The sequence below is a fragment of the Bordetella tumbae genome, assembly GCF_054780995.1.
Window position 1 is genome coordinate 1 of record NZ_BAAGVG010000024.1, and the last position, 57246, is coordinate 57246.

54 protein-coding genes (1 of these 54 only partly in view) are annotated in these 57246 nt (G+C 58.4%); 27 read left to right on the top strand and 27 right to left on the bottom strand.

The genetic code is table 11. From position 1 onward, the window contains the following. Positions 1 to 401: 401 nt before the first annotated feature. Positions 402 to 1598 carry an L-talarate/galactarate dehydratase gene (locus ACYVI2_RS25140; protein WP_415817730.1) on the bottom strand — a complete coding sequence of 399 codons (1197 nt, stop codon included), beginning with the start codon at positions 1596 to 1598 and terminating at the stop codon, positions 402 to 404. A gap of 36 nt (positions 1599 to 1634) precedes the next feature. Further along, on the bottom strand, positions 1635 to 2615 hold the full coding sequence (locus ACYVI2_RS25145; RefSeq protein ID WP_415817728.1) for a Bug family tripartite tricarboxylate transporter substrate binding protein: 981 nt from the start codon (positions 2613 to 2615) through the stop codon (positions 1635 to 1637). A 143-nt stretch (positions 2616 to 2758) separates the two neighbouring features. Between ACYVI2_RS25145 and ACYVI2_RS25150 the strand changes: the two genes are divergently transcribed. After that, a complete protein-coding gene (locus ACYVI2_RS25150; RefSeq protein WP_415817726.1) occupies positions 2759 to 3763 on the top strand; it encodes a LacI family DNA-binding transcriptional regulator in 1005 nt (334 codons plus the stop codon). An 82-nt stretch (positions 3764 to 3845) separates the two neighbouring features. Here the strand turns inward: ACYVI2_RS25150 and araD are convergent, their stop codons facing one another. Then, positions 3846 to 5579, bottom strand: coding sequence for an L-arabinonate dehydratase (araD, locus tag ACYVI2_RS25155; RefSeq protein ID WP_415817724.1), 1734 nt, complete (start codon positions 5577 to 5579; stop codon positions 3846 to 3848). 18 nt (positions 5580 to 5597) lie between these two features. Then, complete coding sequence (locus ACYVI2_RS25160) at positions 5598 to 6677, bottom strand: mannonate dehydratase (RefSeq protein ID WP_415817722.1); 1080 nt, start codon at positions 6675 to 6677, stop codon at positions 5598 to 5600. A 345-nt stretch (positions 6678 to 7022) separates the two neighbouring features. On the opposite strand from ACYVI2_RS25160, the gene ACYVI2_RS25165 reads away from it, so the two are divergent. From ACYVI2_RS25165 to ACYVI2_RS25185, 5 genes are all read left to right on the top strand, one after another. Then, positions 7023 to 7988: a Bug family tripartite tricarboxylate transporter substrate binding protein gene (locus ACYVI2_RS25165; RefSeq protein WP_415817720.1), complete on the top strand. Its 966-nt coding sequence runs from the start codon at positions 7023 to 7025 to the stop codon at positions 7986 to 7988. A 20-nt stretch (positions 7989 to 8008) separates the two neighbouring features. Further along, the gene (locus tag ACYVI2_RS25170; RefSeq protein WP_415817718.1) at positions 8009 to 8914 is read left to right on the top strand and encodes an amidohydrolase family protein; all 906 of its coding nucleotides are present in this window, start codon (positions 8009 to 8011) and stop codon (positions 8912 to 8914) included. Positions 8915 to 9079: 165 nt separating this feature from the next. Further along, positions 9080 to 10021: a 2-hydroxyacid dehydrogenase gene (locus tag ACYVI2_RS25175; protein ID WP_415817716.1), complete on the top strand. Its 942-nt coding sequence runs from the start codon at positions 9080 to 9082 to the stop codon at positions 10019 to 10021. Between the two features lie 244 nt (positions 10022 to 10265). Further along, positions 10266 to 10598 (top strand): Bug family tripartite tricarboxylate transporter substrate binding protein, encoded by a 333-nt coding sequence (locus tag ACYVI2_RS25180; protein ID WP_415817714.1) that lies wholly within the window; start codon positions 10266 to 10268, stop codon positions 10596 to 10598. After that, positions 10555 to 11229, top strand: a complete 675-nt coding sequence (locus ACYVI2_RS25185; protein WP_415817712.1) for a tripartite tricarboxylate transporter substrate binding protein — start codon at positions 10555 to 10557, stop codon at positions 11227 to 11229. Before ACYVI2_RS25180 ends, ACYVI2_RS25185 begins: the two co-directional genes overlap by 44 nt. A gap of 95 nt (positions 11230 to 11324) precedes the next feature. On the opposite strand, the gene ACYVI2_RS25190 is transcribed toward ACYVI2_RS25185, so the two are convergent. Together ACYVI2_RS25190 and ACYVI2_RS25195 are read right to left on the bottom strand one after the other, a co-directional pair. Next, positions 11325 to 12122, bottom strand: a complete 798-nt coding sequence (locus ACYVI2_RS25190) for a flavin reductase family protein (protein WP_415817710.1) — start codon at positions 12120 to 12122, stop codon at positions 11325 to 11327. Positions 12123 to 12133: 11 nt separating this feature from the next. Next, positions 12134 to 13198, bottom strand: coding sequence for an LLM class flavin-dependent oxidoreductase (locus tag ACYVI2_RS25195; protein ID WP_415817708.1), 1065 nt, complete (start codon positions 13196 to 13198; stop codon positions 12134 to 12136). A 109-nt stretch (positions 13199 to 13307) separates the two neighbouring features. Here ACYVI2_RS25195 and ACYVI2_RS25200 point away from each other — a divergent pair, with 109 nt between their 5' ends. Beyond that, positions 13308 to 14255, top strand: coding sequence for a LysR family transcriptional regulator (locus ACYVI2_RS25200; RefSeq protein WP_415817770.1), 948 nt, complete (start codon positions 13308 to 13310; stop codon positions 14253 to 14255). Here the strand turns inward: ACYVI2_RS25200 and ACYVI2_RS25205 are convergent. Then, a complete protein-coding gene (locus ACYVI2_RS25205) occupies positions 14252 to 15181 on the bottom strand; it encodes an SMP-30/gluconolactonase/LRE family protein (RefSeq protein ID WP_460490369.1) in 930 nt (309 codons plus the stop codon). The genes ACYVI2_RS25200 and ACYVI2_RS25205 overlap by 4 nt on opposite strands. A 225-nt stretch (positions 15182 to 15406) precedes the next feature. Here ACYVI2_RS25205 and ACYVI2_RS25210 point away from each other — a divergent pair, with 225 nt between their 5' ends. Genes ACYVI2_RS25210 through ACYVI2_RS25240 form a run of 7 tightly spaced genes read left to right on the top strand, consistent with a single transcriptional unit; the run spans position 15407 to position 23134 of the window. Continuing rightward, on the top strand, positions 15407 to 16177 hold the full coding sequence (locus ACYVI2_RS25210; protein WP_415817706.1) for an enoyl-CoA hydratase/isomerase family protein: 771 nt from the start codon (positions 15407 to 15409) through the stop codon (positions 16175 to 16177). A gap of 2 nt (positions 16178 to 16179) precedes the next feature. Beyond that, entirely contained in the window at positions 16180 to 18312 is a 2133-nt protein-coding gene (locus ACYVI2_RS25215) for an acetate--CoA ligase family protein (protein ID WP_415817704.1), read from the top strand. Between the two features lie 8 nt (positions 18313 to 18320). After that, positions 18321 to 19526 carry an acyl-CoA dehydrogenase family protein gene (locus tag ACYVI2_RS25220; protein WP_415817702.1) on the top strand — a complete coding sequence of 402 codons (1206 nt, stop codon included), beginning with the start codon at positions 18321 to 18323 and terminating at the stop codon, positions 19524 to 19526. Continuing rightward, entirely contained in the window at positions 19523 to 20467 is a 945-nt protein-coding gene (locus tag ACYVI2_RS25225) for an acyl-CoA dehydrogenase family protein (RefSeq protein WP_415817700.1), read from the top strand. The genes ACYVI2_RS25220 and ACYVI2_RS25225 overlap by 4 nt, the downstream gene beginning before the upstream one ends. A 9-nt stretch (positions 20468 to 20476) precedes the next feature. Next, a complete protein-coding gene (locus ACYVI2_RS25230) occupies positions 20477 to 21235 on the top strand; it encodes an SDR family NAD(P)-dependent oxidoreductase (RefSeq protein WP_415817698.1) in 759 nt (252 codons plus the stop codon). Position 21236: 1 nt separating this feature from the next. Further along, positions 21237 to 22415, top strand: a complete 1179-nt coding sequence (locus tag ACYVI2_RS25235; RefSeq protein WP_415817696.1) for an SDR family NAD(P)-dependent oxidoreductase — start codon at positions 21237 to 21239, stop codon at positions 22413 to 22415. Next, on the top strand, positions 22412 to 23134 hold the full coding sequence (locus tag ACYVI2_RS25240; RefSeq protein ID WP_415817766.1) for a carboxymuconolactone decarboxylase family protein: 723 nt from the start codon (positions 22412 to 22414) through the stop codon (positions 23132 to 23134). Before ACYVI2_RS25235 ends, ACYVI2_RS25240 begins: the two co-directional genes overlap by 4 nt. 75 nt (positions 23135 to 23209) lie before the next feature. On the opposite strand, the gene ACYVI2_RS25245 is transcribed toward ACYVI2_RS25240, so the two are convergent. Together ACYVI2_RS25245 and frmR are read right to left on the bottom strand one after the other, a co-directional pair. Next, positions 23210 to 24319 carry an S-(hydroxymethyl)glutathione dehydrogenase/class III alcohol dehydrogenase gene (locus ACYVI2_RS25245; RefSeq protein ID WP_415817694.1) on the bottom strand — a complete coding sequence of 370 codons (1110 nt, stop codon included), beginning with the start codon at positions 24317 to 24319 and terminating at the stop codon, positions 23210 to 23212. A gap of 54 nt (positions 24320 to 24373) precedes the next feature. Next, on the bottom strand, positions 24374 to 24649 hold the full coding sequence (gene frmR / locus ACYVI2_RS25250; protein WP_094822875.1) for a formaldehyde-responsive transcriptional repressor FrmR: 276 nt from the start codon (positions 24647 to 24649) through the stop codon (positions 24374 to 24376). Between the two features lie 336 nt (positions 24650 to 24985). Here frmR and ACYVI2_RS25255 point away from each other — a divergent pair, with 336 nt between their 5' ends. Beyond that, positions 24986 to 26272 carry an MFS transporter gene (locus ACYVI2_RS25255; protein WP_415817691.1) on the top strand — a complete coding sequence of 429 codons (1287 nt, stop codon included), beginning with the start codon at positions 24986 to 24988 and terminating at the stop codon, positions 26270 to 26272. 49 nt (positions 26273 to 26321) lie between these two features. Here ACYVI2_RS25255 and ACYVI2_RS25260 read toward each other — a convergent pair whose 3' ends face one another. Next, positions 26322 to 27218, bottom strand: coding sequence for a LysR family transcriptional regulator (locus ACYVI2_RS25260; RefSeq protein WP_415817689.1), 897 nt, complete (start codon positions 27216 to 27218; stop codon positions 26322 to 26324). 189 nt (positions 27219 to 27407) lie between these two features. Between ACYVI2_RS25260 and ACYVI2_RS25265 the strand changes: the two genes are divergently transcribed. Beyond that, positions 27408 to 27899, top strand: a complete 492-nt coding sequence (locus tag ACYVI2_RS25265) for a (R)-mandelonitrile lyase (protein WP_415817687.1) — start codon at positions 27408 to 27410, stop codon at positions 27897 to 27899. Positions 27900 to 27996: 97 nt separating this feature from the next. Continuing rightward, positions 27997 to 28665 carry a carboxymuconolactone decarboxylase family protein gene (locus ACYVI2_RS25270; RefSeq protein ID WP_415817685.1) on the top strand — a complete coding sequence of 223 codons (669 nt, stop codon included), beginning with the start codon at positions 27997 to 27999 and terminating at the stop codon, positions 28663 to 28665. Positions 28666 to 28687: 22 nt separating this feature from the next. Here the strand turns inward: ACYVI2_RS25270 and ACYVI2_RS25275 are convergent, their stop codons facing one another. From ACYVI2_RS25275 to ACYVI2_RS25290, 4 genes are all read right to left on the bottom strand, one after another. Beyond that, positions 28688 to 30049 (bottom strand): c-type cytochrome, encoded by a 1362-nt coding sequence (locus ACYVI2_RS25275; protein ID WP_415817683.1) that lies wholly within the window; start codon positions 30047 to 30049, stop codon positions 28688 to 28690. A gap of 33 nt (positions 30050 to 30082) precedes the next feature. Continuing rightward, entirely contained in the window at positions 30083 to 32338 is a 2256-nt protein-coding gene (locus tag ACYVI2_RS25280) for a xanthine dehydrogenase family protein molybdopterin-binding subunit (RefSeq protein WP_415817681.1), read from the bottom strand. Continuing rightward, complete coding sequence (locus tag ACYVI2_RS25285; protein ID WP_415817679.1) at positions 32335 to 32826, bottom strand: (2Fe-2S)-binding protein; 492 nt, start codon at positions 32824 to 32826, stop codon at positions 32335 to 32337. Before ACYVI2_RS25285 ends, ACYVI2_RS25280 begins: the two co-directional genes overlap by 4 nt. Positions 32827 to 32943: 117 nt before the next feature. Then, a complete protein-coding gene (locus ACYVI2_RS25290; protein WP_415817677.1) occupies positions 32944 to 33993 on the bottom strand; it encodes an NAD(P)-dependent alcohol dehydrogenase in 1050 nt (349 codons plus the stop codon). A gap of 167 nt (positions 33994 to 34160) precedes the next feature. Between ACYVI2_RS25290 and ACYVI2_RS25295 the strand changes: the two genes are divergently transcribed. Together ACYVI2_RS25295 and ACYVI2_RS25300 are read left to right on the top strand one after the other, a co-directional pair. Next, positions 34161 to 35087: an AraC family transcriptional regulator gene (locus ACYVI2_RS25295; RefSeq protein ID WP_415817675.1), complete on the top strand. Its 927-nt coding sequence runs from the start codon at positions 34161 to 34163 to the stop codon at positions 35085 to 35087. A 288-nt stretch (positions 35088 to 35375) separates the two neighbouring features. Beyond that, positions 35376 to 36815, top strand: a complete 1440-nt coding sequence (locus ACYVI2_RS25300) for an NAD-dependent succinate-semialdehyde dehydrogenase (protein WP_415817672.1) — start codon at positions 35376 to 35378, stop codon at positions 36813 to 36815. An 84-nt stretch (positions 36816 to 36899) separates the two neighbouring features. Here ACYVI2_RS25300 and ACYVI2_RS25305 read toward each other — a convergent pair whose 3' ends face one another. The 10 genes from ACYVI2_RS25305 to ACYVI2_RS25350 form a co-directional block, all read right to left on the bottom strand. Continuing rightward, positions 36900 to 37325, bottom strand: a complete 426-nt coding sequence (locus ACYVI2_RS25305) for a YgiW/YdeI family stress tolerance OB fold protein (RefSeq protein WP_415817670.1) — start codon at positions 37323 to 37325, stop codon at positions 36900 to 36902. A 141-nt stretch (positions 37326 to 37466) separates the two neighbouring features. Next, positions 37467 to 38873, bottom strand: a complete 1407-nt coding sequence (locus ACYVI2_RS25310) for a sensor histidine kinase (RefSeq protein WP_415817668.1) — start codon at positions 38871 to 38873, stop codon at positions 37467 to 37469. 1 nt (position 38874) lies between these two features. Then, a complete protein-coding gene (locus ACYVI2_RS25315) occupies positions 38875 to 39531 on the bottom strand; it encodes a response regulator (protein ID WP_415817666.1) in 657 nt (218 codons plus the stop codon). A 67-nt stretch (positions 39532 to 39598) separates the two neighbouring features. After that, positions 39599 to 40750: a metallophosphoesterase gene (locus ACYVI2_RS25320; protein WP_415817664.1), complete on the bottom strand. Its 1152-nt coding sequence runs from the start codon at positions 40748 to 40750 to the stop codon at positions 39599 to 39601. Between the two features lie 159 nt (positions 40751 to 40909). Then, on the bottom strand, positions 40910 to 41890 hold the full coding sequence (locus ACYVI2_RS25325; protein WP_415817662.1) for a Bug family tripartite tricarboxylate transporter substrate binding protein: 981 nt from the start codon (positions 41888 to 41890) through the stop codon (positions 40910 to 40912). A gap of 63 nt (positions 41891 to 41953) precedes the next feature. Next, positions 41954 to 43498, bottom strand: a complete 1545-nt coding sequence (locus ACYVI2_RS25330) for an acetolactate synthase large subunit (protein ID WP_415817660.1) — start codon at positions 43496 to 43498, stop codon at positions 41954 to 41956. Between the two features lie 119 nt (positions 43499 to 43617). Next, positions 43618 to 44058: a DUF6314 family protein gene (locus tag ACYVI2_RS25335; protein ID WP_415817658.1), complete on the bottom strand. Its 441-nt coding sequence runs from the start codon at positions 44056 to 44058 to the stop codon at positions 43618 to 43620. A 19-nt stretch (positions 44059 to 44077) separates the two neighbouring features. Beyond that, entirely contained in the window at positions 44078 to 44908 is an 831-nt protein-coding gene (locus ACYVI2_RS25340) for an amidohydrolase family protein (protein WP_415817656.1), read from the bottom strand. 17 nt (positions 44909 to 44925) lie between these two features. Next, complete coding sequence (locus ACYVI2_RS25345) at positions 44926 to 45939, bottom strand: NAD(P)-dependent oxidoreductase (protein ID WP_415817653.1); 1014 nt, start codon at positions 45937 to 45939, stop codon at positions 44926 to 44928. Positions 45940 to 45942: 3 nt separating this feature from the next. After that, complete coding sequence (locus ACYVI2_RS25350; RefSeq protein WP_415817650.1) at positions 45943 to 47010, bottom strand: LacI family DNA-binding transcriptional regulator; 1068 nt, start codon at positions 47008 to 47010, stop codon at positions 45943 to 45945. Positions 47011 to 47263: 253 nt separating this feature from the next. On the opposite strand from ACYVI2_RS25350, the gene ACYVI2_RS25355 reads away from it, so the two are divergent. The 3 genes from ACYVI2_RS25355 (at position 47264) to ACYVI2_RS25365 (ending at position 50135) form a co-directional block, all read left to right on the top strand. Then, positions 47264 to 48280 carry a TRAP transporter substrate-binding protein gene (locus ACYVI2_RS25355; protein ID WP_415817648.1) on the top strand — a complete coding sequence of 339 codons (1017 nt, stop codon included), beginning with the start codon at positions 47264 to 47266 and terminating at the stop codon, positions 48278 to 48280. Positions 48281 to 48375: 95 nt separating this feature from the next. Then, a complete protein-coding gene (locus ACYVI2_RS25360) occupies positions 48376 to 48840 on the top strand; it encodes a TRAP transporter small permease (protein ID WP_415817646.1) in 465 nt (154 codons plus the stop codon). Then, complete coding sequence (locus ACYVI2_RS25365) at positions 48837 to 50135, top strand: TRAP transporter large permease (RefSeq protein WP_415817644.1); 1299 nt, start codon at positions 48837 to 48839, stop codon at positions 50133 to 50135. Before ACYVI2_RS25360 ends, ACYVI2_RS25365 begins: the two co-directional genes overlap by 4 nt. 25 nt (positions 50136 to 50160) lie before the next feature. Here the strand turns inward: ACYVI2_RS25365 and ACYVI2_RS25370 are convergent, their stop codons facing one another. The 3 genes from ACYVI2_RS25370 to ACYVI2_RS25380 form a co-directional block, all read right to left on the bottom strand. Then, positions 50161 to 51051 (bottom strand): alpha/beta hydrolase, encoded by an 891-nt coding sequence (locus tag ACYVI2_RS25370; RefSeq protein ID WP_415817641.1) that lies wholly within the window; start codon positions 51049 to 51051, stop codon positions 50161 to 50163. Positions 51052 to 51117: 66 nt separating this feature from the next. Next, positions 51118 to 52134, bottom strand: coding sequence for an MBL fold metallo-hydrolase (locus tag ACYVI2_RS25375; protein ID WP_415817639.1), 1017 nt, complete (start codon positions 52132 to 52134; stop codon positions 51118 to 51120). Between the two features lie 59 nt (positions 52135 to 52193). Then, positions 52194 to 52976, bottom strand: a complete 783-nt coding sequence (locus ACYVI2_RS25380) for a GntR family transcriptional regulator (RefSeq protein ID WP_415817637.1) — start codon at positions 52974 to 52976, stop codon at positions 52194 to 52196. Between the two features lie 174 nt (positions 52977 to 53150). Between ACYVI2_RS25380 and ACYVI2_RS25385 the strand changes: the two genes are divergently transcribed. From ACYVI2_RS25385 to ACYVI2_RS25405, 5 genes are all read left to right on the top strand, one after another. Continuing rightward, positions 53151 to 54113: a Bug family tripartite tricarboxylate transporter substrate binding protein gene (locus ACYVI2_RS25385; protein ID WP_415817635.1), complete on the top strand. Its 963-nt coding sequence runs from the start codon at positions 53151 to 53153 to the stop codon at positions 54111 to 54113. A gap of 73 nt (positions 54114 to 54186) precedes the next feature. Then, entirely contained in the window at positions 54187 to 55353 is a 1167-nt protein-coding gene (locus ACYVI2_RS25390) for an enolase C-terminal domain-like protein (protein WP_415817633.1), read from the top strand. Between the two features lie 19 nt (positions 55354 to 55372). After that, positions 55373 to 56215, top strand: a complete 843-nt coding sequence (locus tag ACYVI2_RS25395; protein WP_415817631.1) for a fumarate hydratase — start codon at positions 55373 to 55375, stop codon at positions 56213 to 56215. Between the two features lie 9 nt (positions 56216 to 56224). Next, entirely contained in the window at positions 56225 to 56791 is a 567-nt protein-coding gene (locus tag ACYVI2_RS25400; protein WP_415817628.1) for a FumA C-terminus/TtdB family hydratase beta subunit, read from the top strand. A 106-nt stretch (positions 56792 to 56897) separates the two neighbouring features. Then, positions 56898 to 57246, top strand: the beginning of a protein-coding gene (locus ACYVI2_RS25405) for an aspartate dehydrogenase (protein ID WP_415817626.1). 467 nt of this gene lie beyond the right edge of the window; the window shows 349 of its 816 coding nt (coding positions 1-349); it begins with the start codon at positions 56898 to 56900; the stop codon falls past the right edge of the window.

Here is a 57246-nt window from a genome sequence, read left to right on the forward strand (position 1 = left end):
TGCCTCCCCATCGCATGCCCGGACCGATCGCTATTCGCGCGTGTGCAGGGCACGCGCGAATAGCAGCCCTGCAAGATCTTCTTCTTTGCCAACGGTGCTACAGAAAAACGCCAAGCAAGAGACTCGTGCCAACGATGTGATGAGCTTGAGTTACTGCGAGTCGAGCCGAGGCAATCGGGCCGTGGGGGCGCCTCAAAGCCGAGTGGAGCGGAAGTCGAAGGTAGCGCGAAGGCGCGGACGAGACGAGCGAACACGGTGTCCGGCCCCGGCGGGCCGGACCGGCTTTGTGAAGCCCCCACGGCCCGATTGCCTCGGCTCGACGTCCAATAAGCACATCAACCTCAGCCACGCCTAAACCTCTGACGAAATCCGCAAAGAGCACCATCTCCCAACGAATCGCCTTAAGGCCGTTTCCCGAACTCCTCCGAATCCGCACGCCACCGCAAAGCCTGCTCACTCAACGAAAATCCCAATCCCGGCCGGTCCGACACATACATGCGGCCATCTTTCAGCTGCATCTGCTCGTTGAACATCGGACCCAGCCATTCGAAATGTTCCAGCCACGGCTCAATCGGATACGCCGCGGCCAGATGCAGATGGATTTCCATCGCAAAATGCGGCGCGAGCTTGCGCCCTTTGAACGCACCCAGCGCCATGATTTCCAGGAATGGCGTAATGCCACCCACACGCGGCGCATCGGGTTGAATGAAATCACTGCCCTCCGCCATGATCAATTGAGCATGCTCACCGGCGCTGGTCAGCATCTCTCCCGTCGCGATTGCCGTATCGAAACGATCTGCCAGCAAAGCATGGCCCTCAAAGTCATACGCGTCCAGAGGCTCTTCGATCCAGGTCAAATCGAACTGCTCCAACGCACGGCACGCCCGCGTCGCCTTTTGGCGATCCCATTGCTGATTGGCATCCACCATCAGCGGGAAATCATTACCCAACAGTTTTCTAACCTCGCCCACGCGATGAATATCAATGGACAGATCAGGCTGACCGACTTTCAACTTGATCCCGCCGATACCGCTTTCCCGGGAAATCTGCACATTCTTCAGCACCTGATCCAGCGGTGTATGCAGATAGCCCCCCGACGTGTTGTAGCACTGCACCGAATCACGATGAGCCCCCAACAACTTGGCCAACGGCAGTCCCGCACGTTTGGCCTTGAGATCCCACAACGCGATATCGAACGGCGCAATCGCCTGAGTCGTCAAGCCGCTGCGTCCCATGGAAGCGCCAGCCCAGAGCAGCTTGGTAAACAGACGCGAAATATCGCTGGGATCCTCGCCGAGCAAATTCGGGGCGATCTCCTTGGCATGTGCGTACATCCCGGGACCACCCGCGCGTTTCGAATAACCGAACCCGATCCCCTCGTACCCATCACGCGTGCGAATCTCCGCAAAAATAAAGGCGATTTCCGTCAAAGGCTTTTGACGGCCAGTCAGGACCTTTGCGTCACTGACAGGCGTATCCAATGGCAGATAGATTAACGATACCTTGATCCAGTCAATGCGATCACCACTTTCGGCAGCGGTGCGCACATTCGCATCGGCCTTGGCGTAAGAAACAATATTCGATTCAACAGCTTTCATGATGGGTGTTCCAATATCGGATTAACGAGCGTCCACTCAATTCAACTTGATGCCTGCTTTCTGTACCACCTGCCCCCAACGAGCAATCTCGCTGTCGACAAAACGAGTGAAATCCTCGGATTTCGAGGTGACCACGACAAACCCGGCCACCTCCAGTTTTTGACGTACCGCCGGATCCGCGAATCCTTTGATCATGGCGGTTTCCAGTTTCTTCACGATGGCAGGCGGTGTCCCCTTGGGGGCAGACAAACCCGTCCACGACACCGCGCTGAAGCCGGGATACCCGGATTCGGCAACCGTCGGCACATCGGGATAAAGCGGGTTACGTTGCTCGCTGGTCACCGCCAGAGCGCGCAGCTTGCCTGCCTGGACATGAGGCAACACCACGTCCTGATTGGTGAACATCCCGTTGATCTGATTGGCCAGCACATCATTCAACGCGGGCGCGCCGCCTTTGTACGGAATCCCTACCATGTCCAGGCCGGCAACCTGTTTCAGGTACTCGGTCGTCACATGCCCCGACGAGGCGTTGACCTGGCCAAAATTGAATTTGCCAGGATTCGCCTTGACCCATGCAACAAACTCGCCAAACGTCTTGGCTGGAAACGACGGATTGACCACCAGCACATTGGGACCTGCCGCCAACTGAGAAATATGAACAAAGTCGGTTGCGGAATCGTAGGGCGGCGTGGGGCTGAAGCCATGAATAATGGCATTGCTGCCAATGCCGGATAGCAACAAGGTATAGCCATCAGGCTTGGCGCGTGCCGCCTGATCGGTACCGATGGCGCCGCCCGCGCCACCCTTGTTCTCTACCACGAATGGTTTTCCTAGCTGCCGTCCCAGCACATCTGCCATCAAACGTCCCATCAGATCGCTGGTGCCGCCAGCAGGAAACGGCACAATGATCGTGACTGGACGGGACGGATAGTCATCATTCTGCCCAAATGCCGTGGCAGGAATGCTCGCCACGCTGGCTACCAGGCCGAGCGCAACCAACAGGGTTCTGCGATTCATTGTGGTCTCCTTTTTTCGGCTGATCGCCGTAGTTTTATGTAGAATTTGAAAGCGCTTTCATTTTGACGATTGGCGGAAATTTCGCAATCCCGATTTCTGCTCCTGACCGTCAACAGTCCCATAATTTGGAAATTTCACCCACCATGCCGCGCCAACCCTCTGCCAAAGCCCGCATGAGTGACGTCGCCCATGCTGCTGGCGTCTCACTGGTAACCGTATCTCGAGCCATCAACACGCCAGACCTGGTGGCCCCCGATACCTTGGCAGCAGTCAAGGCAGCGGTCGATAAATTGGGGTATGTCCCTAATCTGACTGCCGGCAGCCTCGCGTCCAATCGTTCACGCATCGTTGCGGCTATCGTGCCGACCATCTCTAATCTGGTTTTCTCTGAAACCATCGAGGCGCTGGCACAAAGACTGACCCAGGACGGGTACCAGCTGTTATTAGGCCAAAGCGGCTACTGCCTGGATACAGAAGCCGCCCTGATCGACGCCTTTCTGGGGCGTCGCGTCGATGGCCTCGTCCTCACAGGCACAAACCACTCCACGGCGATGCGCACCAAACTACGCCGCGCCGGTATTCCCGTCGTACAGACCTGGGACTTGCCTGCCGAGGATGGAAACAGCGCGATCGACATGCTTGTCGGTTTTTCAAACAGAGACGCAGGGGCTGCCGCAGCGGACCATTTACTGCAACGCGGGCACCGTACGTTGGCGTTTATCGGTGCTGACGAGCCCAGGGCTCGCGAACGCCTGGCAGGTTTTGCGTCGGCAACGCGCCGCAAGGTCGAGGCAGAGTTGATTGCTCCCCCAGTGCAGGTAGACGCTGCCGCCGACAGCCTGCACCGTCTGATAGCACGCCGCCCTGAGATTACTGCGGTCTTCTGCAACAACGACCTGCTCGCAGCCGGCGTGCTGTTTGCCTGTCAACAACGCGGCTGGACCGTGCCGGGAAATCTGGCCGTGATGGGTTTTGGCGATCTGCCTATTGCGCGTGCAGCTCACCCCGCCCTCAGCACACTGCGTATTGACCGGGCGGCAATAGGGACACAAGCTGGCCGTTTACTGCTGGAACGCCTGACTCAGGGCCGCAAGAGCGGCAAACCCTGTGATATCGGCTTCGAAGTCATTCAACGAGCCAGCACATGACTGACGGCGCGTACTGCGAATGTCGCCAGCATCATGGTTTCGCGCGCGGCCAGTTCGCCGATGCCGCGACCACACGCAGCAATCAGAAAATATCTGGCTCGCCCACGGCCGGCCCCGCCTGCGTCAACAAGAAATCCATGTCGCAACCCTGATCCGCCTGCAAAATGTGATCCAGCAACATGCGGCCATAACCTCGCGCATAGCGTGGAGGCGGCGATGTCCATTCAGCCCGACGGCGCATCAATGTGTTCTCGTCCACATCCAGGTGAATACTGCGCGCGGCCGCATCCACCGAAATCAGATCGCCGGTACGCACCAGCCCCAGCGGCCCGCCCACATAGGCCTCTGGCGCCACGTGCAACACGCAGGCACCATAACTCGTGCCGCTCATCCGCGCATCACTGATACGCAGCATATCCTTTACGCCTTCGCGTACGAGCTTCAGTGGCAAAGGAATCATGCCCCACTCGGGCATGCCCGGCCCGCCTTTGGGGCCCGCATTGCGCAACACGATGACGTGATCGGCAGTAATGTCCGCTTGTGGATCATCCAGCATCAGCTTGAGACTGGGATAGTCGTCAAATACCACAGCAGGTCCGCAGTGCTTGAGAAACTGCTCGCTCATCGCACTGGGCTTGATCACGCAACCATCGGGTGCGAGATTGCCGCGCAACACAGCCAACGCACCCTCCGCATAGATCGGACGATCCCAGGGACGAATCACCTCGTCGTTATAGATCTGAGCCTGACGGATATTTTCCCCCAGGCACTGGCCAGTCACCGTCAGCGTCTCTAACCTCAAATACCGTGACAAGCGTGTCATCAATGCAGGCAGTCCCCCGGCATAATGAAAATCTTCCATCAAATAACGGCTGTCCCCGTTCGGCCGGATATTTGCCAGAACGGGCACCTCGCGGCTGATTCGATCGAAATCGTCCAGCCCGATATCGGTATGTCCAGCACGGCGCGCCAGCGCAATCACGTGGATGATGGCATTGGTGGAACAACCCATCGCCATGGCCACCACAATGGCATTCAAGAAAGCATCCCGGCTCAGGATACGCCCAGGGTGCAGGTCTTCGCCCACCATCTCCACAATACGACGGCCGCAGCGCGCCGCCATACGCCGATGACCCGCATCGACCGCCGGCATGCTGCTGGCCCCGTTTAACGCCATGCCCAATGCCTCTGCAATGGCAGTCATCGTGCTGGCGGTTCCCATCGTCATGCAGGTCCCGGGACTGCGCGCAATGCCACCCACGATGCCTTCCCACGTAGATTCGGATATCCGCCCGGCTCGCCGCTCATCCCAGAACATGAACGCATCGGAACCCGAACCCAGTGTCTGGCCACGCGAATTGCCGCGCAGCATTGGGCCTGCAGGCAAGAAAATCGCGGGGACTTGCGCACTGATCGCCCCCAGTAACATGGCTGGCGTCGTTTTGTCGCAGCCTCCCATCAACACCACGCCATCCACCGGATGGCATCGGATCATTTCCTCGACCTCCATCGCCATCAGGTTGCGATACAACAATGCCGAGGGTTTGACGATCGCATCGTTCAGCGACATCGTCGGCATTTCCAGAGGGAAACCACCCGCTTGCAAAATGCCGCGCTTGACGTCCTCGACGCGATCCCGGAAATGTTGATGGCAGGGATTGAATTCCGACCAGCTATTCAATATCGCAATGATCGGTTTGCCAGCCCAATCCTGCTCTTCGTAGCCCATCTGCATAAATCGGCTGCGGTGGTTGAAGCTGCGAAAATCCTCTCGCGCCAACCAGCGCTGGCTGCGCCAATTCAACGGCTTTTCCATGATGCACGTCCCTGTTTGCTATCGCACCGACCACACGCCTGCGGCCTGCAGGAGTCCTCGTGTGTATCCCAAGGCAAAAGCCATAAAGCGCTCACGCCCCTCGTCAATGTCCGACACGGGCACATGATCCGGGCATAGCGGCCCCGCATAGCCGCCCCGTTGATACGCCTTGATCGCCTGCAGCATATCCACGTCTCCTTCGTCCGGAAACACCTCTTGAAAATCGAGATAGCCGCCGCGGATATTGCGGAAATGCACCATGAAAATGCGCCCCGTCGCCGCGAACTCCTCAATGACCGCACTCATATGCTGCGCAGGCTCTTTAAACATTTCCGCTACGGTCCCCTGGCAAAAATTAAGCCCGTGATTAGGACTGGACGACAGTGACAGGAAACGCCGCAACCCATCCGCCGACCCGACCACGTGCTCGACACCATTCAAGCCGCCTATCGGATATGCCGGATCATGCGGATGACAGGCCAACCGCACTCCCGCAGCGTCCGCGGCCGGCACCAAGCCTTCCACGAGAAACTCGATCGCATCCCACCCTGCCTGCGCACTGACGGGCGGCACCTCGCGCGCCATTTTCTGGCCGCATAACATGGCGGAGGCCGAACCGCCCTCCTCTTGATTACTGGGATAGCCCACACCCCAATAAGAGTGCTTGCTGTCATCTTCCGGCGAATACTCCGCCAGCACGAAGCCGGAGTTACGCGCCCCGCCCCGTCCGGGCTTCAAGCCAGTGCGCGTGATCCCCACCATCTGGACGTTATATTTCAAGCAGGTAATGCCCGCATCCGCAGCCTTTTGAATATTCTGCGCCAGCACATCGCGCTGCCGGCGAGCGCTATCCAGGTCTACCAACGAATCCAGCAGAATGCTGCCGACATCAAGCGCAAAGACATCCAGCTTCAGACCAAAGCCTTCGATCCATTCGCGATAGCGGCGCAACCTGCCCGCATCCCAGGCATTCACCCCTCCCGCAGCGGAGACCAGTTCGGTGCCGCGATTGTCGAGCACCACGTTTTGTACGCCCAACTGGGTAGATAAGCGCAGACGGCGCTCATCAGGGTTTAACAACTGCTCGCTGATGTACATGGAGATTTCACGCGAAATTGGCACGTGTCCATTTTGTAGAGAGATGCCGCACAGCTCAAGACCATCACGCCTGCAGTGTGCAGACCGTCCCACAGTGTGAGACAAACACCAAGGGTGTGGCACGCAAACCGTCGCCGTCTCGAAAAATCGGCATCGCCCGGCTTTCGACGCCAGCACCGATCTGTGCCTGAGCGCAAATTCTTTCCAAGCCCGAACGGTCCGACCGGCCGCGCTTCATCAAATTTTTTTATCAAATCTGTCAAATAACATCGCTATTCCAGATCATCGCTCATCCCTACACTAGCCCCCATAAGCCATCCAGCCAGCCATCAACTGGACCCCAAAATGAAGAGACTACTCAAGACCCTGGCCATGCTGGCCTGTTGCGTCGGCGTTGCCGCCCATGCCCAATACCCCGAAAAGCCAGTACGCCTAGTCGTGCCGTTCCCGCCGGGCGGTAACATCGACGCCACCGCGCGCATCATTTCCGGTGGGTTGAGCCAACGCCTGGGGCAAACCGTCATCGTGGAGAATCGCGCTGGTGCCGCAGGCATCGTAGGTTCGGAATACGTAGCCCGCGCGCAACCGGATGGTTACACCCTGCTGCTGGGGTCGACCGGTGCATTAGCACCCGTTCGCGCCCTGCATCCGCAAGCGCAACTACAGCCCACAAAGGATTTCTCTGCCGCCGCCCCTCTGGCGCGCGCACCACTCGTGCTGGTCATCAGCCCCAAAGTCCCCGCAAAGACCTTGGCCGAGTTCATCACGTACGCCAAAGCACAGCCTGATACCTTGACCTTGGCTTCCGCAGGCGTAGGCACGGCCGCCCATCTGACGGGCGAACTGTTCCAAAAGCTCAGTGGCACCCGCTTTCTGCATGTTCCCTACAAAGGCAGCAGCCTGGCAGTGGCCGATCTGCTCGGCGGCCATGTAGATCTGACCTTTGATCAACTGGCCTCGACCTTGAGCCAGATCAAGGCTGGCAAGCTGCGCGCATTAGGCGTCACCACGGCTCAGCGTTCCAGCGTCATGCCGGAACTGCCTACGTTGGCCGAATCCGGCTTGCCTGGTTTTGAGGCCAGCACCACGACCGGCCTATTATTTCCCGCAGGGACTTCCAACGAGATCATCACCAAAGTCAATGCCGCCGTGCAGGACGTGTTAAACCAGCCTGACGTGCAACGCCAATTCCGCGAGCTGGGTTCGGATGTATTGATTGGCACGGGTGCTGATTTTGACCGCATCCTGAACGACGAAACCAAGAAATGGAATAACGTCATCACCGAGGCCGGCATCAAGCCCCTGGATTAAATACACGCCTTACCTACTCCATGCACAATTACGACACGTCTTCTGCTCCGGTATGTCTGCCTCCCCAGCGTAGCGCATCGCGGCCACGCCACCAGTTGCCGCCCAACTCCACGGACTGCCACTGCCATGTTTATCAGGATCCGGCACGCTATCCGTTGATTGCGCAGCGCTCCTATACACCGGTCTCGGCCACACTACAGCAGTACCTCGAGATGTGTGAGCAGATCGGTATTCAACGCACTGTACAGGTCAGCGCCAGTGTCTACGGCACCGACAACAGGCTGACACTCGACGTGATTGCGGCATTGGGCCAGGATCGTGCCCGTGGAATTGCAGGCCTGGCCTCAGATGTCTCACGTGATGAACTGCGCCGGTTGCACGACGGCGGCATGCGCGGTGTACGGCTGTCCACACATGTCAAAGGCTATGGCGGTACACAAGGGCTGCAAGCGATGGCCGAACGCATACGGGACTTTGGCTGGCATATTCAAGTGCACGTCGCCAATATCGAAGAACTGGTGCCCCTCGCAGATGAGCTCCTGCGCATACCCGTACCACTGGTATTCGACCACATGGGCGCAGTACAAGGCAGTCAAGGGGTAGAGAACCCTGGCTTTCAGACCCTATTACGTATCCTGCGCGAGCGCGAAGATTGCTGGACAAAAATTTCCAGCTGGTATCGCCGTTCATCCGGGGCTGCGCCTCACTATGAGGACATGGCGCCTATTGTCCAAGCCTTGGTAAAAACGCGTTCGGATCGTCTGGTATTTGGGACCAACTGGCCGCATCCGGCATTGTTTGCCCCCGCAGTCATGCCAGACGACGGCAATCTGATCGACCGCTTTTGCGAGTGGATTCCCGATGCCTCGACACGCGAACGCATTCTGGTCAGTAATCCCGCCCAGTTATATGGTTTTGATCGTTGATAATTAAGCAGTGCCCGGGCTTGCCGGCAGTCGTGGTCTCCCTACGCAATGGATACTCACGTTAATACGCCGTGTCCACTACACTTGGCATATTGACGATCCTTGGTCCGACGGCTACTTTCAGGTGACTGTCAGTCCGATACTCCATTGCCATCACGATCCAATATGCCATCCTCAAAGCCCGCTCTGATCATCTTCAACCCCGTCTCGGAAGCGCACCGAGAACAGATTGCCGAACACTTCGAGGTTCTGTACGCCCCCACGCCGGAGCTGGCCGCTGAAACCATCGCGGCAGCAGCAGATCGCATCGAAGTCGCACTGAGCATAGGCTCGATCGGGCTCACTGCTGCACAGATCGATGCCTTGCCCAGACTGAAACTGGCGCACGCATTGGGGGTGGGCTACGAAAAAATTGACGTGGCTCATGCCAAACAGCGCGGCATTGCTACCTCGAATGGAGCGGGTACCAATGACACCTGCGTTGCGGACCACACCATGGCGCTGATACTGGCCATGATTCGCAACGTTCCTCAATTGGATCAACTCACTCGCAAAGGTTTCTGGCGCACGGAAATCCCATGGCCGCTTCATGTATCGGGCAAAAAATTGGGCATTCTAGGTCTGGGCGCCATTGGCGAAAAAATCGCCAAACGGGCTCAAGCCTTCGACATGGCAATCGGCTACCACAATCGCCGGCAGCGCGCGGATGGTGCACACACGTATTTCCCCTCGCTTGATGCACTGGCCGAATGGGCGGATATTCTCGTTGTGGCCACCCCCGGCGGCCCCGGCACTCAACATCTCGTTAACGCAGAGATACTCAAACAACTCGGCAGCGACGGTTATTTGGTCAACATTGCCCGCGGCAGTGTAGTCGACACTGCTGCGCTGGAACATGCGCTGCGTCACGACATCATCAAAGGCGCCGCCCTGGACGTCTACGAAGACGAGCCCCATGTCCCGCCCTCACTATTCGACCTGACCAATTTGGTGTTGACACCCCACGTCGCCGGCTGGTCGCCCGAAGCCATCCAGCTCACTGTCGATAAATTTCTAGAAAATGCGCGCCGCCTATATGCTGGAGAGCCATTGCTGACTCCCATCTAACATCACACCAGTACGCCTCGACAAGCCATGGCGCTTCGATAATGCGCGATATAGGGCGGCAGACCCGGACACTTTCGCAGAACTGTTTTGCGCAATAACGGGGTAATCGGCCGCCCTGATAAAACTTATCATCCTCTCCTGAGACAACCCAAAATCGGCGCACAAGCGTCGAACCGTTTCGCCCACCAGGCTCTCGTGCCCCAGGCACAGTCAATGAGCAGCGGCGAGACCAAGGAGAGAGACAATGTTCAAGCCCATGCGCCGCAGCCTGATCACGGCCGGCACAATGATGATGTTTACCCGCCCGCTGCGGGCAGCGCCGAAGCCAGTAACGTTGATCGTTCCTTATGCGGCAGGCGGCCCTAACGACAACTTCGCCCGCTTGCTGGCCGAAAGCATGGGCGCGCAACTCGGGCGCTCGTTCATCGTTGAAAACAAGCCCGGCGCTAACGGCATCATAGGTGCGACTTTCGCTGCGCGTGCTCCCGCGGACGGCAGCACACTGCTGATGGGGGGGATCGGGACCGGTCTCTTTGAACATTCTTCTGCGCCCGCAACTGCCATACGGATTCGATAGCTTTGAATCCGTCGCCATGCTGTTTGACGGCCCTCTGACAATCACCGTCTCTTCGAAGATCAGCGTCAACTCGCTCAAGGAACTCGTCTCCTATGCCCAGGGTGCCAAGCGCTCTCTGACCTATGGGTCTCTGGGACCGGGCAGCGTAACAGATTTGTATGGCCTGATATTGTCTAAAGCACTGGGGATACCGCTGACATCGGTGCCCTATAAAAGCACCCCTACCAGCCTGCTCGATCTCATTGCCGGGCGCAATGATCTTTCCTATATGACGCCTATCGCGCTGGCCGATCATCAAAAATCGGGCGCGGTAAGGATCCTGGCCCTGACGACCAATCATCGCGATCCAGCCTTGCCGGAGGTTCCCTGCGTCACCGAGTTGGGCTACCCCCAATTGCAGGCCAGTTACTGGACCGCCCTGCACGCCCCCAAAGGCACACCCGGCAATCTCATTCAGGATTATTCGGCGGCGGCCATCAAAGCGGTCCAATCCGACAGTTTTCGAAAGATGCTTGTGAGCAACGGTCAAACAGAAAAAGCGGGAGGCCCCGAAAAACTGAACGCACAACTCCAGGCTGACCGTGATTATTGGGGTAAAGTCATTACCGAAAATCACATCGTGTTGGAGTGATAACAGCGCCCCCCGTCGGTGACGTCCGGGGGCAGTTCGCCAACGAAAAAAAGCCCACCGATAAAACGGCGGGCCTTTCCCTGTTTAGCGATGGGCTACTGCAGATACGCTGGCGCAATACGATGCGTGCTCGCATTGAAATTGATGACCGGCTGCGCCTGACGGCACGAGGTCTTGCGAATCTTGCCGACGATAAAATCGTGCGTGCCCAGCACCTCGGTGCACACGATCTCACACTCAATACTGGCCACGGCATCGGTGAGCACCATTCCCCCTTGCTCGCCCGCGACCCAGCTGCCTTGTGAAAATCGCGGCGTCCCTTGAGGTTGCCTCAGAAAGGCCTCGATGACATCACCATGATCTTCGCCCAGAATGTTCGCCACAAAGCGTCCGCTGTTGAGCAGGCTGTTTCTGGCCGAAGACGTTTGCTGTAAAAAGAATCCCACCATGGGAGGGTCAGCGGAAATTGACGTCAAGCTGGAAACGATCAATCCAGCCGGCGCTTCACCGTCACCCGTCGTCACCGCACTGATGCCTGCAGGCAACGCCCGCATAGCCGCCTTGAAATCGTCCAACGACACAACATCATCGCGCTCGTTGAGAACCATATGCGCACGAATGTCGCCACGCTCGTCTACCCAGCCATGAGTCGATGCGTATCGCACCATGGCCGAAAATCCGGCCTCCCACTCGGGGTCACCTGCGTGCTGCGACAGGAATCGCAATACGGACGGCGACAGACGAATATGTTGATCATCCTCCCGACGCCCTACCCTCGCAATCGCCTGTTCCAAACGTTCTTGAGGCTGTGGGTCTACAAGCACGTCCAAGCGTTTGAAATCGGCAGGATCTCGCAGACTGATCGATCCCGCGTTACTCAGGTATATCCGCATGATTCGCCTCCTCAGGCTACCGTTGCCGGCTGCTCAATCTCTTTACGGATCGCCGGGATGATCTTGTCGCCCCAGAGCTCGATCTGCTTGAGCATGGTTTTCTGGTCGAAATCGCCCAGCTGTGTTTGCAGCGCAATATGCTTGGGCCGCAAGATGCTGATTTCCTCCAGCATCTTGTCGATGACCTCATTGACCGAACCTACCGGCAGGTTTTGGCGGAGTTGCTCAAAGGTCGGATCAGTCTCTGATGGGACCTCTTTCACCATATAGCCATCGTCACTCTGCGCACGGCGATACTTCAGGCTCTCCGAGATACGTCGTTGGAAACGGGCGCAATCCAGATAGGCGTCGATCTCCGCCTTATTGTCCGAAGCGTAGCCGCAACGCAAGAAACCGAATTTCACATCGCGGTCGAGATCCTTGCCATTGGCTTGAGCGACGCCTTCCAAACGTCCGCGCAATTCCGTAATCCCGTCATTGCCTTTGAGCAGCGCAGTCACGAAAAGGTTATGTCCCTCGCGCACGCCTCTGCCCAACGTGACCGGATTCCCCGACGTGATCCACAGTGGAGGCATCGGATCCTGCAGACAACGCACCGCGATGGAGCTGGGCGGGATCTTCAGGTGCTCACCATCATGCTCGAAAATCTTTTGCGTCAAACCTTTGGGGATCAGATCCAGGAATTCGTTGAAAATTGCACCGGATTCGGCAATTTTCACGCCGAATCGCTCAAACTCGAACTCTTGGTAACCCGAGCCGACGCCCAGATCCAAACGGCCATTCGACACCGTGTCTACAAAACCTACTTCGGCCAAGAAACGAGCCGGGTGATACAAAGGCAGGATACACACCGCCGTTCCCAGGCGGATACGTTGCGTCTTGGCCGCCGCATGGGCGATAGTCATCAAGGGCGACGGTGACAGAGAGTAGTTATTGAAATGGTGCTCCGCGTACCAAGCACTATTGAATCCTGCTTGCTCAGCTACCACGGTCTGCTCGATAGAATTGTTGATGACCTGCTTGGACGACTGGTGGTAACCTCGCTGCTGCGCCAGGATGAATACGCCGAATTCCATAATGCCTCCTCAAAAATCGCATGATGCTTTGAGGAAATTCTAGATGCCGGGCATCCCTTACTGGAATACAAGAAAAGCGGCGTTCTGTGATGCATAAAATGGAGGAATGATGGACAGATTGCGCGCTATGGAGCTTTTTTTATCCATTTCAAAAACAGAGAGCTTCTCTGAAACCGCGCGGCAGTTTGGTGTCTCGGCCACCTCCGTTTCTCGCATGATCACGGATTTTGAAAGTGAACTGAACGTCAAACTGTTGCTGCGCTCCACTCGCCAGGTCGTGCTGACCGAAGCCGGCCAGGAATACGCGCGCGAGCTGGAAGGCATCCTCTGGAACATAGACCAGGCCCACCGAAACATCACGGAAATCCGCGCTGCGCCCAAGGGCATCCTGCGCGTGCACTCCAGAATGATGTTCGGTTTGGGCGTGCTGCCACCATTGGTCGCGGCATTTCGGCAAAAGTATCCCGACATCCATATCGAGCTCGTCCTCTCCGAAGCCAAAACAGACCTCAGACGAAACAATTTCGACATAGACTTTCGGATCTCGCCCCCTGTAGAGGCGAGTCTGAAACGGCGCATTTTGTTCAAAAGCGAACGTTATCTCGTGGCGTCTCCAGCCTATCTGGCCAAACGCGCGTTGCCCAAGCAGCCCGCCGATATCGCCGAGCATGACTGCCTCGCTTATCTGTTACCCGGTGATCAATATCACTGGCGATTCAAGCAGGCTGACGCCATTGAAGAGGTCCTCATCAAACCCCGGCACGTCACCAATAACGGCGTGGCGCTATTGGAATTAGCCCGCCTTGGCGAGGGCATAGCCTTGCTCGACGACTACACCGTGCACCATGATATTGAGCGCGGCACACTGATCCGGCTGTATCCGGACTACCGTGTGACGAACACGACCTTCGAAGAAGGCATGTACGCGACCATACTGGACACGGCGATGATTCCCGCCAAAATACGGCTATTCCTGGACTTTGTGGCCTCTCATGTCTCGGGAGACGAGCTTCGATTTACCGCCTACGGTAAATCCATAGCGGCAGATGGCGACTAGATCCCGATAGAACACCGCGGCCGCGGCGCGCCGCGGTAGCCGCTGCCCTGGACGCGTATCAACGCACCATCGAGCATGCCGTCCGCTTTCAGACGGCCACTGTCACTGATTGTCGTGACAAAAATATCTGCCAAGTCGGGGCCACCAAAACATAGCGAAGCGGGATGCTTGACTGGCAGATCGATACGATCGGTCAGCACGCCTGCCGCGTCAAAGCGTGCAATGGCGCCTATGTGAACCAAAGCGGTCCATAGCCCTCCGCTACTATCGAAACAACAGCCGTCTGGAGCCGTCCCCAAGCCGTCCGTATCGACAAAGACACGGCGATCGCTCAGAGCGGCGTTGTGCCCAATGTTGTAGCGGTAGATCTTTCGCTGACTGCTATCAGCCACAAAAAACAATGGCAACAGCGGATGGACCACCGGCCCGTTGACTACGCCGAACTCTCGCGCCAGGCGCGTCAACTGTCCCTGTCTGCTCACATGAAACAATCCGCCTAAGGGTTCCTCGCCTGGCTGCCGGAATATATGCATAGTGCCGGCAACAAAACTGCCGTCAGGCAGCGGCACCCCATCATTGAGCCGCAGGTTGGGATGACTGTCCCCGATATGACCGAGTATCCGCAAACGCCGGTCAGCCAATCGATACAGCCCGAACTCCGATTTCAGTGCCACGACGAGTTCATCCGCCGCATTGAGCGCGAAAGACCCGATGGGAGCGGGCAATTCGTAGGTTTCCATTGCCCCAGTCTGCACATCGACACTGTGAATCCACCCCTTGCGGCAATCCGCCATCCACAATCGATCGTTTTCCGCGTCCCAGACTGGGCACTCCCCCAGAGCGGCCCGACATTGTCCAACGCGCGTGATCTGCATCTGCTTGTCTGTCTCCATTTCGAACGGCCTTGAAGGGGCTTCGGAGCGCATATCGTATCGGCTGCGAGCGCGCGGGAATATGCCACTTTTGCGCAGAACACAACCAACCTTTCCGATGTAAATCTGCGCAAATCACGTCCATATAATCAAAAAAAAGCGCTGCTGGCCCGACGCGTAGCCTGGCAGCTCATGTGATTTCGAATAAGGAGACCTCATGCTGCGTATTCCCGATCCAAGCGATTCGCCATGCGTTCTCCTCAGACCAGGAGCGCAAAATTGAGCGATACATCCGTCACACTTGAAGTCAACGAAGGGGTAGCGCTCGTCACGCTGAATCGTGCCCCGGTCAACGCATTGAACCGCGACATGCGTCGCCGTATCGTCGCGATTTTCGATGAGATCTCAGAGCGCGAAGACATCCGCTGCGCCGTACTGACCGGCGCAGGCAAAGTATTTTGCGCAGGCGCCGATCTGAAAGATCGCCCCAGCGCTGATATCGCTGGCGACTTTCTGGAACACAATCGCATCACTCGTGAGACCGGAAATGCGATTCGCGAGTGCACCAAGCCCGTCATTGCGGCAGTGAATGGTACCGCGTTGGGCGCAGGGCTGGGTTTGATGGCAGCGTGCGACATCATGTACGCATCCGACAATGCCACGTTCGGCATGCCCGAGATTAACGTTGGATTGGCAGGCGGCGCGTCCATGTTGCGCACGCTGTTCGGCCGCTCGACTCTGCGCAGAATGTTCTTTACCGGCCAGCGGCTCAGCGCTCAAGATTTATTGAACCGCAATGTCCTCGAAGACGTCCTCCCCCCCGATGAGCTGTTGCCCGCAGCGTTGGCCTTGGCTCACGAAATAGCGTCGAAAGCCCCATTGGCAGTCGTCTACGCAAAACGCGCAGCCAATATGGTCGATCTCATGCCGCAGCGCGACGCGTATCGTTTCGAACAAGATTTCACCATGGCGCTGGCCAAGACCGAGGACGCCAAGGAAGCCCGCATGGCTTTCCTGGAAAAGCGCCAGCCGCAGTTCAAGGGGCGCTGAACATGCTGCAACCATCCCAACGGCCAGGACTGGGTCTGGTGCCGTTCTTTGAAGCCCAGGGCATTGCCATTGTGGGCGCATCGGATGATCCTACCAAGATCGGCGGCCGCCCCGTCAGCATGCTCATCAAATACGGTTATGCCGGTCCCATCTATCCCATCAATCCCAAGGGAGGAACGATTCAGGGATTGCCGGCATACCAGTCTGTGTTGGCAACGCCTGCAGCACCTGATCTGACCATCCTGGCTGTGCCTGCAGGAGCGACGCCAGCTGCGTTACGTGAATGCGGTGAACGCGGCGTCAAAGCAGCCATCGTATTGTCGTCAGGGTTCACCGAAGCGGGCGCCGAAGGCGCGGCGCTGCAGGCAGAACTGATCGCAATCGCCCAGGAATACAACATGCGTGTTCTCGGGCCGAACTGCCTGGGTGCGGTCAATGTGGCCGACAAGCTGATTGGGTCCTTTTCGATTGCCCTGGAAGAAAACATGCCTCCTGTCGGACAGGTGGGCATTGTTTCGCAATCAGGGAATGTCGGCAGCTACACCATGCAAAGCGTGGCCCGCCGCGGCTTGGGCGTCAGCCGCTTTATCGCGACGGGCAACGAAGCAGACGTCGATGTCGCAGACGGGATTGCGGCGCTGGCCGAGCATGACGGCACGCGCATCATCCTGTGCTGCATGGAAACATGCCGCCACGCCGATCGCTTGATTGAAGCCTTGCGTATCGCCCGCGAACGCGGCAAGCTCGTGATCGTATTGAAAATCGGCTCAACCGCAGCAGGCCAGGCTGCCGCCGCCTCGCACACTGGCGCACTGACCAGCTCAGACGCCGTATTCGACGCGGTGTTCCGCCGTCAGGGCGTACTGCGCGTCCGCTCGGTCGAAGCCTTGATAGACATCGGTCATGCCGCGTCGCTCTTGATGCCCAACCGGCTGCCCCAGACAAACGGCGTGACACTCGTGGCCGCCTCGGGAGGCTTTGGCATCATGATGGCCGATGCCATGAGCGAAGCCGGCCTGCAATTGCCGGCACTGGCAGACTCGACGAAATCACGGATCCGCGAAGCCGTACCAACAGCCAGCACAGGCAACCCTGTCGATGCGTCGGCGCAAATGTCGGCCCGCCCCGACATCCTGCTGAAGATGTTGACTGCCCTGTTAGAGGATCCTGCTGAAAGCACGCTGGTGCTGCTGCTGTCGCTCTCGCTCTACAACAAGCGGCTGCGAGGCGTCTACCTGGAAGCCCTCACGCAAGTACGCCTCAGTCATCCCGACCGGCTGCTGATGATCATCAGCCAAGGCCCGGCCGAGGCGGTGGAACAGATCAATGCGTTGGGCATCCCCGTGTTCCCTTCGATAGACGCGGCGGCCAGCGGGCTGGCCGGGTTGGTGAAACTGGGGCAGCTCGCGCATGCACCGATCCACATCCCGGCGCGATCGGCTGCCGACCCGGTCGACCCCGCCGTATTTCGCAGTGAGTATCACGCCAAACAAGCACTCGCAGCGATTGGCATCGACGTTCCCAGCGAAACCATCGTCACCTCCGCCGAGGACGCAGTCCGCGCTGCCGAATCGACCAGTTATCCCGTTGTGTTGAAGATTGTCTCGGAAGACATCGCACATAAAACCGAAGTCGGCGGAGTTGTACTACATCTGCGTGATGCAGAAGCAGTCCGAACGGCGTACGCCAATATTCTCCATAGCGTCAGCGAGCATGTGCCTAACGCCCGTATCGAGGGCATACTGGTTGCGCCAATGGTCCAGGGCGGAACGGAGCTGATCGCAGGCATCTCTCAGGACGCTGTCTTTGGCCCAGTGGTCATGGTCGGTATGGGCGGTATTTACGCGGAGGTCCTGAAAGACGTCGCGTTGCAGGCCGCACCGGTCAGCGAAGACGAAGCCGCGGACATGATTCGTTCACTGAAGATGTTCCCGCTGCTGGATGGGGCGCGCGGGCAAGCCAAAGCCGATATAGCTGCGGCAGCGCGCACGGTGGCGCGGTTATCGGAATATGCCTATCGGCATCGCGACGATATCGCGGAGATCGATATGAACCCAATTCTGGTCCGCCCGCAGGGCCAGGGCACAGTGGTGCTCGACGCGTTGATGATCCCTGTTTCTGCATCTGCTCGCTGAGGAATAGCATGCATCTTGACCAACACGTGGCTGTGCCGGATCCCTCCGCTGGGCCAGATATTTACCGCCGACACGCGCGCGAGTGGCTGGGAAAAAACCTTCCCGACTTCATGCGTAACGACAGTCTGAACTGGCGAGCCGCCACGCTCGCTGAAAGCAGCGAGTGGGAAGCCGCCATGTACCAAGCCGGCCTGGCCGGCATGACGTGGCCCAAAGCCTATGGCGGCCACGGCCTGACATTGCGCGAACACCTCGCTGTCAATAAAGAGATCGGCGCCCTGCCCATGCCGGAGAGCGTCAGCTCTATCGGTAAAGAACTGGCCGGTCCTATCATCATGACGGTGGGCACCGAATCGCAAAAACAAAGTTTCCTGCCCGCCATTCTGGCTATGCGCGAGTACTGGTGCCAAGGGTTCTCCGAACCGGATGCCGGATCGGATCTGGCGCGCCTGCGCACGAAAGCCGTCCAGGAAGGCGACCATTGGCGCATCAACGGCCAGAAGATCTGGACCAGCGGCGCGGCCAAGGCCCACTACTGCCTGTTGCTGACCCGCACCGGCACCGTGGCGGACAAGCATCGCGGCCTCTTGATGTTTGCCGTTCCCATGAATACCCCGGGCATTCGCGTCGTGCCCATCAAGTCCATTGATGGTAAAGAATCGTTCGCCGAAGTTTTCTTCGACGATGTCGTCGTTCCCGACAGTGCTCGCCTCGGTTCGCCCGATGAAGGCTGGAGCGCCGCCATTCGTGTGCTGTCGATTGAACGCGCCACCAATCGCATGTACCGTCCATGGCGATTCGAATGCGAACTGCGCCAATTGATCGCAGCATGCAAATCCGACGCTCGCTTATCCCGGGTATTGGACGATGGCTACGTTCAACGCCGCGTCGGCGATTTGATCGCTGAGATCGATGGGATGAAAGGACTGGTCGAGGTCACGGTGGACCGTCTGTCGAAAGGCGAATCCATCGGCGCGCGCGGCTCACTGACCAAGCTGTATTGGTCGGAATGCCATCAGGCCTTTGCCAGTTTCGCCCTGTCGCTGGTTTCTCAAATCGGCCCGCAATCCAGTCCACTGGCTCGCCGGGCGCAAAAAGCCTTTACCCAAGCTTATCTCTTCTCTCGTGCCGAAACGATCTACGCCGGCACGACAGAGGTGCAATTGGACGTGATTGCACAGCGCGTCATGAATCTGCCCAAGGACTTGGCATGACTATGGAAGACCTGCAACCAGAAGAATTCGCACAAGCGGCCGATGCGGCGATCACCGATGCCCTCAGCCACCAGGACCTGCGCAAAACTGCAGAGACTCTGGCCCAAGCCGGCCTGTGTGGCGTGATGGCGGCTGAGGCCGACGGAGGCCTGGGATTAGATATAAGCTTTGCATTACCCATCGTGCATGCCGCGGGCCGGCTTCGTCTGCCATTTCCCCTGCCAGAGCAGATTCTGCTTGGTCATACGCTTGCCAACTCCGCCGAAGGACAGGCGCTGGCCGCTGGCGAGCGCATTGGGACGATCGCCTGGCAAGGCACTATGAATGACGCATGGATTCGTATCGATCACGGCAATGCGGACTGGGCACTCGTGGCTGATGACAACGGCGCGGTGCTGATCGACATCGAAGGTCTGTCGCGCGAGGAGCAGGCCACGCTGGATCCGGATCATCCGCAGACGTGGATTGCAACGCAAGACGCACGAGTACTGGCACGCCTTGATTCGGAATCCTGGTCGGTATTACAACGTCAGGCTCATATCTTGTTGGCCGAATTCGCCAATGGCGCGGCAGAAGGCGCACTGCAAGAGACGGCCAACTACATGGCAACGCGCGTGCAATTCGGACGCCCCTTGTCAGCCAAACAAGCTGTGCGGCATTTGCTGGCGCGCATGCGGCTCTTGCAAGAAGTATCGAGCGCTGCCGTTCGCCGCACCATCCATAGCGATGAGTTCGGCCAGGCGCGCGACACGCGTCCTGCTCTCGCCGGCGCCATTGCCAACGCTGTATTCGTCATCGAAAAAGCGATCCATCTGCACGGTGGAATGGGCTTCACCTGGGAACTGCCGCTGCACCGTGCATTGCGAGCGGTACGCAAGCTCAGCGCAGCATTCGACAGCCTGGCACAGGAGAACGGCCGGGCATACATACAATCTGTATAGGAAGACATCATGCAACAAGATCTGGCTGGGCGCGTTGCGCTCGTCACCGGTGCAGGCGCCGGTATAGGCCGCGCAACTGCGCGTTTGCTCGCAGCACGCGGCGCCCTCGTCGGGATCAATGACCTGAAAGAGGAATTGGTCGCCGCTGCAGTAGCAGACATTTCCGCTGAGGGAGGGAAAGTTTTTCCTGTCGTGCAAAACGTGGCCTCGCGCGAAGGCATCACCCAGGCAGTACGAATGGCTGCGGAACACGGCTCTCGCTTTGATATCCTGGTCAACAATGCCGCATGGGTCCGCTACCAGGGCGTGCCGGACATCATGACGGAAACGGTGGACCGGATGCTGGATATCGGCTTCAAGGCAGTGATCTGGGGCATCCAGGCGGCCACCGAAGTCATGGACCCCGAGCGTGGCGGCGCCATCGTCAACGTGGCTTCCACAGCGGCCCTGAAATCGGCGCCGCTCTCCGTGGTCTACTCGGGCATCAAATCCGGCATCCTGGGTATTACCCGTGCAGCCGCCGCCGAGCTGGGCGGCCGAGGCATTCGCGTCAACGCCGTTTGCCCGTCGGCTGTTCCCACTGAAGGTACACAGCGCAATCGCAACGAGGAACGCGACGCGAAACGTGTTGCCAGCACCCCGCTCGGGCGTTTGGGCACCGTTGAAGATATCGCCAGCGGTATCGTGTTTCTGGCAAGTGATGAGGCCCGTTTCATCACTGCCCAAGCCTTGGTGGTAGACGGCGGCATTACGTTCACGACGCTCTGACATGGGCGCCTATTTGCTGACGGGCGCAGGCAGCGGTATCGGCCGCGTCACGGCGCATGAACTAGCCCGCAACGGGATACGGTGCGCGCTCGTGGATCACAACACCGCGGCGATAGAAGCGCTACGTGATGCGCTGCCGGCTGTTGCCGGCGGCCCTCATCTCGCATTGACGGCCGATCTGACTCAGGCAGACCAAATCCAGGCGTTGGCTCATCTGTTGCCAACGCTGGATGCCATCATCAATAACGCGGGGATGACCGATCGCAGCAATCTTCCGATCGTTGACCAGGATCCCGCCAATTGGCAGCAATTATTGGCGCTGAACCTTCACGCCCCCGCTCTCCTGGTCCGTGCTCTGCAAGGGCAGCTCGCCAAAGGGGCACGTATCGTCAACGTCGCTTCAGGCGCCGGCCTGCATGCGATTCCTTGGCGTGGCGCCTATAGTCCGAGCAAAGCAGGCCTGATCGCACAGACTCAGGCTCTGGCTAAAGCGCATCCGGAGTATTGCGTCAGCGTTCTGTGCCCCGGATTCGTGCGTACCGAACTAGTCGATGCACTGATCGCTTCCGGACGCCTCGATCCCGCAAAGGCCATATCGAAAATCCCTTTGGGACGCATGGCGGAGCCCGAAGAAATGGCCTACGCATTAGCATTTCTTGCCAGTCCTCAGGCTGCCCCGATTTCGGGAGGCATTCTTTCCATGGACGGCGGGTCGTCAGTGTTTGGAGGCAGTCAGGCATATACCCCCGCCCATCGTGCCCTGATCCCGGCGGATCTGCCCCTGTCCTTGAGCATGCAGGGAGAATGGAACGGCCTGCATAGCGACCCGTTAGCTCACGGCTACCCTGCCACCGTTGACGCAACCATTCTGGTCAGCCCGGCAGGGCAGCGTCTGAACGCAGCATTCGATGCTGCCCGTCGCTTCGATCTCGACCGGCCGGGCAGCCTGACACTGTTATTGCCCAGCGAAGAAAGTGACGATTGGGAACACGCCGGCGATCTCGCGTCAACGCGAATGCTGGTATCCACTCTGGCCAGCGAATGGGGTCCCTCTGGGCGGCGCATTAATGCCGTAACAATCACGCAGCGCAGTACACCCGGAACATTGACGCCGCTGCTGCACTTTATCGCCGGCCCCAAAGCGCAATATCTGACAGGACAAACACTGTGCGCACCATGAACGACCTGGAGGCCATCAAGTCACGGTTTATCGCGCTCCGGGGTTATTGGCGCCCATGGACAGAGAGCCTATTGCAAGCCAATCCGGCGTTTCTGGTTCACTACGCCGAATACGCGGGTTATCCGGCACAGACCGGCCCCCTGTCCGCACGCATGGTCGAGTTGATCTACGTGGCGCTGGACGCGTCAGCGACCCACCTATACGAGCCAGGCCTGGCCACTCACATGCGTCTCGCCCAGCAAGCCGGCGCGAGCGAGGCGGATATCTTCGACGTACTGCACCAGGTGACATTGCAGGGCGTCAGCGCCATTCTGCACGCAGCCGACCTGCTGCATGAGGCAGCCCCTCTGCCTGCGTTGCCCGACGGTGACCCGTTATGCGTTCGCATCGAGAAACAATGGCCCGAGCAGGCGAAGCGCCTACGACGCCTGGCCAGCCAAGACCCGGGGTACGTATCGGTATTGCTGGATTTTGCAGAAGGTGGACTGCCCGAGAAAGGATTGAGCGATTCCGAACGCCTCTTGGTACGCCTTGCTCTACATGCGTGTTTTACTCACGGTGATATGGCATCCGTGCGCGCATTGATAAACCAGGGACTGGCGCTTGGACTGACCCGCGCCGAGCTGTTGCAAAGCATGCAACTAGGAGGACATCTCGCGATACATGGCGCAGCATTGGGAGCGACCGTACATGCAAAAATATCGCAGCCTGCAGAATGACTACATCGGCGGCGCCGGATCGCAAATAGGCAGGTACTCGCTCACTCAGTCGAATGCCTGCCTTTTCTTGTCGGCTTAGTAGTGCACGACGCTACGAATCGACTTGCCTTCGTGCATCAAATCAAACGCACTATTGATCTCGTCCAACTCCATGGTATGCGTCACAAACGGCGCCAGCTCGATCTTGCCCGACATCGCGTCTTCGACCATGCCCGGTAATTGCGTACGCCCCTTCACGCCACCAAATGCAGTACCTAGCCAACGGCGCCCCGTCACCAACTGGAACGGACGCGTCGAGATTTCCTGGCCGGCGCCAGCCACCCCGATCACCACCGACTGCCCCCAACCACGATGCGCGGACTCGAGCGCGGCACGCATGACATTGACGTTGCCGATACATTCGAACGAATGATCCACGCCCCAGCCGGTCATGCCGACAATGACTTCCTGGATAGGCTTGTCAAAGTCCTTCGGGTTCAAGCAATCAGTCGCACCGAAGACCTTCGCCAGACCGAATTTATCGGGGTTCGTATCGACGGCGATGATACGGCCTGCCTTGGCCTGACGCGCCCCCTGAATCACGGCCAGCCCGATACCACCCAGGCCAAATACCGCGACCGAATCGCCCTCTTGGACTTTGGCGGTATTGTGCACAGCGCCGATACCCGTGGTCACGCCGCAACCCAGCAGACAAACATGTTCCGGATTGGCGTCGGGATTGATCTTGGCCAGCGACACCTCGGCCACCACCGTGTATTCGCTGAACGTCGAGCAGCCCATGTAGTGATAGACGGGTTGGCCGTTGTACGAAAAACGCGTCGTCCCATCGGGCATCACGCCCTTGCCTTGCGTGGCGCGTACGGCCACACACAAATTGGTCTTGCCCGACTTGCAGAACAGGCACTCGCCGCATTCGGCGGTATAGAGCGGAATGACATGGTCACCTGGCTTGACGCTGGTGACGCCCTCGCCCACCTCGACCACGACACCCGCGCCCTCGTGGCCCAGGACGACCGGGAACAAACCCTCGGGATCCTCGCCAGACAGCGTAAAGGCGTCGGTGTGGCAAACACCGGTATGCGTAATCTTGATGAGCACTTCTCCTTTACGGGGAGGTTCGACATCGAGCTCGACGATCTGCAGGGGTTGGCCTGCGGCAAAAGCGACGGCGGCACGTGATTTCATGGGTAGCTCCGTAAAGAGAAAAGGCAAACTGCGTCAGTCTGGCTGACGCATTGATTATTTCAGGTAAGTGCGGACCAGAGTCAAGAGCTCTTGTACGCGTTGGTCGTATTGGGCCTCGGATTCGGACGGCTGGCTAAAGCCCTCGCGAATATGCGACTCCAGGACTTCTGACATGAGTCCGTTGATCGCCCCGCGAATCGCGGCGATCTGCTGCAGCACGGGGCCGCAATCCGCCCCTGCCTCGAGGGCTCGCTCCAGGGCATCGCACTGTCCACGGACACGGCGCACGCGTGCGAGCACGCGCTTTTTTTCGTCAGGGGAATGCGGCATGGCGAAAAATGGCCATAAAAATATACTAGTGGGGAGTATATTGAACATGTGCCAGATGAGGCAAGCCCCCGTACTGAGCTCCGTGTAATGCGAGGCGAATACCCGGAGCGTTGTAATGACCCATCATCCCGCAGTATGCCTGCCTCAACCGTTTCACCGCCGCAGTACAATCCCCGTCGTTTTGACAGGCCGTGTGAGCCAGCAGACTACGCACGCCGGGCCGATCACCTGGCGTCAGGACCCCTCGCGAAGCACACCTCCCTTGTTTCCCCCACTACGCCCAGTCTTCCCCAACAGGGTGAGGTGTTTTACTCAGTCGCTTCTTACGAGGACATCATGTCGCGGCAGTTGCTGGCCCTGGTGCTGGCTCCCATTTTGGGTTTGTTTGTTGTCTGTATCGGCAACGCGTTTATTTCCTCATTGACCACGTTACAGCTGGACGCCGCCGGTGCTTCAGCCACTGTCATCGGGATCATTTCCTCCTCCTACTTTGTGGGCCTCACGATCGGGGCGATTTTTCACGACCGCCTGATCGTGCGCATCGGCCACATCCGGGCCTACAGCGGCTTCGTATCGCTGATTGCCGTGACGGTCCTGTTACAAGGCCTGATCTTCAACCACACCGCGTGGTTCATCCTGCGATTGATCAACGGCTGGGCCAGCGTCGGCGTCTATCTCGTGGTCGAAAGCTGGCTGCTGCTGGCCAGCGACCCGAAAATACGCGGCCGGCTGCTGGCGATATACATGATCGCCCTATACGGGTCCGGGATGTTGGGACAACTGGAGCTCGGCACCATCACACAATGGGGAGCCATGGCTCCCTATATGGTGGCAGGCATGCTGGCCTCGCTCTCGGTGCTGCCCATGGTGATGATTCCTCGCGTATCCCCCCTGGTCGAACGTGTCGAACCGCTATCTCCCAGGCAACTGCTGCGCATGACACCCACCGGCGTCATGGGCTGCTTTGGCTCGGGCGTCGCCATCGCAGCGATTTACACGCTGCTGCCGCTCTATCTGCAGCGCATCGACCTCAATGTCGACGAAATCGGCAAGATGATGAGTATCGTCATTCTGGGCGCGATGCTGCTGCAATACCCGGTAGGCCGCTGGTCTGACCTCAAGGACCGCCAGGTCACGCTTATCGTGCTGAGCGCTGCTTGCGCCATACTGTCTCTGGCGATCCTGTTGCTGCCCAACTCATCATCGCTATTGATGATTCTGTTGTTCTTGCTGGGTGGTGGTGTATTCGCCATTTATCCAGTAGCGGTGAGCCATGCGGCTGACCGGGCGCCGGCGGATGCCTTAGTGCGCATGATCCAGGGCCTGTTGCTGATCAACTCGCTCGGGTCCGCCATCAGCCCCCTGCTGATCTCGCCCGTCATGACAAAAATGGGCGCACCCGGTCTATTTTGGGCATTCCTGGTGCTCAATATCGGGCTGACCGCCTATTTCGTCATGCGCCGTAAAACGCGCCCTGCGCCGGCACCTATCGCGCCGTTTACTGCGGCAGCGCAGATGTCACCGGTCGGTGTGGAATTGCGCGTCACTGAAGATCTGGTTCAGGGCGCGCTGGACCACGAGATGGTCGAAACACTAGAAAAAGTGGAACAACCGGCTGGTTGAGGAACGCGGTAAAACCCCAACGAACCCATACGCGCGATCACCATCACATTCACTCCGGCCGATAACGCAATGCCTCAATCACCAGCGACAATGCTGGTGAAATCTGGCGCCGATTGGCATAGTAGATGTGATATCCGGGAAACGACGGCCACCAGTCCTGCAGTACCGGTACGAGGCGGCCCTGCTCGATATGGGGCTGCACCAGATCGTAGGGCACATAGGTCAACCCCATGCCGTCCAACGCGGCGCGCAGCATCAAAAACGTGTTGTTGAACACGGTCTGGCCGTTCACCCGCACATTGACTGCGCGGCCGTCCTTTTCGAGATCCCACGCATATAGACCCCCATGAGTAGGCAGACGCAAGTTGATGCATCGATGCCGGGTCAGATCATCGGGAACGGCAGGCAATGACCTGCCGGCCAGATAGGCAGGCGACGCCGCGATAGCCATGCGCAGCGCTGGCGCAATGCATACGGCGATCATGTCTTTGTCGACCCGGTCACCCGAGCGCACGCCCGCATCAAAGCGGCCGGCCGCAATATCGGTGAGAGCATAGTCCACGCTGAACTCGATATTGACGTCGGGATACTGCTGCAGCAGGGGCAGCAAACGCGGCCACAACACCGTCACGATCGCATGGTCATGCGCGGTAATACGCACGGTGCCAGCCGGCTTTTCACGCATGGCGCTCAGCGACTCGAGCTCCTGGTCGATTTCCGACAGCCGTGGACCGATCGTACTCAATAGACGAGCCCCTGCCTCGGTCGTCGATACGCTGCGCGTTGTGCGCGTCAACAATCGGACACCCAGCCTCGCCTCCAGCGCAGACATGGCGTGGCTCAGCGCCGACCTGGACAGGCCGAGCTGCGCGGCTGCGCGCGTAAAGCTGCGCTCGCGGGCCACGACCAAAAATGCCCGCAGGTCATTGAGGTTCTCTTTTGCCATTGGTGAATTTTTTGCACTAGAGCATGCCGATATTACCGTCTTCTCATCTAATGAGTCAGCCCATAAAGTTACCTGCAGGCCGCTGCGCCGCACAATGCGCACGGCAAATTCTCGCAACGGCCCTGGCCGGCGGACGGGCTATTCAGATCTTGCCGCTCACCAGTGACCGCCAGCCTACAGGAACACATCATGGCATCCTCATTTCTAAAATTCGCCTGCTGCGCCTTCCATCTGCAAACCGCGATGATCGGCGCTGCCGAGGCCGCCTCCCCCGGCAACGCCCAGCAGATCACGCGTACCGGCGATCAAGCGTCTGTTGCGGGGCCGGAAACCTTCTTTACGGGACCGGCACGCATTGACCCAGTCTGGCCCGCTCGCGAGACCCTCAACGCCTCAGGCGGGCTCGTCACTTTTGAGCCCGGCTCCCGATCGGCATGGCATACCCATCCTGCTGGACAACAGCTCGTCGTGGTATCCGGCGTGGGACTCACCCAGGAATGGGGCAAGCCGGTTCAAATCATTCGCCCTGGCGACGTGATCTGGTGTCCCCCAGGCGTCAAACACTGGCATGGCGCCGCCCCCAACACCGCCATGACCCACTTGGCCGTGACCGGCACCGTAGACGGCAAAAACGTAGACTGGATGGAGAAAGTCACTGATGAACAATACAACGCCCGCTAAACCACGCAGCGCCGCCGTCGTAGCCAGCGTATTAGCGATGGCCCTTCAAAGCGCAGCTGCAAGCGAGATCGTAACCACGACGACTCAGGCCAAGCCAATGACTCGTACCACTCACGAATCTGGTGTTTCCCAAACGCTGACTGCTCGTCAGCAGGCGATCGTCCCCATAGCGGCATTCGCCGCCGCCGGTGACCTGTCTAAACTGAACGACGCGTTAAACCAGGGACTGGATGCCGGCCTGACTGTCAACGACAACAAGGAAATCCTCTCTCAGCTCTATGCCTACGCCGGCTTTCCGCGCAGCCTCAATGCACTGAGCGAGCTGATGAAAGTGCTGCAAGCGCGCAAGCAACGCGGCCTGACGGACGAGGTAGGCCAGGAGCCCAGCCAAGCAATTCCAACGGGCAAGGCCTTGCTGGAGGCTGGCACCGCCAATCAAACCAAATTGTCGGGCGCACCGGTCAAAGGCGCACTATTTGATTTCGCCCCCGCCGTCGATGAATACCTCAAGACGCATTTATTTGGCGACATCTTCGAACGCGACAACTTGGATTGGAGAGACCGCGAACTGGCCACGGTCGCAATGCTCTCGGCCATGTCCGGCGTCGAACCGCAACTGCAGGCTCACATCCGCATCAGCACGAACGTGGGTCTGACAGCGGATCAATTGCAGCAGTTGGTCCAGGTGTTGGCTGATCGCGTAGACGCCATCAGCAGCCAACGGGCTCGAGAGGCGTTGAAGTCACACCTATCGGGCCGAGGCTAGCGTTACGCCATTCGCTCTCTGATCAGCGCATCTGCAAAACGATGACGTTGCTGCTCGCGGGGTCCGTGCGATCACGCAGGTGTTTCACTTCCTCGGGCTTCACCGCACCACCACGGTTGCCCCAGGACGTACGGATAAAACTCAAGACGTCTGCGATCTCCTGATCGGAGAGTTGCCCACGGAACGGCGGCATGCGATAAGCGTCCGGCACGCCGTTTGCCACGACTCGTGCCGACCCGTTCAACGTCACATTGATCGAGGACGCGTTCTCTTTTGCCATGGACGACGACGACCCAGCCAACGGAGGTATCCACTGTCCCTGGCCGCGGCCGTCCACACCATGGCAGGAGCTGCACTTAGCCATGAAAGTCTGTGCGCCTGGCACTTTCAGCCGCTGATCGAGCGCCAATGCCGCATTGCTGCCGGCATCGTACCGCCACGGTTCGCCGTCACGCTCAGGATCGCCAGGCAACGACTTCAGATAGTGCGCCACCGCTTTCAGGTCGTCATCTGTCATGAACTGCGTCGAATTATTAAAGGCTTCGGCCATCGAACCGAACACGACCGCATGCTGATTGCGTCCAGTCTTCAGAAACTGGACGATGTCATCCTCGGTCCAGCGGCCAATTCCCGTATTCGGATCCGACCGCAAGCTAGGCGCGTACCAGCCATCCAGCAACGCGCCGGCCAGATAATGTGGGCTGCCCTCGTCGAGCGCTTTTTCGTTCATCGCGAATCCCCGTGCCGTATGGCAGCTGCCGCAATGGCCCGCGCCTTGCACGATATAGGCGCCACGATTCCACAGCATGCCCTCGGAATCTTTTGCCTGATAGGCGCCTGACTCCGTGAAGAACCCATTCCATAGCGCCAGAGGCCAACGCATGTTCAAGGGCCAAGGAATATCGCTGGGTTTGTTTTCTTGTTCAACGGGATGCACTCCGTGCATGAAATAGGCATACAGTGCCTGCACATCGTCGTCACTGAGCTTGGCATAGGAAGGGTAAGGCATCGCCGGATACAACCGGCGGCCGTCCGGCGCGACACCATGCCGCAACGCCCTGTCGAAATCCGCCAGACTATAGGAGCCTATGCCGGTTTCCTTGTCGGGCGTAATGTTCGTCGCAAAAATAGAGCCCATCGGGGTGGCCATTTCCAGCCCCCCTGCAAATGGCTTGCTGCTGGGCGTACTGTGACATGCCACACAATCGCTGAGCCGCGCCACGTACTCCCCATGTTGAATCAATCGCGCGGAGTCAGACGATGGGTTTGCCGCACCGTCAAAAGGTGATGAGGGTGTGCGGGTTACGAACCAAAGCACACCCGCTGCTGCGATCAGGCATGCCGACAGCGAGATGGCGACACGTTTCTTTAGACTGCTTGTCATATAGGTTTCGCAATGTCGAGGATACGGCGGGTGCTACACGTCAAAGCGATAGCGCGACAGCGGCATGGTACGAATGCGCTGGCCCGTGAGGTGAGACACAGCATTCGCGACGGCAGGCGGCACAGCCGGCAACGGCGGCTCGCCTATCCCTCCCATCGTCGCCCCGCTCTCGATCACGCGCACGTGAACACGCGCCATACGATCAGGTGGCAGGATGGGATATAGGTCATAGTTGCGAGCCGCGGGGATGCCGTTCTCGTAAACGGTTTCCTCAAGTAAAACCTGAGAAAGCCCCAGCGCAACTGCGCCCTGGACCTGTGCTTTCACAATCGCGGGATTGACGATACTGCCTGGGTCAATGGCCTCCCAGATATCGTGCACCTTGACCTGGCCGCGCTCGATCGACACCTCGGCAATCACAGCAGCATGAGATCCAAATGGCGACGCCATCGCCACGCCGCGCGCGCGGCGCGTGCCGTCCTCCGCAGTAAATGGGCCTCGCTTCCACCCACCCGACATCTCGCCTACTGCACGCAAGAGATTGCTGAGCCGCTCATTCCCTTTCAATAACCGCATGCGCAATTCGTAGGGATCCTGACCACCCTTGTCAGCCAGCTCATCCAAGAACGACTCGTAGAGAAAGTCATTCATCGAGTTGCCGACCGAGCGCCAATAGCCGAGCATCGCGGGCGTCTTCACATAGAGCTGGGCAATCCTCCTGTGGGGGATGGCATAGGCCTTCCCTGCCAATCCCTCGATAGCAGTCGGATCGATTTTGTCGCCCTGCTTATTACTGATCCCCTCAGTCGGGCCTTCGGTCGCGGACACCACGTCGAGCGCAACGGGTACGCCGCTTTCATCAAGCCCACCGCGGAAGCGAGCCACGGCCATAGGCCGCAAGACATCGCGCAGGAATTCCTCTTCCCGGCTCCAGATCAATTTGATCGGCCGTCCGGTCGCCTTGGCCAATTGAATGGCCTGAGGATAGGGATTCGCCGAGTCATACAAGAAGTGACGTCCAAAAAACCCGCCCAGCATCGGCGAATGAAGAACCACTTTCTCGGGATCCAATCCGGCGCGTTTGGCAATATCGGCGCGGAACATGTCCGGTGCCTGATTCGGCAGCCACACCTCCAACGACCCATCGTCGTTAAAGCGAGCCAACGCGGACGGCGGCTCCAGCTGTGCGTGATTCACATATTGACTGGCATAGGTCGCATTCACAACGGTATGTGCGCTCTTGAGCGCAGCCTCGGCATCACCTTCCTTTTCGGCCTCGTCGCCCTGCCCGGGCTCGTTAGCCAGCCGCTCGCGAAAAGCCTCGGTCGAAAAATCGGCCGGCATGATACGCAACGGCGAATCCGCCGCCGGCTCCAGCCAATCGACCTGCAGCGCTTCGGCGGCACGCTTGGCATGCCACCAGCGCTCAGCCACGACAGCGACGGCACCGGGCAGATGATGCACCGAATGCACACCTTTCATGGCCTTGACCTGATCCTCGTTGCGAACGGCGCCGATGGTCATCCCCAACCGCGGGGCATGCTGCACGGCTGCGTGCAACATGCCGTCCACACGGACATCAATAGCGTAGATCACCTTGCCTGTCGACTTATCGAAGGCGTCCACACGAGGAACGGGCTGGCCAATCCAGCGAAACTGGCTGGGATCCTTCAGCTTCACACTATCGGGATCAGGGACAGGCAGATCCAAAGCCTGCGCCGCGAGCTCCCCATAGCTCAATGACCGGCCCGATGCGCGGTGGACGACGCGCCCCGGCTCCGTCGTCAAATCAGCAACCGGCACCCCGAATCGTTGCGCGCCCGCCTGCAGCAACATCGCACGCGCCAACGCGCCTAGACGACGCATCGCGGGATAGCCGAAACGGACGGACATGCTGCCGCCCGTAATCCGCATGCCGTTGGCCATCACCACAAATTCTTTCCCCGGCGGCGCGCTGTCAACCAGGAAGCCTGCGGGATCGGCATCGAGTTCCTCGCCGACAATCTGAGCCATCGCCGTGAACGTTCCCTGCCCCCCTTCTATGAACGGGCTCAGCAGACGAACCGTGCTATCCGGCCGGATCTCCAGAAACGCAGGCACCTGTGTACCCGGCACAGCCGCAGGCGCACCTTGGGCGCGAGCCGGACGCACTGGCAGGCCGAACCCGATGACGAGTGCCCCCGCCGTAGCGCCGGCCGAAGCCAGCAAAAAACGACGGCGAGAAATGTTCGTGGGTTCCCGTGTAGGAAACGCATCGCCATTGAAGTTTTTCTCCGCCACGATCGTCATGATGCACTCCCTTTGACAACCACGGCCGCGCTTGGCGCCATCGGGTTACCCGCCAGATCATGCACCGCCTCATTAATGGCGTTGTACGTGCCACAACGGCAAAGATTGACCATCGCCGCCGCAATTTGCTCGTCCGTGGGGTTGGCCGTCTGCTTCAACAGCGCCGTGACCGCCATCACCTGACCGGATTGGCAGTAGCCGCATTGCGGCACCTGATGCTTTACCCAGGCTGCGACCACGCGTTTACCAATCTCGTCGTCTTCGATAGCCTCGATCGTCGTGATCTGTCTGTCTGCCACGCCCTCGACAGGTGTCACACAGGAACGCATCGCAACGCCGTCCACCAAGACGGAACAGGCGCCACACTGAGCGAGCCCACAGCCATACTTTGTGCCCGTCAACCCGAGTTCATCGCGAATCACCCATAGCAACGGTGTATCGGCGTCAGTATTGACATCATGGGTCTTGCCATTGATTTGAAGCTGCATGCTTCTCCAACCCTGTATTTGGAGGAAAGTACACCGACGATGACGCAGGCCCGGCTGCCGGTAGCCACCGGCAGCCGCGGTCATATCGAATAGGTAATGCCGGATCAGTAACGCGACTTAAGCCGCCAACGTCGCCGTATCAATCACAAAGCGATACTTCACATCGCCCTTGAGCATGCGCTCATAGGCTTCGTTGATTTCGTCGGCACGAATCAACTCGATATCCGCCACAATTCCATGCTCGGCGCAGAAGTCCAGCATCTCTTGCGTTTCGGGAATGCCACCGATCATCGAGCCGGCAATCGAGCGGCGCTTCGTAATCAGGTTGAATACATTGGGCGACGGATGCGGCGTAGCGGGCGCGCCTACCAGCGTCATCGTGCCATCACGCTTTAGCAGCGCCAGGAATGCATCCAGATCGTGTGGAGCGGCCACCGTATTCAAGATGAAGTCAAAGCTCTGGGCATGGGCGGCCATTTCTCCGGGATTGCGGGATACGACAACCTCGTCAGCCCCCAACGCTTTTGCGGCTTCGCGTTTGGAGTCCGACGTCGTGAACGCCACCACATGCGCGCCCATAGCATGGGCTAGTTTGATACCCATATGCCCGAGCCCGCCAATCCCGACGACGCCGACTTTCTTGCCTGGACCTGCTTCCCAATGACGCAGCGGGGAATACGTCGTAATACCGGCGCACAGCAAGGGCGCCACCGCCGCCAACTGATCCTCGGCATGCCGGATGCGCAAGGCGAATCGCTCATGCACCACAATTTTTTGCGAATACCCGCCCAACGTCCAGCCGGGCTCGTCCTTGGTCGGCGCGTTATAGGTGCCAACCATGCCGTCGCAATAGTTCTCAAAACCCGCTTCGCAATCGGCGCAGTGCTTGCAGCTGTCCACGATACAGCCGACACCGACCAGATCGCCGATCTTGAAATCCGATACATGTGCACCGACCGCCGACACACGTCCTACGATTTCGTGACCCGGCACACAAGGAAACTGCGTGCCTTCCCATTCCGCGCGCACCTGGTGCAGATCGGAATGGCAGACGCCGCAGAAAGCAATATCAATCTGCACATCGTGTGTCCCCGGTGTCCGGCGGGTGATCTGCAGAAATTCGAGAGGTTTGTCGGCCGCGTGGGCACCATAGGCGTGAACGAGCATGTTGATTCCTTTATGCATCGGGTTAGATGAGCATTTTCCAGGTATCACCAGCGGATCGATAGCGCATTTCGCTGGATTTCTTGCCTGATTCTCCGAGAAGCGAGCATTACACGTGGCAAGATGTATGCCGTACGCGGTAAAGTTGCTGCAGGAGAATCCCAACCGATATGGCATCCACATCTCGCACCTTAGCGCAGCCAGTGTCACCGCAACAAGCCATGACGCATATGATCTGCGCGCGCGCCTCTCACGAGGGCGACCACAAAACCGCCATTGACAATCTTGGCCTCTTTCGACGCGACAATCCCGCTCCCCCGTGCGTCTGCGTGGTCGAACCCAGCATCGTTTTGGTGACACAGGGTGCAAAGCAGATGTGGATCGGCGGAAAGGCCTATCCCTATGATTGCTCGCGTATTCTGATTACCTCATTGGATCTGCCAGCGACATCAGAGGTATTGGCCGCCAGCCCCGCCACCCCTTGTGTTGGCCTGGCAATGAAACTCGACCTGCGCATCCTGGCCGAGCTGATCGCTCAAGGCAACCTGCCACCCTCGCGAGATCGCGCGGTCGGCGCCGGCGCAGGCATCGGCGACGTCACTCCCAAGATCCTGGACGCCTTCTGCCGCCTGGTGAAATTGCTGGACGAGCCTGATTCCATCCCGGTCCTCGCGCCGTTGATACAACGAGAAATTCACTACCGACTGTTGAAAAGCGACCAGACGGCCAGGCTGCGTCAGATCGCCTCTGTAGACAGCCAGGGCCACCGGATCGCCAAGGCGATCGAATGGCTGAAACATAACTATGCGCAATTACTGCGCGTGGACGAACTGGCCGCGCGTGCGCAAATGAGCAGCGCAACGTTTCACCATCACTTCCGTCAACTCACCTCGATGAGCCCTTTGCAATACCAAAAATGGCTTCGATTAAACGAGGCGAAACGCCTGATGCTGAACGAGCACCTGGACGCAGCCAGTGCGGCATTCAAAGTCGGCTACGAAAGCCCTTCTCAGTTCAGCAGGGAATACAGCCGGCTGTTCGGGGCACCGCCCAAACGCGATATCAGCGAATTGCGACAGCAGGCCAAGGCGGCTTGACGCGTTCAACAGGCAGTACGCCCTGGCCCGATATCTGCGGTCAGCCATTTCGCACGGATTTGTAACGGAACAAACAATCGGCAAACCGGCCGTTTTCCGGCCTTTCTCCTTATACAATTTCCGGCTGGGTTTTTGACATAGAACGCTAGCAGTAGTTAACTCGTATATTCACATGGCCGCGAGACGGCCGTCGTTTTCTCCGGCAGTCATTTCCCGATAAGTCCTCATGGTCTTTCTCGGGGTCCGAATACCGGTCAAGTCGATCACAACATTCCCTTTGGAGCATTCATGAGCAGTTATCCCGACACTCTCCTGTTGATAGACAACGAATGGCGCGAAGCCAAAGGAAATAAGCGCATTGATGTGGTCAACCCCGCGACTGGCGCCAAGATCGGCCAAGTCGCCAACGCGTCGCGCGAAGACTTGGACGACGCTCTGGCCGCCACGCAGCGTGGATTCGAGACCTGGCGCAACATGTCTGCCCATGAGCGCTGCAGCATCATGCGCCGCGCCGCTGTGCTGGTACGTGAGCGTGCCGACGACATCGCCCGCCTGCTGACCCAGGAACAAGGCAAGCCGCTGGGCGAAGCCCGTGTCGAGGTGTTGGCAGGATCGGAAATCATCGATTGGTTCGCCAACGAGGCCTTGCGCGTCTATGGCCGTATCATCCCGGCCCGTAATACCGCTGCCCAGCAGATGGTGCTCAAGGAGCCCGTAGGCCCGGTCGCTGCATTCACGCCGTGGAACTTCCCGGTCAACCAGATCGTACGCAAGCTGGGCGCTGCGCTGGCATCGGGTTGCTCGTTCCTGGTCAAAGCTCCCGAGGAAACACCTGCCTCGCCGGCCGCGCTGTTGAACTGCTTCGTCGACGCCGGCATCCCCAAGGGCGTAATCGGCCTGGTATTCGGCTCGCCGGCCGAGATTTCCAGCTACCTGATTCCGCACCCGATCATCCGTAAAGTGACCTTCACCGGCTCCACCCCGGTCGGCAAGCAATTGGCCGCGCTGGCGGGCCAGCACATGAAGCGCGTCACCATGGAATTGGGCGGCCACGCCCCGGTGATCGTGGCCGAAGACGCCGACGTCGAGTTGGCAGTCAAGGCCTCTGGCGGCGCCAAGTTCCGCAACGCCGGCCAGGTCTGCATCTCGCCGACCCGCTTCCTGGTGCACTCCGCCGTCAAGGCCGACTTTGAAAAGGCTTTCATTGCCCACGCCGAAAAGCTCAAATTGGGTGATGGCTTGACCGAAGGCACGACCCTGGGCCCCCTGGCCAATGATCGCCGCCTGGCTGCCATGGACAAGATTGTCAGCAATGCCCGCGAAAAAGGCGCACGCGTCGCCACAGGCGGCGAGCGCGTCGGTACTGCCGGCAACTTCTTCGCCCCGACGATTTTGGCCGACGTACCGCTGGATGCCGACGTCTTTAACGAAGAACCGTTCGGCCCCATCGCCGCGATCCGCAGCTTTGAGACCCTGGACGAAGCCATCCGCGAAGCCAACCGCCTGCCCTATGGCCTGGCCGCTTACGCCTACACGCGCTCGTTCAAGTCGGTCACCGAGTTGTCGCGCCGCCTCGAAGTCGGCATGGTCTGGATCAACCAAGCCGCTTCGCCATCGGCCGAGCTGCCCTTTGGCGGCGTCAAGGACTCCGGCTATGGTTCCGAAGGCGGCCCCGAGGCTCTCGAAGCCTATCTGGTAACCAAGGCGGTCTCTGTGGTCGGCGTCTAACATCCATCGCTAACGCCTGAAAAACACCGCCCGCCGATCATTGCTGATCGGCGGGCGGTGTGCTTTTGGCAGTGCAGATATCTGCTATTGCACCACTCGAATCACGTCCACATCGAACTCAATCCCCTTGCGATCAAGATCGAGTTCCCCATGGAGTTCGACCGTCGTTTTATCGTCGATCTTCACGCCAGCCGGAAAATCGTGATCGTCGATATCGACGCGAATACGCCCGGTGCCGTCGTCGAAGGTGTAGTGATCCCCGCCATCGTGCGACACAATGCGGCCGCGCAATATGGCCTTTTGGTCATCTCGCCCGGTCTCGATCAGGGTCTTGACCGACGTCACGGCAACCGAAGACGGCCCCGCATAGCCCCGTTGTGCGTCAGCGGGCACGGAGCTCGGTCCGGTGTAGCCCTGAGCGGAAGCACCACCAGCCGCCAACGCCCCGGCGAGAGCGGCGCTGGCCAGCAAAGTACGGGGCAGAGTCATAAGACGAAAAGAATGGGTCATAGCATGGCTCCTAGTGCGCATTGCGCGATCATTGTTGAACACAGCACTATTAGATACAACGAAGATTAAGCGAATCTGAGCCGCATCACTCAACACGTCAAGGCCCATTCGCCAGCGCTCAATGCGCGGAGATCTGCCCCCTCAGCGCGGGGACTTCAGCGGAAACGCCAACACTACCCCTAATCCGCGGCCGTCCAATCCAGGACCGAATTGCAAATCGGCATGATGCAGCTCTGCCACTCTGGCCACAATCGATAACCCCAAGCCGCTGCCCTGCACCCCGCTACCCAGCACGCGAAAGAAGCGTTGCGTCAGCCGTTGACGGTCAGCATCCGAAACGCCATCGCCATCATCACGGACAGCCAGGGTAATCGTGTCGCCGACACGCCCGGCAGTGATCTCGACCTTGCCGCCCACTCGCCCGTAGCTAATACTGTTGTGCACCAGATTGCGCAATGCCGTTAACAACGCATCGCGATTTCCTGCAAGCGTCGCGACGTCGCAGTGGACAGACATCGTGATATTTCTGGCAGCGGCCTGAGGTGCACAGGCTCTGGCCACCTCGTCCAGCAGCGCTCGGGTATCGATCGTATCCGAGACCAGAGCGTCAGCCGACTCTGGGTCCAGACGTGCGAGCTGCAGCAAGTTCTCGACCAAGGCGGTGCTGCGGGCGACATCGTCTCGCAGCCGTTGCAGATCTGTCGCAACAGATTGCGCCCCTTCGGTAGATAGGCGGCGTTGCATCACCTGAATCCTCGAGGCCAGTGCAGCCAAAGGCGTACGCAATTCATGCGCGGCATCGGCGGTAAACCGGCGCTCGCCCTCGAGTGCTTGAGCCAGACGCGACAACAGGCGGTTCAAGGCAACGACCACCGTGCGCACCTCCCGTGCGTTGCCGTCATACATCAAGGCTGACAGATCCGAGGGGGATTTGGTCTCCATTTCGCGGGCCATCCGCTCGAACGGGGCAACCAGGCGCCGGATCAACCACCAATTGACCAGACCCAACAAGAGCCACAACCCGATCAACGGCCAGGCCAATGATTCCAGCATATCGACGATGAGATCGGTACGATCCTCCCATTCCTGACCGATCTGAACGGAAACCCCCATGGAATCATGCTTGCGTATATAAACACGCCAACGTTTTCCAGACGCCTTGACATCATAAAAACGATCATCACGCTTGCCCGGATCTACAAAAGGACGTTTTGGCGCGTCCTCACCTCGGCGGATCACGACACCCTCACGCGAAATGATCTGATAATCAAGCCGCAGCGCAGGTTGCGCATCGTCATCGCGACTGCGCGCAGGCAATCCTCCTGCTGATATCCCCTCGCCCAACGCCAACACGAGCCGGGCGCCTTCTTCGAGCGTATCGTCAAACGTATCACTGACCTCTTTCCAGGCCAGAGCCAGCACGATGACCGTACTGATCACACCCACCGCGATACTCGAACCCAGTGTGGTCGAAATCAGCCGCCGGCGCAATGAATAACCGCGAGGAGAATCGGCCGGTGAGCCTTTATGGGTACGGCGCCAACGCATATCAATCCGCCAACCGATAACCCTGGCGCCGGATTGTCTTGATCGACTCGGCCGAGAGTTTGCGGCGCAGGTTATAGATATGCACCTCGATGGTGTTGCTTTCTACTTCATCGCCCCAGCCATACAGGGACTCCTCAAGTTGAGCCCGCGAGACGACATGGCCTGGACGGCGCAGCAGCGCATGCAGGATGGCGAACTCGTGAGCGGTCAACTCGACGGGCCGCCCCTGGAACGTGACGTGTTTGGCAGCCAGATCCATCGTCAACGCACCATGAGACAGTCCCCCATCCGGACGTCCATCGTGTCGACGCATCGCCGCGCGTATCCTGGCCGATAGCTCCTCCAGATCAAAGGGTTTGACCAGATAATCGTCGGCCCCTAGGTCCAGTCCCTCGATGCGATCTCGCACGGCATCGCGCGCAGTAATCATGATGACGGGAATGGTCTCTCTACGTATCCGCAGTGCGCGCAACAGCGCATCGCCGGTCAAGCCCGGCAGACCACGGTCAAGCAGCAAGCATTGATAATCGTGCGTGCTCAAGGCGGTTTGCGCCAAATCACCGCGCGTGACACGGTCGACCACATAGCCATCGAGAGCCAGCCATGACTCGATGGATTCGCCCAATGAAATATCGTCTTCGGCCAGGAGGATACGCATTCGTCGACTATACGCCGGGAGATGAAGTGAATCTTAAAATGACACGGCTGCCCAGACATCATCTGCTTCAAGCAGCCACCAACCTCAGCAGAGTAATCTCGGAGGGCGCCCCCAACCGCTTGGGCGGCCCCCAATAGCCCGTACCACGGCTGATATAAACCCACATTTCCTCGACACGATGCAAACCGGCAACGAAAGGCTGCTGAAAACGCACGAATAAATTCCAGGGGAAAAACTGCCCGCCATGCGTGTGCCCCGACAACTGCAAGGCGTAACCCGCCTGCACAGCCGCCGACGCACTGCGCGGCTGATGCGCCAGCAGCACGCTGACGCTGCCGGCAGGCGCCCCCGCCAGCGCTTTGACCGGATCGCTGGCCTGCGCCGGATCGAAAGCGCCGGCGCTATAGTCTGTCACACCAGCAACAACGAGCTGCGCATCCGCATGCCGCAATACCACATGCTCATTCATCAACACGTGTAGCCCTAAACGGCGAAACTCAGCCACCCACGCATTCACGCCCGAGTAATACTCGTGATTGCCTGTCACCAGATACGTACCGTGACGCGCCGTCAATTGGCCCAGCGGCTGAGTGTGTGCGGACAATTGCACCACCGGCCCGTCGACGACGTCCCCAGTCACCGCGATCAAATCGGGTTGCAGCGCATTGACGGCCTGCACAATATGCTCGACATAACCGTGCTTGATCGTGGGGCCGACATGAATATCGCTGATCTGCGCGATAGCAAACCCTTGTAGTGCCGAAGGCAGGCCGGCGATAGGCACATCGACTCGCCGCACACGCGCCAATCGCCTCGCATTGAACGCACCCACCAGCGTGGCGGCCAACGCCAAGGCCACGACAGCCACGGCGCTGATGAACTTGAGCTGAGTGAGCGGCAAGGTTGCGGATGTCAGGTCTCCCATGACAAAGACGATCGTCAATACGGCGTCCCGCAGCAGGGTGCACACGAATGTCGACGAGAACAGGCCCATCATCACCAGCCCGATCCCAGCCACCCAATCGGCCCAGGGACGCGCCGCAAACGGCCGAATGACCAAGGAAACAGGCATCAGGATGCAAGACGTGACGAGGACACCCCACGCAGCCCACTGCTGGCCGCTCGTCAGATGCAGATCGGGAATCAGCCGCAACCCGACGTAGACGTGGGCCACAGCCACTATGGCAACAAGACGCAGCAGAAAGAATACTCTAGGCATGATCAGCGACGCACGCCGCGCCGCCATGACCATCACGGCAACGCAGCAATTGGAAGAGAACCGGTTGCCATCTTACGCGCTTGCCCGCAACAATGCCGCCCTTGACGATGACAACGCGATGTCTGCGTTGCCGGCGCCCGCCGGCATTGCAACGGGGTTTCAGTTGATCGTGATCTTGCGTTCTTTGATGAGCTGGCTCCAGCGTTGGCGCTCTGTCTGCTCGAATGCGGCGAGCTGCTCCCCGCTGACCGTACCCGCCGTCGCGCCCAACGCCTCGAACTGCGCTTTCACCGCGGGCGTAGCAAGTGCCTGCGTCGCAGCATCGATCAGCTTTGCCCGGACAGCATCAGGGGTACCGGCTGGCGCGTACAACGCAAACCACGCTGTCACATCAAAGTCCTTGAAGCCAGATTCTGCAACGGTCGGCACATCAGGCAAAGACGGCAAGCGCTCTGCCGAGGTAACGGCCAGAGCGCGAATACGAGAGCCGTCTTTCAATTGACTGATCGTGCTAGGCAGGTTGTCCATCAACACGTCGACCTGCCCGCCGATCAGGGCCGGCATCGACCCCGACACGCCTTTAAAGGGCACATGCAGCATGTCAATACCCGCGGCTTGTTCAAGATAGGCCCCGGTCAAATGCACCGACGACCCGACCCCTGGCGATGCATACGAAACGGGCTTGTCCTTGCTTTGCTTGGCCTGGGCAACCATATCCTGCAACGTCTTCAAATTTGAGTCTTTACGTACCGCGATGACATTCGGTGTCGTGAACACCATCGCCAGAGGAACAAAGTCCTTGCCCGGATCATAGGGCATGTCGTTGAACAAAAACTGATTGATGGATTGCGTACTCACGGTCCCCATGGCGATGGTGTAGCCATCCGGCTCCGCACGTTTGAGCATTCCCATCCCGATGTTTCCCGTCGCGCCAGGGCGATTGTCAATGACAATGGATTGCTTTAGAAAAGGCCCCATGGCCTGGCCTATCGTACGTGCCGCCAAATCAGTCGTGCCACCGGCTGGATAAGGAACAATCAACGTAATCGGCCTCGATGGATACGTATCCGCGTGTGCGGCAAAGACCATACTGCCAATGACCATCGCGCCCAGGGCTTTATACAGCTGACGTCGTTTCATCGCTTCTCGTCTCCATCTGAGGCCTATTGGAAATGCCCGGGCCTCGAACCGGGCTATTGACCGCTACACCATTAGTTCAATCAGAAAAGGAGTTTGCTTGCCGAAGCTGCTCTTCATCAGATCGCCACACTGTTCCAGCGTGTTCGCCCGCGCTGCCTCGACCCCCATCGCATTCGCGAGGCCAACCCAATTCAGCGAGGGATTACCCAGATCCAGCATGCTCATTGCTGTCTCACCGGGCGTCGCTCCCACGTTCTTGTATTCGCCGATCAGGATGTTGTATTTGCTGTTGTTCAAAATGATCGTGGTGCACGGCAGTTGTTCGCGCGCCTGTGTCCACAGCGACTGCAGGGAATACATCGCCGAGCCGTCTGCCTGCAAACTGATGACGCGCCGCTGTTTCTGTGCGCCAATCGCCGCTCCGGTCGCGACCGGCAAGCCATCGCCAATGGCGCCGCCCGCCAGATGCAGCCAATCGTTTGCAGGCGCTGCGTGAGAAAATTTATAAAACCCACGTCCGAAAGAAACACTTTCGTCCGACACAATGGAGTTATCAGGCATCAATGCCGCCACCGTCTGTGCCAGGCCTTCGGGCGTGGGCAATCCCGTCGCCGCCTCTGGACGCGGACCTGGATCGGGGATTTCGACCTCGGGCGCATTCAGTACAGACACCAACGACTGCAGGGCCCTCACAGGATCCTGGTCCGGCCGCGTCAACACTTGAATGTGTGCATCAGGCGAGTACTGCGTCGACGGCATTCCAGGGTAACCAAAAAAGCCGACCGGCGCCTTGGCGTTCACCAGAATAATGTGCTTGAATCGCTCGAGCGCCTTCATAGCCGCCTCCATGACATAAGGAGTACGCTCAAGCGGTAAACGCCCTCGGCCTCGCGCCACGTGTGCAGTGACAAAGTCTGCCATCAACGTCGCCCCCGTAGCCTGTGCCACGCGCCAGAGCAGGCTCTGGGCCTCGCTCAATACAGCAGGCCCTCCTACCAGGATCAGCGTCTCTGGGCCGTACGAACGCAGTGTTCGTGCAGCATTCTCAACAGCATTGCCGTCCACCTCGGGTGTGGCAGGCACGCTTAACGGAGCGCCGACCGCACCACCGGCATTCCACGACACGTCCGCCGGAAGAATCAATGTGGCGATCTGCCCCGGGAACACTTGAGCCGCTGCAATCGCCTCTGCCGCATCGCGACCGAGATGCTCGCTTTGCACGCTCGTGCGAACCCATTGAGACACAGTTTGCGCCATGCCGGCCGTGTCAGCCGTCAGCGGCGCATCAAAGGGGCGATGAAAGGTCGCCTGGTCGCCGACAATATTCACGATGCCGCTACGAGCACGGCGTGCGTTATGCAGATTGCCCATACCATTGGCCAGGCCAGGGCCGCAATGCAACAGCGTGCATGCTGGCTTGCGAGCGATGCGGAAATAGCCGTCCGCCATCCCTGTCACGACGTTTTCCTGCAGACCCAGCACGCATTTCATGCCTGGAACCTGGTCCAGGGCCGCGACAAAGTGCATCTCACTCGTCCCGGGATTGGCGAAACAAGTGTCTATACCGGAAGCCAACAACGTCCTGACCAGACTTTCAGCACCATTCATGCATGATCTCCATCGAGTTTTATCGCTAGACGCGTCGTTTCTTACGAGATAAGCGGCGACGTAGAGCCATTAAACCATGTTGATCTGGTGTCAGGTAAAGCGGTAGGCCTATGTCTCGTTCAGCCCCTGGTATATCGGGTCACTGCCCGATAATCCTTATTCGGCCCAGAGACACGCACATCCGTCTCGTACGAATCCGGCAGATTCAATCGATACACCACCGAATAGATATCTTTGCCGCAATAATGCTTGTCCGCGGCAGTCAATATCCCAGTTGCACCGCCACTGAAAGCCAGTTCGACAAAGGTCTTTCCATCGTCCGGCCCATCATTGAACCGTATCACCAGAGACTCGCCCTGCGCGAGAAACTTGTAGCGGCGCGTGCACCGGACAGTTTGACCGTTATGCAGGGTCAACAAGCCCTCTTCGTGATAGAGCAGGACGTCATTCTCCGCCCGGGAAAACGTCGCGCTGCCTCGCATCGTCGCGTGCTCTTGCTCGATGCGGCGACTGAGTTGCCAGCGCCCTTCGAATTGGTCCAATAACTGGGAAACACCCATAACGCCCGTCTGCCGACTATCAAAACCTGTATAGATTAGCCGGATTATGTACGAGAATCTGATCTCTCACGGCTTGCGACGGGCACCAGCTATCCAGCAAGGCCAGCAGAGACCGGTCATCGGGACGTTGCAGCTGGCCGGGATGGGGCCAGTTGCTGGCCCATAGACAACGCTCTGGATAATGGTGGGCCAACGTTTCTGCCAACAAACCCACGTCACGATATTCCGGTGCGCCCGTACGCGATGTTTCGTACATAGCCGAGAGTTTGACCCAGACATTGCCGGTGTCCAACAGCCGTCTCAATGCGGCAAAGGCAGGGTCCTGAGGAGTCACGGGTTCCAGGAATTTTCCGACATGATCAATCACGATGCGGCAAGGCTGCCTGGCGATCAACGCCTCGTAATCAGGCAGCGTGCGGCCGTCCAACTGCAGATTGATATTCCATCCCAATGGGGCAATACGTTGTGCGATCGGCGACAAATCGTCCCATGTCATGATGTTGCCGCTATTGGGCACCATCTGGAACCGCACGCCCACCACGCCGGCCTGCCCCAACACTGCCAGCGCCTCGTCAGTTGCCGCTGGCGGCATGGAAACAATGGCGCGAGCCGATCCTGCAGCGGCCTTCAGCGCGTCGAGCGTACAGCGATTGTCAAACCCGTAGCCCATGGGCTGCACAATCACGCAGCGACTGATACCGAGTTTCGCACGTAAAGCCAGATAATCAGCCCAACTGGCCCTGGGCGGCGAAACAGGAGACAGCTGCGGCAATGGATAGGCATCCAAGTCATAGATATGCTGATGACAATCGCAGCCATCGACGGGAACCGGCCAGCGCGCCTGGATCATGGCATCCTCCTGTGTGATCAAGTCTGCGGCAGTACCAAGCCAAAACGGTCACGGGCTCGGCTGGCATGAGCGGCATTGATACTGGGCTCGGGGAGCTGGCCCAAAATCAGGGCCTGCACCTGCCGTACCGAATCCATCGCCTGGTGTTCCGAGGCTTCCGGCGTCAGGCCCCCTACGTGAGGTGTGGCGAGGACCCTGGGATGCGAGGCTAACCTCAGGGGAGGCATTTGGTCTTTGGACGACCCAACGTCCAGGGCACATCCTGCGATCAGACCCTCATCCAGAGCCTGCAGCAAGTCCTGTTCATTGACCAATTCCGCTCGCGACGCGTTGATAAAGTAGGCAGACCGCTGCATCTGCTGAAAGCGGGATAGATTAATCAGATTGGCCGTTTCCGCTGTTGCCGGCGCCAAGCACGCAACAAAGTCCGACTGCGCCAGCAGGTCTTCGAGTGAACGCGGCTGCACATCCGAGTCAGGCTCAACAACAGCGTATGGATCATTAACGAGAACATTCATGCCGAAGCCGCTGGCCAGGTTGGCCAAGTACTGGCCGATCGTCCCGTAGCCGATGATACCTAGCGTCGCACCACGCAGCTCTCGTCCCATCAACGGCACAGGCTCACGGCCAGCGCGGTACGCTGCCGATGCCGCGTCGATATGGCGCGCCATGCTGATCATGACGCCAATGATCCATTCCGCCACCGACGGACCAAAACCCGGTGTGGCACGAGTCACCAGAATACCGAGACGATTCGCGCATTCGAGATCGATATTCCGGATATCCACGGCGACCCGGCACACTGCGGCCAGATTGGGCAAAGCCTGCATCAACTCGGCATCAATAGCCGGAACGCGAAAGCTCACCAAAATATCGCAATCGCGGGCCTGGCGAATGACATCGTCCCGAGTCGTCTCGGCATCGCTGTCGTGAAACCTCACATCGCCCAAGGCCGTCAGCAATTGAAAGGCACGATCGCCGTAGTAATGGCGCAGCGCGGCGCGGTTATGCGTGAGAAAAATCCGCGTCATGATTTAGTCGGATGAAATGTTGGGTTGAAAAGGTTTTCCGGGCTCAGACACGGATTGGCGCTCGACCAGACGCGGAGGAAAACTGAATTCTCGCGGAGGTGTCCCGGGCTCATTTACACGCGCGATGGCTTGCTCAACCATGGTTTCCGCGACCTCCTGGACTGGCGTTGCAACCGTGGTCAGCGGGGGCCACACGTATTCCGAGACCGTCACATTGTCCATCCCCACTACCGACACATCCTCGGGAATGGACAAGCCGCAATGACGCAGCCCCGCCATGACGCCAATCGCGGTCATGTCATTGACTGCCACGATACCGGTCGGCCGCGGTGCCATTGCGGCGATTTGCTGTGCAGCCTCAAAGCCCAGCTGTCCAAGCTCGTTGTCACCGAATCTCGAACCGCCATCGATATCAATAACCTGGGCAGAATATTCTGGGCCGGCTTCGCCCACAGCACCCAGGAAGCCTTCGATTTTCTCTCTGCGGCTGATCGTCGCCCCTTTGGGCTTAACGAAAGCGATGCGTTTGTGGCCGTGCGCGATCAGATGATTCGCGGCTAGCCGGCCTGCCAGGCGATTGTCGGGCAATACGTGATCATGCTTGGCCGGTTTTGACGGATCTATTCCCAAGTCGTAGCTGACGACAGCCAGCCCCTTGTCGATCGCAGCCTCAATATGCCGCTCGTCATTCAGTGAAGAAATAACAATGACGGCACGGATCCCCAGTCCAATGAGGTCGTCCAACATCTTGGACTCGAGCTGCTTGTCGCGATAGGTGTTGCACACCAACACGCGGTAGTTGTGCTTGGCCTGCGCCACTTGTTCGATAGCGACCGCCAATTGACCGAACGACGGATTGGACGTCGTCGGAACGAGCAAACCCAGAATGGGAATATGCCCGGTCTTCAGATGCCGGGCGATTTGATTCGGACGATATCCCAGCTTTTCGATCGCCTGTTCAATACGGGCAAATGTGTCCTGCCGCATCCGTTCGGCGCGGCCATTGAGCACATTGGACACCGAGCTGACCGAGACATTGGCTAACCGGGCGACATCCTGAATCGTTGCCATCAGGCTCCTCGCTTTGCTGATCAAGTAAATCGTTATAGTAAATCGTTTTTTTCACTATATCACGCACATAGTGAATAGCTCTATTGAGAGCCTTAATTAGAGGTACAACACGTAGTTTTAGATATAAGGGTAAAGCCTAATACGCGATTACTGTCTATAAAAATCAGGCCATGATATGTTATTAGTAAAACGATCTACTAAATCGATATACCTAATTTTTTAACAAAATCGAATCAACCACAGGAGGAGGCACATGATGAGCCCCACGCCGCTCAGTTTCCGAGCAAAACCGCTGTTCGCCGCCCTGCTTTCCACCATGGTCGTCGCTCTTGCGCCGACCGCCCACGCCCAGGCCAAGAAAGAGTGGAAAATTTCCCATTCCGCCCATGGCGACGTCACGTCCGAGCATCATCTGGTAGCGTGGGTGTTCAAGAGTTACCTGGCAGACCACTCCGACACCTTGTCCGCCCGCATCTACCCCACCAGCGCTCTGGGTGATGAGCGTGCGGTTTTCGAGGCGATGCAACTCGGTGCTGGCGCGTCCTGCGCCGTCGCAGGTACGGCCATCCTCAACAACTTCTCCAAACGCGTAGGCGTGATCGACCTGCCCTTTCTCTGGAAAGACTACGATCACATGAATCGCGCTCTCGACGGCAAAGTCGGCGACGAAATTGCAGCCGATCTCGAAAAGTCCGGATTCAAGGTGCTGGCCTGGACCACGAACTGGGGGTCTCGCAATGTGGTCACCGCGAACAAGACCATCAACAAGCCCGAAGACCTCAAGGGCCTGAAAATACGCACCATCCAGAGCCCGGTATATGTCGAGACGATCAATGCCATGGGCGCGAATGCCACTCCCATGTCATTTGGCGAGGTCTACACCGCCATGCAAACCGGCGTGCTCGACGGTTTCGAACACGGCTCGGCGGTCGTCGTCACCAACAAGCTCTACGAAGTCGCCAAAAACATCGCCATCACCAACCATTTCCTGGGCCCGGCGGTGTTTGCCTGCTCCATGAACGAATGGAATCAGCTGACCGATGCCCAAAAGAAAGTCGTGATGGAGGGCGCCAAACTGGCCAGCGATATCAACCGGTCGCTCGCCCCCATCCGCGAGAAAGAAGCGCTGGACTTCCTGCGCAGCAAGGGTGTCACCATCACGACCGTGGACACCACGGTATTCCGTGAAAAAGCCACTGCGCTGCAAGACAAGATCGCCGCAGACATAGGCGGCACCGAACTGCTCGCCGAGATTCGTGCTGCTCAGTAAGGTCCGCTAGGGTTCGCGCGGGAAGTAGCCAGTGCGCTACCCCGCGCGTATTCACAGGCACCCGTCCGATTCCGTTTTGTCACTCCGGAAAGCCGATGCGCTACATCAACAAGTTTGTCGAGGCCCTGATCACCCTGCTATTCACGGCCATCGTCATCGTTGGCACACTGCAGGTCTTTAACCGCTTTGTTCTGAACATCTCGCTCAGCTGGAGCGAGGAATTCCAGAAATTCGCGTTCGTCTGGCTGGTCTTTTTAGCCATTCCTGTCGCCTATAACCGCGCAGCCCACCTGCGGGTCGATACCTTCTTTGAGCGATTTCCCGTATCCATGCAGCGCTTCATGCAATGGATCATCGATCTATTGTGGATCGGGCTGGGCGTGTCATTGGTCGCATACACCTGGCGATTGATGCAGGTCACGAAATATCAGCTCAGCCCGGGCCTGGGCATCAGCATGTCGCTGGTGTACGCGGGAATGGTCATTGGCGGCGCCTATCTCGTACTGTGTGTGCTTACAAAGATGGCGGTTCGCATCAAAGCAGAGGGACGCCCATCATGACATTGATCATCATCTTTGCGGCCATGTTGGTGCTGGTGTTCTTCGGCATCCCCATCCTGCTCTCCATTGCGTCGGTCAGTCTGGCCGGAGCCATGGTGATACCCGGACTCGTACCGGCCCTGGTGCCGCAAAAGGCCTTCGCCATGCTGGATTCGTTCAGCCTGCTGGCACTGCCCTACTTTATCCTGGCAGGCGCCATCATGACGCGGGGCGGCCTGAGCGGAGGACTCATTGAATTCTCGCAAGCGCTGGTCGGGCACATCCGCGGCAGCCTGGGACACACTGCGGTCCTGTCGTGCACGGCGATGGCCAACATTTCCGGATCATCCACAGCAGAGGCGGCAGCGGTAGGCTCTGTGACGATCCCCGCCATGAAGGAACGAGGTTACAAGCCCGGACTGGCCGCCGCCATCGTCGCTGCAGCCGCGACTATCGGCCCCATTATTCCCCCCAGCATGACCATGATTGTCTATGGTTCGATCACGGGGGTCTCTATCGGCGGGCTATTCATGGCAGGCGTGATTCCAGGCCTGATGATCGCCGCGCTGCTGATGGCGGTGATCTATGCGCTGTCGTACTTGCCCTCGAATGCTGCATTGCGTGCCACGCAACCGCGCTCATCGCTGAAGCAGATTTACCGGGAAACCTTGCGTGTCTGGCCGGCCCTGATGGCCCCCGTCGTGATCATGGGAGGCATCCTCAGCGGCATATTCACCGCCACTGAGGCTGGTGTAGTGGCATGCGTGTATAGCCTGATCGTGAGCAAAGTCTGGTATCGACAACTGCAATGGAAAGATCTGCCCAGCGTAGTCGTGGATGCCGCAGTTACCACAGCGATGGTGGCCGGCGTACTCGGCATGGCGGGCGTGCTCGGTTGGCTATTGAACTACCTGGACTTCAACGACACGGTCCTGGGTGCCTTGAAGGGCGTGACCGACAGCTCGCTGCTGATGCTGGCCCTGCTCGTGGTCATCATGCTGGTCTTGACGATGATCCTCGATGGCCTGGCAGTTGTCGTCGTCATGGTTCCCACGATTGTGTACGTGGGTAGCGCCTTTCATATCGATCCGCTGCAGTTGGGTATCATCATGGTCATGATCACGCAAATCGGCGGCCTGACCCCGCCCGTTGCCATTTTGCTGTTCATCACCACCAGTATCGCCAAGATCCCATTCGCACAGGGTGTTCAAGCTGTCTGGCCATTCCTCGCCGTCGTTGTCCTGGTCATGATATCGATCATGCTGTTCCCAGAAATCGTGACGTGGCTCCCCAACAAGGTCATCGGCGGGGGTTAAGGCGCCCCGCCAACACCGGGCTGACTCAGCCTCGAGTCAGCCCCATCATGCTGAACATACCTTTAGCCAACGGGCTATCAGGTATGCCGCATTCGAGCACAAGATCAAAATGATTCAAGCCAGGGACACGCAGGTATTCCCCTGGGTATCCCAATGCATGCCATTGCGCCAGATAGTCCATACTCTGACGCTTGAACTCGTCCGTCTCGTTATCCCCATAGGAAACAATGATAGGGCAACCGGATGCAGGCTCATACCGAGCCGGACTATTGCGCGCTGCGTCGGCAGCAGATAGATGCATCCACGCATTAATGTGCGTATGTGGAATCGGCGTCAGATCGTACAGCCCGGACAGCAATAGTGCGCCTTTAGTCAGATTGTCTGGCACACCCACGTCAGCCTGCCAGCCACTGGCCAGCATCATCCCGCACAGATGCCCGCCAGCCGAACTGCCGCCGATATAGATGCGCTCAGGATCACCGCCAAATTTTTCGATATTGCGATACAACCAGCCCATGGCACGCCGGCATTGATCCACGATCCGGTCCAAGCTTGCACCAGGGGCCAATGAATAATTCAGCGCCACATAGACCGCCCCTGCTCTCGTATAGGCGGGGGCCATGCTGCTGGACTCGTTCTTGGACAAGGCTCGCCAGTAACCGCCGTGTATGTACACAAAGACCGGTGCCGGACCCACAATCGAGCCGGCAGCCGGCGGAAATATGTCCATGGTCTCGTCCGGATGCTCTCCGAACGCGACGTCCAAGGTACAAGACAACGTCGCTCGCGCCGCCCGGCTCTGATCGGCGTACTGCTGCATGAGAGACTGGAACAACGCCAGCGGCACCGTATTGCGGGCGTTGTACTGCACGTCCAGTTCAGCCTGATCAAAATCGCGATAAAGCTTGCTGCTCATCGACGCTCCATCCCGGAGGGAATACGGAGCCGCAGAGATATGCTGTGCATCAGTTGCATCCCCATCCTACGCGGTCCAGACCACCTGCGTTGCCAACGCGCACTCGCGCATCACGGTTAATGCGCGTTGCGTCGTATCCACCCCCATCACAAACGGATTCGGACCACCCGATTTCATCTGTGCCAACTTGACGTCAGCCAAATCAAAACCCGCATGGTTCGAGATGAAAACGTCGACGTTCTGCTTGCCGGCCAGCTCATGCACACGAGCCGTCGCATCGAGATAGGCCTGCAAACGCTCCATGCGGTTGGGCTGCTTGCCAAAATTGAACGACGTCCCGCCCCACAATAAAGCACGATGCGTCTTGCCCTTGTCTTTGACATCGAACGCCAACGAAATCGTGCCCATTGTATGTCCCGGCGTCAGCACCACATCCACAGTGGTGTCACCCAGCGTCAGCTTCGCACCATCGTCCACTGCGACATCACGTTTTGGAGGCTTGCCCCAGCTGGGTATATCGAATTCCAGCTTGGTTTCCATCATGTCCCAATCGGCCTTGCTGGCAACAATCTTGGATTGATATTTCTGCGCGAAATAATCCGCGCCGCCATAATGGTCGCCGTGGCCGTGCGTGATCACGACCATTTTGATTTGCGCGGGATCCAATCCCAGCTTGCGCATGCCTGCATCGATCACATGTTCAGCGTCATCAGCGTTGTTCATGGCGTCAATCAGGATAATGCCCTCTGACGTCGGAATGGCCCAGGCACTGACCCATTTCCCGCCCACGAAATAGAGATTGTCGAACGCCTTGCCTGGCGGCGGCGCAGGCAGCGCCATCAGCTCCGCTATCGAGGGAGACTTCTTTCCAGGGATGGGTTGTGCGACTTCCGCGAGCCTCAGATACTGTTTCAGATCGTCGCCGGCCGCGGCGCGTGCTGCGGCCAGATGGCGTTGCACCTCTGCTGACTCAGCCTGTGCGGGAGTGATCTTCAATGCATAGGCTGCGCAACAAACGCACCCTGCAGCGAGAAAGTAGCGCCGGCTGGGCGATACCTCCTGACTATCGTTATTGCCGTTCATCCATCTTCTGAAAAGCTGCATCCTCGCCTCCGTTGTGGGTATTACACAATTCTATCGATCTACAACTCCGTTGCCACCGTTCTATGCATCCAGAACGTGAATTTGAATTTATCTGCAGGATATGTACTGACAGTGATCAAGAATTTTTGCTTGGCCTGATCCAGATACTGGCGCGTAATTTCCAATCCTGGAGTATGCGCCTCTGCTTGCAAATGCGGCGCCATTTCCTCTGAAATCGAAGTCGCTCCGATCTGCTGCTTTAGATCCTGGACCGCACGGCCGGAGTGCTTTTCGATCAGGTTGCAAATCAAACCTGTCCCGTCTTGGATCAAGTGCACGATGTCGTGGCCTTCTTTGGGATCCAGATACGCATCGGTCCAGCAAATCGGCACCTTGGGCTCGTTCTTTTCTGAACGCAGCATCTGCACTTTGAGCCAATGCTGACCCGGTTTGCATTCCAAAGCGGCCGCTAGATGTTCATCGGCGACAATGTCGGCAATACCCAGGATATGCCGCTCCGTATAGCTGGCGTAGTTCACCAGATCCTCGATGCTATGCAGGGATTTGGTATAGCTATTGCTGGTCTCTGTGGATTGCACCACCGTGCCCGCGCGCCGTTTGCGAGAGATCAGGCCCAACCCTTCGACAATATTCAACGCCGACCGCACGGTCGTGCGGCTGACCTGGAACTGCTCACCCAACTCGACTTCACTGGGCAGGCGGTCGCCCACCACGTATTTACCGTCGGTAATCTGCTTTACCAGCAGGTTTGCAAGCTCGGTGTAGCGGACTTCCATAGTGTTCTGAGAATAGGTGCGGCGTGTTGCAACAGGGTCGGCCATAGGCCGGCGCACAGGACCGATCCAGGGGCAGCCCATTGTACAGATCCAGTCCTATGCCCCTCCCCCTGGCGGCGAGGCCTTCCGGCATGCATTGACCATTCCAAAAAATTTTGCCTACAATTAGTACGTACTATTAATTAGTACCTACTAATAATCCTAAATCGAGGAGACATCGTGTTCAAGAAAATCCTGTCGGTCGCGCTGAGCGCCTGTGCCCTGCATGCCAGTCCTGCCCTGGCGGCCTACCCGGACAAGCCCGTCACCATCGTCGTTCCGTTCCCCGGCGGGCAGACTGGCGACATCATCGCCAGGACGATCGGCGAGCAATTGGCCAAGAAACTGGGTCAACCCTTTATCGTCGAGAACCGCCCAGGCGCCGGGGGAACGTTAGGTACCGGCTATGCCGCCCGCGCCAACCCGGACGGCTACACCCTGCTCTTGACCAGTACCGGCCCATTTGCGATTGCGCCGTCGCTGTATTCCAAGCTGGCCTATCAGCCCCTGCAGGATTTCGAGGCGGTGGCCGACATCGCTGCCACGCCGCAAATCCTGGCCACCTATGAAGCCTCGGACATCAAGTCGATCAAAGACCTGATCGCCCGGGCCAAGAAAGAAGACCTGTCGTTCGCCTCTGCAGGCAATGGCTCTACCCAACACCTGACGATGGAAGTCTTCAACAAGGAGACTGGCCTCAAGATGACGCACATCCCATTCAAGGGCAGTGCAGAGGCGCAAACCCAGGTCATCAGCGGCCTGATCCCGGTGACGTCGGACTCGCTGCCCGCCATCCTGCCCCAAATCAAGGCAAACAAACTAAGGGCTCTGGCTGTCGTGGATACAGAGCGTAGCGCCTTTTTGCCTGACGTTCCGACCTTGAATGAACAGGGATATCAGACAGTCAGCACCCTGGCTTTTTTTGGGTTGATGGCGCCAAAAGGCACGCCCCAGCCGATCGTGGATCAGTTGAACACCACGGTCAATCAGATTCTGCAGACGCCCGAGGTTCAAGCCAGATTCCAGGCCTTGGCACTCACACCAGCCAAGCTGAAAACGGCGCCTGAATTTGCGGCGTATCTGACCTCCGAAGTCGAGAAATACAAAAAAATCGTGGACGACGCGGACGCCAAAATTGACTGACGCCGGCTCGACCATACCGGCCCGACATCACGCGCGGCTGCCGCCGCGCTCTTGATTCCCAATGGAGTCTGCATTGAAAATCACGCGTATCATCGAAGCTCCCATCGCGCTACGCAGCAATATTTCCAACGCGTACGTGAACTTCTCGCAACATACTGTCTCTTTGCTCGCCGTCGTCACAGACCAGATCCTCAACGGCAAGCCGCTAGTCGGACTGTCGTTCAACTCTATCGGCCGCTACGCGCAAAGCGACATCATCAATAAACGCATGGCCCCTCGGTTGCTGCAGGTCTCTCCGGATGCTCTGCTGACTGAATGCGGGTCGCGAATCAGCCCTGAAAAAGTGCTGGCCTGCGCTTTGAAAAACGAAAAACCCGGCGGACACGGTGATCGGGCCATGGCCGCCAGCGCCCTGGAAATGGCCATCTGGGATCTGAACGCCAAACTACATGACGAACCTGTCAGCGTCACCATCGCCCGTCATTTCGACAGGCCTGGGCGGGACGAGCAGGTAGCGGTCTACGCGGCAGGCGGCTACTACTATGACGGCGAAGCCAGTACAAAACTCATCGATGAGCTGAAGCATTATCAACAAATGGGCTTCACTCGCTACAAAATAAAAATCGGCGGTGCAGATCTGGCATCCGATCTGAAGCGTATTGATGCCGCACTCACCGTGGCAGGTACAGCGTCCAATCTGGCCGTCGACGCCAATGGACGATTCGACCTGCAAACAGCGCTCGAATATGGGCGAGCCCTCGAACCCTATGGACTGATGTGGTTCGAAGAGGCGGGGGACCCCTTGGATCTGGAGCTCAATGCGGCGCTGTCCGAGGCGTATGGCGGCGCGCTGGCGACAGGCGAAAACCTGTTCTCCCATCAAGACGTCAAGAATCTGGCGTTGTTTGGCGGGTGCCGGCCCGGCAAAGATGTTTTCCAGATGGATCCAGGCTTGAGCTACGGCATGACCGAATACAACCGCATGCTTGACGTGTTGGAAAGCCGTGGATTCAACCGGCGCCAGTGCTACCCGCACAGTGGCCAATTGATGGGCCTGCATGCCGTATCCGGATTTGGCTTGGGCGGCTCGGAAGCCTATCCGGGCATTTTCCAACCCCTCGGCGGCTTTTGCGACGACAGCCGTTTTGCCGACGGATTCGTTCGTGTTCCAGATCATCCAGGATTTGGATTTGAGTACAAAAACGCGCTGCTGCAAGCGTTCCAGCAGCTGCTGGCCTGATAATTCATAGAGACTGCTCATGCGACAACTAGACACTGACCTGATCACGCAATGCATAGCCGACTTGTGCGTTGACGCGACACACAACCTGCCTGACGATGTTGTACAAGGCTTTCACCGCGCAGCACAGAACGAAATCTCGCCTCTAGGGAAATCGGTGCTGCTCAAGCTCATCGAAAACGACAAAATTGCGCGCGATAACCAGGTCCCCTATTGCCATGATACGGGCTTGACGATTGTGTACGTGGAAATTGGCCAGGAGGTCTACCTGACGGGCGCCCCTTATCAAGAGGCAGTACATGAGGGCGTTCGCCAGGGCTATGCCAAGGGCTACATGCGCAAATCAGTCGTGGGCGATCCCTTGCTGCGCGTGAACACCAATGACAATACGCCCGCCGTGATACACACGGAAATCGTGCCGGGCTCCCAAGTCCGCATCACCGTCCTGCCCAAAGGCGGCGGCAGCGAAAACTGGAGCACGATGAAATTCCTATTGCCAGGCGAAGGCGCCGCGGGAGTAAAACGCTTTGTTCTGGATGCCATCAACGCTGCCGGAGGCAGCGCCTGTCCGCCGCTGACCGTGGGGGTCGGCCTGGGAGGCAGCTTCGACAAAGTCACCGAGATCGCGAAAAAAGCCATTCTGCGCGACATCGGCGAGCATCATCCTGACGCCCACGTCGCTCAACTGGAACGCGAACTCCTGGAAGACATCAATAAAACCGGCATAGGACCACAAGGCTACGGAGGATCCAGCACCGCTTTATGGGTGGCTGTAGAAACCTACGCCTGCCACATCACCGCGCTGCCCGTCGCAGTCAATATTCAATGCCATGCATCGCGCCGCAAAACCGCCGTCATCTAGGGGAAAAGCATGACCACATATCGATTGACCACGCCGTTGACGGATGATGCCATCAAGCAATTGACCATCGGCGATGAAGTGTTGCTCAGCGGCGTCATCTACATGGCACGCGATGCGGCACACAAACGCCTGATCGATCTGCTGCGCGAGAATAAGCCCTTGCCCGTGGATCTGCGCGGACAAACGGTGTTCTATGGCGGCCCAGGCCCGACAAAGCCGGGCCATGTCATTGGTGTGGTAGCACCTACGTCTGCTTACCGTATGGATCCCTATGCCACGGTGCTCTTCGATTACGGCGTCAAAGCGGCGATCGGAAAAGGCAATCGGGGTACCGACATACGGCAATCCTGTCAGGATAATTGCGCCGTAGGTTTCTCCGCTATCGGGGGAATATCGGCCACGCTGTTTGCGTGCATCAAAAGCGCAACCATCGTCGCCTATGAAGACCTGAAAACAGAAGCCATCCAACGGCTGGAAGTCGAAAACTTTCCACTCTTGGTCACGAATGACGCGCACGGCCGGGACCTTTACGAAGAAGAAGTCCAAAAGTACCGTTCTCAACTGAGCACAACTTAATAGACATCCTGTGGTGCACGCTCGGGGGGTAGGCCAGGGAAACGGGAAACGGGAAACGTCACAGTTCGGCCTATACTTTCTCGCATCAAGCCACAAGGAACCCAAAATGAGTGCTGTACCCTCTACCCTGCGTGTTGGCATCGCCGGTTTTGGATCGATAGGCAAATCGATCGCGAAAAAGATCGATGCCGGCATACCCGGACTGCAACTGACCGCCCTCGGTGTTCGTGATGTCGACAAAGCGCGCAGCGCATACACCTTTGCCACACCGCCTGTTTACACCGACATAGATCATCTGGTGGAGCATTGCGACGTGGTGATCGAGTGCGCGCCGGCTGCGCTGTTGCCTCGCATCGCCGAGCCGGTACTCAAGGCAGGGAAAAAGCTGCTGGTACTGAGTTCCGGGGCGCTGCTGTTGAACGAGCAGCTTATCGAGGTCGCGCGCAAACACGGCG

Excerpts from the sequence above, each read along its gene's own strand:
- ACYVI2_RS25140 (WP_415817730.1), bottom strand. The coding sequence starts at position 1,598 with ATGAAAGCTGTTGAATCGAATATTGTTTCTTACGCCAAGGCCGATGCG.
- ACYVI2_RS25145 (WP_415817728.1), bottom strand. The coding sequence starts at position 2,615 with ATGAATCGCAGAACCCTGTTGGTTGCGCTCGGCCTGGTAGCCAGCGTG.
- ACYVI2_RS25150 (WP_415817726.1), top strand. The coding sequence starts at position 2,759 with ATGCCGCGCCAACCCTCTGCCAAAGCCCGCATGAGTGACGTCGCCCAT.
- araD (WP_415817724.1), bottom strand. The coding sequence starts at position 5,579 with ATGGAAAAGCCGTTGAATTGGCGCAGCCAGCGCTGGTTGGCGCGAGAG.
- ACYVI2_RS25160 (WP_415817722.1), bottom strand. The coding sequence starts at position 6,677 with ATGTACATCAGCGAGCAGTTGTTAAACCCTGATGAGCGCCGTCTGCGC.
- ACYVI2_RS25165 (WP_415817720.1), top strand. The coding sequence starts at position 7,023 with ATGAAGAGACTACTCAAGACCCTGGCCATGCTGGCCTGTTGCGTCGGC.
- ACYVI2_RS25170 (WP_415817718.1), top strand. The coding sequence starts at position 8,009 with ATGCACAATTACGACACGTCTTCTGCTCCGGTATGTCTGCCTCCCCAG.
- ACYVI2_RS25175 (WP_415817716.1), top strand. The coding sequence starts at position 9,080 with ATGCCATCCTCAAAGCCCGCTCTGATCATCTTCAACCCCGTCTCGGAA.
- ACYVI2_RS25180 (WP_415817714.1), top strand. The coding sequence starts at position 10,266 with ATGTTCAAGCCCATGCGCCGCAGCCTGATCACGGCCGGCACAATGATG.
- ACYVI2_RS25190 (WP_415817710.1), bottom strand. The coding sequence starts at position 12,122 with ATGCGGATATACCTGAGTAACGCGGGATCGATCAGTCTGCGAGATCCT.
- ACYVI2_RS25195 (WP_415817708.1), bottom strand. The coding sequence starts at position 13,198 with ATGGAATTCGGCGTATTCATCCTGGCGCAGCAGCGAGGTTACCACCAG.
- ACYVI2_RS25200 (WP_415817770.1), top strand. The coding sequence starts at position 13,308 with ATGGACAGATTGCGCGCTATGGAGCTTTTTTTATCCATTTCAAAAACA.
- ACYVI2_RS25205 (WP_460490369.1), bottom strand. The coding sequence starts at position 15,181 with ATGCGCTCCGAAGCCCCTTCAAGGCCGTTCGAAATGGAGACAGACAAG.
- ACYVI2_RS25215 (WP_415817704.1), top strand. The coding sequence starts at position 16,180 with ATGCTGCAACCATCCCAACGGCCAGGACTGGGTCTGGTGCCGTTCTTT.
- ACYVI2_RS25220 (WP_415817702.1), top strand. The coding sequence starts at position 18,321 with ATGCATCTTGACCAACACGTGGCTGTGCCGGATCCCTCCGCTGGGCCA.
- ACYVI2_RS25225 (WP_415817700.1), top strand. The coding sequence starts at position 19,523 with ATGACTATGGAAGACCTGCAACCAGAAGAATTCGCACAAGCGGCCGAT.
- ACYVI2_RS25230 (WP_415817698.1), top strand. The coding sequence starts at position 20,477 with ATGCAACAAGATCTGGCTGGGCGCGTTGCGCTCGTCACCGGTGCAGGC.
- ACYVI2_RS25235 (WP_415817696.1), top strand. The coding sequence starts at position 21,237 with ATGGGCGCCTATTTGCTGACGGGCGCAGGCAGCGGTATCGGCCGCGTC.
- ACYVI2_RS25240 (WP_415817766.1), top strand. The coding sequence starts at position 22,412 with ATGAACGACCTGGAGGCCATCAAGTCACGGTTTATCGCGCTCCGGGGT.
- ACYVI2_RS25245 (WP_415817694.1), bottom strand. The coding sequence starts at position 24,319 with ATGAAATCACGTGCCGCCGTCGCTTTTGCCGCAGGCCAACCCCTGCAG.
- frmR (WP_094822875.1), bottom strand. The coding sequence starts at position 24,649 with ATGCCGCATTCCCCTGACGAAAAAAAGCGCGTGCTCGCACGCGTGCGC.
- ACYVI2_RS25255 (WP_415817691.1), top strand. The coding sequence starts at position 24,986 with ATGTCGCGGCAGTTGCTGGCCCTGGTGCTGGCTCCCATTTTGGGTTTG.
- ACYVI2_RS25260 (WP_415817689.1), bottom strand. The coding sequence starts at position 27,218 with ATGGCAAAAGAGAACCTCAATGACCTGCGGGCATTTTTGGTCGTGGCC.
- ACYVI2_RS25265 (WP_415817687.1), top strand. The coding sequence starts at position 27,408 with ATGGCATCCTCATTTCTAAAATTCGCCTGCTGCGCCTTCCATCTGCAA.
- ACYVI2_RS25270 (WP_415817685.1), top strand. The coding sequence starts at position 27,997 with ATGACTCGTACCACTCACGAATCTGGTGTTTCCCAAACGCTGACTGCT.
- ACYVI2_RS25275 (WP_415817683.1), bottom strand. The coding sequence starts at position 30,049 with ATGACAAGCAGTCTAAAGAAACGTGTCGCCATCTCGCTGTCGGCATGC.
- ACYVI2_RS25280 (WP_415817681.1), bottom strand. The coding sequence starts at position 32,338 with ATGACGATCGTGGCGGAGAAAAACTTCAATGGCGATGCGTTTCCTACA.
- ACYVI2_RS25285 (WP_415817679.1), bottom strand. The coding sequence starts at position 32,826 with ATGCAGCTTCAAATCAATGGCAAGACCCATGATGTCAATACTGACGCC.
- ACYVI2_RS25290 (WP_415817677.1), bottom strand. The coding sequence starts at position 33,993 with ATGCTCGTTCACGCCTATGGTGCCCACGCGGCCGACAAACCTCTCGAA.
- ACYVI2_RS25295 (WP_415817675.1), top strand. The coding sequence starts at position 34,161 with ATGGCATCCACATCTCGCACCTTAGCGCAGCCAGTGTCACCGCAACAA.
- ACYVI2_RS25300 (WP_415817672.1), top strand. The coding sequence starts at position 35,376 with ATGAGCAGTTATCCCGACACTCTCCTGTTGATAGACAACGAATGGCGC.
- ACYVI2_RS25305 (WP_415817670.1), bottom strand. The coding sequence starts at position 37,325 with ATGACCCATTCTTTTCGTCTTATGACTCTGCCCCGTACTTTGCTGGCC.
- ACYVI2_RS25310 (WP_415817668.1), bottom strand. The coding sequence starts at position 38,873 with ATGCGTTGGCGCCGTACCCATAAAGGCTCACCGGCCGATTCTCCTCGC.
- ACYVI2_RS25315 (WP_415817666.1), bottom strand. The coding sequence starts at position 39,531 with ATGCGTATCCTCCTGGCCGAAGACGATATTTCATTGGGCGAATCCATC.
- ACYVI2_RS25320 (WP_415817664.1), bottom strand. The coding sequence starts at position 40,750 with ATGCCTAGAGTATTCTTTCTGCTGCGTCTTGTTGCCATAGTGGCTGTG.
- ACYVI2_RS25325 (WP_415817662.1), bottom strand. The coding sequence starts at position 41,890 with ATGAAACGACGTCAGCTGTATAAAGCCCTGGGCGCGATGGTCATTGGC.
- ACYVI2_RS25330 (WP_415817660.1), bottom strand. The coding sequence starts at position 43,498 with ATGAATGGTGCTGAAAGTCTGGTCAGGACGTTGTTGGCTTCCGGTATA.
- ACYVI2_RS25335 (WP_415817658.1), bottom strand. The coding sequence starts at position 44,058 with ATGGGTGTTTCCCAGTTATTGGACCAATTCGAAGGGCGCTGGCAACTC.
- ACYVI2_RS25340 (WP_415817656.1), bottom strand. The coding sequence starts at position 44,908 with ATGATCCAGGCGCGCTGGCCGGTTCCCGTCGATGGCTGCGATTGTCAT.
- ACYVI2_RS25345 (WP_415817653.1), bottom strand. The coding sequence starts at position 45,939 with ATGACGCGGATTTTTCTCACGCATAACCGCGCCGCGCTGCGCCATTAC.
- ACYVI2_RS25350 (WP_415817650.1), bottom strand. The coding sequence starts at position 47,010 with ATGGCAACGATTCAGGATGTCGCCCGGTTAGCCAATGTCTCGGTCAGC.
- ACYVI2_RS25355 (WP_415817648.1), top strand. The coding sequence starts at position 47,264 with ATGATGAGCCCCACGCCGCTCAGTTTCCGAGCAAAACCGCTGTTCGCC.
- ACYVI2_RS25360 (WP_415817646.1), top strand. The coding sequence starts at position 48,376 with ATGCGCTACATCAACAAGTTTGTCGAGGCCCTGATCACCCTGCTATTC.
- ACYVI2_RS25365 (WP_415817644.1), top strand. The coding sequence starts at position 48,837 with ATGACATTGATCATCATCTTTGCGGCCATGTTGGTGCTGGTGTTCTTC.
- ACYVI2_RS25370 (WP_415817641.1), bottom strand. The coding sequence starts at position 51,051 with ATGAGCAGCAAGCTTTATCGCGATTTTGATCAGGCTGAACTGGACGTG.
- ACYVI2_RS25375 (WP_415817639.1), bottom strand. The coding sequence starts at position 52,134 with ATGAACGGCAATAACGATAGTCAGGAGGTATCGCCCAGCCGGCGCTAC.
- ACYVI2_RS25380 (WP_415817637.1), bottom strand. The coding sequence starts at position 52,976 with ATGGCCGACCCTGTTGCAACACGCCGCACCTATTCTCAGAACACTATG.
- ACYVI2_RS25395 (WP_415817631.1), top strand. The coding sequence starts at position 55,373 with ATGCGACAACTAGACACTGACCTGATCACGCAATGCATAGCCGACTTG.
- ACYVI2_RS25400 (WP_415817628.1), top strand. The coding sequence starts at position 56,225 with ATGACCACATATCGATTGACCACGCCGTTGACGGATGATGCCATCAAG.